Below are 56,691 nucleotides of genomic sequence, written 5' to 3'. Positions count from 1 at the left end.
CGACCCGGCCGCGGGCCGCCGCAGGGCCCGAGGCCTGAACCCCGAGCGTCGAGCCGGCGCTCGCGACCTCGGCGTCAGGAGGGCGCGGAGATCTCGCCGGACCCCCGCGGGACGAGCACCGGCTCGAGGACGACGTGCTGCGGGGGTGAGGTGTCGCCGTCGACCCGGGCGAAGACCCGGGCAGCCGCCGTGCGCCCGATCCGCTCCATGTCCTGGCGGACCACGGTGAGCGGGGGGTCGAGCAGGTCGGCCAGGGGGAAGTCGTCGAACCCGACGAGCGCGACCTCGTGGCCGAGGCCGAGGTCGCGCAGCGCGCGCGCGGCGCCCGCGGCGAGGATGTTGCGGCTGGCGAAGATCGCCGTCGGCGGGTCGTCGAGGGCGAGGAGCCGGTGGGTCGCCTCGGTGGCCTGCTCGGCGGTCGTCAGGTCGTCGACGACCAGCCGCCCCTGGGCGTGCAGCCCACGCTCGGTGTGCGCCGCGACGAACCCGGCGAGCCGGTCGCGGGCGGTGCTGATCCACGGCTGGAACAGCACCGCCCCCACGCGGCGGTGCCCCCGGTCGAGCAGGTGGCCGGTGGCCAGCCGGGCCCCGAGGACGTTGTCGACGGTGACGGCGTCGCACTCGACGCCGCGGGGCGGGCGGTCGACGAAGCACACCGGGGTCCCGGTACGCAGCTCGCCGACGAGGTAGTCCTGCCGCTCGCTCGCCGGCATGACGACGAGGGCGTCCACCCGGCGGGTGACCAGGTCGTGGACGAGCGCCCGCTCGCGGTCGGCGCCGCCGTCCAGGCTCGCCGCGAGCACCCCCGTCCCTCGCTCCCGGGCCACGTCCTCGAGCCCGCGCAGCACGCCGGCGGAGTAGGGGTTGGAGATGTCCTCGACGAGGGCGCCGACCAGGCCGGTGCGCGCACCGGTGCGGCGCAGGGTGCTCGCGGCGAGGTTGGGGCGGTAGTCGAGCCGCCGGACCGCCGAGCGCACCCGGTCCCGGACCGCCGGTGACACCCCGGGCTCGTCGTTGACGACCCGGGAGACGGTCTTCAGGCTCACCCCGGCGAGCGCGGCGACGTCGCGCATCGTGGCACGGGCCCGGCCGTTCCCGGACAGCGATGTCACCGCCATGCCCCGATTGTGGCCCGTCGGTCCTCGGCTCGCGGGGAGGCGCATGCGGTCGGTGACGACCGGATGACCGTGACGTGGACAGCAGGCAAGTGACCCGCCGCGTGGGGGCATCCTCTGCTAGGTTCCGTGGAGGTTGCAGTTCAGCAGTACCTCGAAGGTCGAATTACCCTCGCGCCACAGGGGGCTGGAGTCGCATCCACGGTCGGCGTGACGTGCGCCGGCCGAGTGCTCGACAGGAAAAGGAAGTACCCCCCACATGGCACAGGGCACCGTGAAGTGGTTCAACGCCGAGAAGGGCTTCGGGTTCATCGCCCAGGACGGCGGCGGCCCCGACGTGTTCGTTCACTACTCCGCGATCGACGTCCAGGGCTACCGCACCCTCGACGAGGCGCAGCGGGTCGAGTTCGAGGTCACCCAGGGCCCCAAGGGTCCCCAGGCCGACCAGGTCCGCCCCATCTGACCCGGGTCACCCGAGTCCTCGCGACGACCCCCCCCCGGTCCGCCGGGCGGGGGTCGTCCGCGTCCGGCGCGTCACGCGCGGCCGGTCACCCCTGCGCGAGGTCGGTGAGGAAGGCCTTGGCCACCGGGGCCGCGGTCTCACCGCCGGTGACCCCTGCCTCGACGAGGACGGCGAACGCCACGTCGCCCTGGTAGCCGGTCAGCCAGACGTACGGCTGCCCCGCGCCGGCGTGCGACGCGGTGCCGGTCTTGGCACGGACGGTGCCGCCGGGCGTCCCACGCATCACCGACGCCGTCCCCGAGGTGGCGGTGTCGGCCATCATCGAGCGGATCTGCCCGACGGCCGTGCCGTCGAGGGCGACCGGCCGCGGCGACCCCTTGGAGCCGACGACGAGCTCCGGTGCCACGTACGTGCCCCGGCCGATGCTGCCCGACATCACGGCGAGCGCGAGCGGCGAGACCTCGTCGCGTCCCTGGCCGATGACCGCCGCGGCCTGGTCGGTGCCCTTGGTCGTCTCGGGGACGCTGCCGTCGAAGGCGCCGGCGACGCCGAGCGAGTCGGCCCACCCCGCCCCGATCCCGAGCGCCTCGGCGGCGTCGGTGAGGTCGGTCGTCCCCAGGCGCTGCGAGAGCGAGATGAACGCGGTGTTGCACGAGTGGACGAAGTCCTCGGCGAAGCTCACCTCACCGTCGATCGACTCGCCCGCGTAGTTCGTGAACGAGCGCCCGTCGACGGTGACGCTCGGTGGGCACGGCACGGTGCTCGAGGGCGTAGTCACCCCCTGGGTGAGGTAGGCGTAGGTGCTCGCGACCTTGAACGTCGACCCCGGCGGGTACCTGCCGGTGACGGCGCGGTCGAACCCGTTCGTCGGCGAGTTCGCCGCCGCGAGGACCTGCCCCGAGGGGACGTCGACCGCGACGACGGCTGCGGGCGCATCGAGCCCGGAGTCCTCGAGGGCCTGTTCGGCGGCCTCCTGGACCGAGGGGCTCAGGGTCGTCTCCACGTCCTTCCCGTCGACCGGGTCGGCGGTGAAGAGGGTCCGGTCCGCGCTCGTGGTCACCGTGACGCCCGGGGTGCCGGCGAGGGTGGAGTCGTACTGGCGCTGCAGCCCGCTCAGGCCGGCGCGGTCACCCGCGACGTAGCGGCCCTCGCTGTCCTCGACGATCTCGGCGGTCACCTCGCCGACGGTGCCGAGCAGCGGCTGCCCGAAGGTGCGGGTCGGGCCGAGCGGCTGGGTGGCCGTCGGCGCGATGACCCCGGTGATCGCCTCGAGCCGGGCCTTGCGGGGTGCGTAGTCGGACTCGCGGTAGGTGATGACCGGGATGGGCGCCTGCGACCCGGACTTCTTGCGGTCGGCGAGCGCCTCGACGACCGACCCCGGGGTCACGCCGGTGACCTCCTCGAGCGCCGCGGCGTCGGCGGCGTCGGCCTGGACCGGGTCGAGCTGGACCTGGTAGACGGTGCCCTGGGGCATCAGGGGCTCACCGTCCCGGTCGAGCAGGTCACCCCGGGCCGGGGTCGTGCGCTCGAGGGACATCGTCTGCCCGGCCCGGAGCTTCGGGTGCCACGGTGAGCCGTCCCTGGGCCCGGCGACCACCCAGCCGCTGTCCTGCTCGAGCAGCCGTACGGGGGTCTCGTAGGACCACGTCGTGTCACCGGGGAGGGTCCAGGTGACGCTCAGCTGCGCGGTGGCGCTCGTCCCCGAGCGGCTCAGGTCCTCGCCCGAGGCGACGACCGTGGCGGACCCGAGGCCCTTGGTCGCGGCGGCGAAGTCCTTGGCCGCGCCCTTCTCGGCGAACGGGACCCCGGAGAGGTCCTTGGCGCCCCAGGCCTTCGCGTAGCGGGTGAGCAGCGCCCGGGCGGCGCTGTCGCGTGCGCTCTCCCGGTCGCGCCACCACCACAGACCGCCGGCCCCCGCGGCCAGCACGAGCGCGGCGACGGCCACCCAGGCGATTCGACGTCCCATGCCTCCATCCAACCCGATGATGCGCCACGGCACCGCCCGGACACGGTTGCGCACGGCGGGTCACAGCAAGCGTCCGTACACTCGGGTCGTCCGCGTGCTGTAGCCCCGGTGCGGCGCCGGGCGGCGTGGCGTGAAGGAGCCCACCGGTGACCGAGACTCCCCGGAGTACGCGGGCCGAGCGGCGCCTGTCCCGGGCCCGAACCGTCCGCCGACGCCGCATCGCCCTCGTCGCGACCGTGTTCGTCGTCGTCCTGGCCCTCGTCGCCGGGAGCGCCTGGTGGCGGCTGCAGGGGAACATCAGCCGGATCGACGTCAGCGGCGACCTCGCGACCGACCGACCGACCGCCGCGGCCGGCCCGCTGAACATCCTGCTCATCGGCTCCGACACCCGTGTCGAGCAGGACGCCACGGATGCCGAGGACCTCGTGGGCGCGCGCTCGGACACCACGCTCGTCGTGCACCTGTCCGCCGACCGCAGCGAGGTCACCGTCGTCTCCATCCCGCGCGACTCGATGGTGCGCATGCCCCCGAACTGCGACGCCAGCGTCCCGAAGGACGAGTGGCCGGTCCAGCAGTTCAACGCGGCCTTCAGCCTCGGCGGCCCGGCGTGCCTGATCAACACCGTCGAGGCCGACACCGGGCTCTACCTCAACCACTTCGCCGTCGTCGACTTCACCGGGTTCAAGGGCATGGTCGACGCTCTCGGCGGCGTCCCGGTCTGCACTCCCGTCGCCATCGACGACGAGAAGGCGCACCTCAAGCTCGCCGCGGGTACGCACGTGCTCAACGGGACCCAGGCCCTCGGGTACGTCCGGGTCCGCTACACCGAGGGCGACGGCTCCGACCTCGGGCGGATCGAACGCCAGCAGGCGTTCCTCTCCTCGGTCGTCCAGGAGGCCACCCGGACCTCGCTGCTGCTGCGCCCCGACAAGCTCTACGGCTTCCTCGACGCGGCGACCAAGGCGCTGACCACCGACAAGCAGCTGAGCGTCGGGACGATGAAGGACATCGCCACCTCCGTCAAGGACGTCGGGGTGGAGAACGTCGCGTTCGTCACGGTGCCCGTGCGCACCTACCCCGAGGACCCGAACCGGGTGGAGTGGACCGAGGCCGCCGACACCCTCTGGCAGGCCCTGCTCGACGACGAGTCGGTGACGAAGAAGACGACGTCCACGCCCACCGCCTCGGCCAAGGCGCTCACGGTGAGCCCTGCCGACGTCCCCGAGGTCGTCATCGTCAACGGCACCGGCGTCGACGGGCTCGCCGGCCAGGACGCCGAGATGCTGCGCGTCCAGGGGTTCCCGCAGGTGCTGACGGGCACCACCGACGAGCGCCGCGACGGGGTGCTTGTCGAGTACCCGCCAGGGCAGAAGGAGGCGGCGCGGACCGTGGCCGCGGCCTTCCCCGGCGCCCGGTTGAAGCGCTCCTCGGACACCGGGTCGAGCATCCGGGTGACCGTCGGGCCCGGCTCCAAGGCGGTCGTCGAGGTCCCGAACCGGCTCGGCAGCGACCCCGTGCCCTCACCGTCGATCACGGCGCCCGCTGCCCAGTCCTCCATCGAGGCCCGCACGGCCGACGAGGACATCTGCTCCTGAGCGGCCGTGACCGCCCGGACTGGTACGAAGTCCTCGCGTGCTGGTGGTTTTAGGTGCTCAGGTGCGCCCAGGGGTCGCCAAACGAGCAGGAACTTGGTTACATGCCTGGAGACCCGCGGTGCCGCGAGCGTGCGCGGCCGAGGGGCCGCACGTGAAAGGACATCCTCCGTGACCGCGCTCACGACATCGACGACCTCCGACTCCGGCGTGCCCTCGCCGACCTACGACCGCTCGGCGGCGAGCGTGGGCATCGTCCATTTCGGCTTCGGCAACTTCCACCGCTCGCACCAGGCGATGTACCTCGACCGGCTCATGGGGTCCGGCGACGGCCTCGACTGGGGCATCTGCGGCGTCGGGGTGCTCCCGCAGGACGCGGCGATGCGCGACGCGATGCGTGCCCAGGACTGCCTCTACACGCTCGTCGTGCGCCACCCGGACGGCTCCCTCGAGCCGCACATCCTCGGCGCCGTCCTCGAGTACCTCTTCGCCCCCGAGGAGGCCGAGGCGGTCTACGACCGGCTGGCCGACGAGGCCGTGCGCATCGTCAGCCTCACGGTGACCGAGGGCGGTTACCTCAAGAACGCCGCGACCGGCGCCTTCGACGCCACGGACCCGGCGGTGGTGCACGACGCCGGCGACCTCGAGCACCCGCAGACGGCCTTCGCGTTCATCGTCGAGGCCCTGCGTCGCCGGCGGGAGGCCGGCCAGGCGCCCTTCACCGTCCTGTCCTGCGACAACCTGCAGGGCAACGGCGACATCGCCCGGCAGACCATCGTCGGGTTTGCCCGGCTCGTCGACCCCGGTCTGGCCGACTGGATCGAGGCCGAGGTCTCCTTCCCCAACTGCATGGTCGACCGGATCACGCCGGCGACGACCGATGCCGACCGGGAGACCCTCGCGCGCGACTTCGGCATCGAGGACCGCTGGCCGGTGCCCGCCGAGCCGTTCACCCAGTGGATCGTCGAGGACCACTTCCCTCTCGGGCGGCCGCGGCTGGAGACGGTCGACGTGCAGTTCGTCGACGACGTCAAGCCCTACGAGCTGATGAAGCTGCGGCTGCTCAACGCGAGCCACCAGGCGATCGCCTACCTCGGTGCCCCCCTCGGCTACACGCTCGTCGACGAGACGATGCGCGACCCCCGGGTCACCCGCTTCCTCGAGCGGTACATGGCCGACGAGGCCGCGCCGACCCTCGGCGAGCTCCCGGGCATCGACCTGCCCGCCTACATGGCCACGCTCATCGAGCGGTTCGCCAACCCCGGCATCAAGGACACCCTCGTGCGGCTGGCGACCGACGGCGCCAACCGGATGGCGACCTTCACGCTGCCCGCGGTGCGTGCCAACCTCGAGGCCGGCCGGCCCGTGCGGCTCGGCGCGCTCATGGTCGCCGCGTGGGCCGAGTACTGGGCGCTCATCGCACGGGGTGGGCTGGCGGACACCGAGGTTCCCCCCGACGTGCACGCCGACGAGCTGCGTGCGGCCGCGGCCGACGAGGACCCGGCCGCCTTCGTGGAGATCGAGGCCGTCTTCGGCGACCTCGGCCGGGACGGGACCTTCCGGGAGGCCTACCTGCAGGCGCGCGCCGCACTCGCGGCGGAGGGCGTGGCCGCGACCCTCGACGAGGTCCTCGGCTAGGGCTCGACCGGCGCCCGCAGCCCGAGGCTGAACACCTCCGGCGGCGGCTTCTGCGAGGACTCGAGCCGCCGGTAGGCCGTCGGTGTGATCCCCACCTCGGCGAGGAACTGCCGGTTGAAGTTGGCCATGTTGTGGTAGCCGCTCAGCGCGGCGACCTGGGCGATGGCGTGCTCGGTGGTGTCGAGCAGCCGGCGCGCGTGTGCGATCCGCAGCTTCTTGACCATGTTGCTGAAGGTCATGCCCGTCGCGGACTTGAAGTACTTGGAGAAGGTCGGCTCGCTCATGTACGCCAGGTGGGCGGCGGTCGAGAGCCGGATGTCGCCGGTGAGGTTCTCGAAGATGTAGGACAGCCCGGCCTCGACCGCGTTGAGCGAGTTGGCGTCCGTGGGGCGTCCGAGCCACTCGCCGGCCACGACCTCGTGCTCCTCGGCCGGTGAGCGGGCGAGGATGCCGAGCAGCCGGAAGAAGGCCGCCATCTGCTCCGCCCCCCGGGTGCGGGTGACCTCGAGGATGACCTCGGCGGCCCGCCAGGCGGTGGCCCCGGAGAAGACGAGGCCGCGCGAGGACGCCTGCAGGACGGTGTCGAGCTCCTCGAGCTCGGGGATCAGCGCCATGCACTGGCGGATCCACTCGTCGGTGAACTGGACGACGGCGTCCCGGTCGACGGCGACCTGCCCCTCGGGGAGGTCGCTCACCCAGTCGTGGGGCAGGTTCGGCCCCATGATGCTCACCTGACCGGGGGAGAACGTGCCGACGTGGTCGCCGACGATGAAGCTGCCGTGCGTCTTGGTGATCAGGTGGATCTCGTACTCGGGGTGGGCGCCCCAGCCGCAGATCTCGCTCGGGAAGTCGTGGGTGAGCGCCCGGATGGCGTGCTGCGGGTGCGGGGGGATGACCTCGCGCCGCGGTGCGGGAGGTGCGGCGTGCCGCACGAGGGGGACGTCGGCGCTCGCGCCCTCGACGCTCATCGACGGGAAGCCGGCCAGCCGGGCCCGGGGGGTGCCCGTGGACTGATACGAAATCGTCACCACTCCTCGTCGACCGCGTCGTCGGTGCGGGGAGCTGCAGGGTGCCGCTCCGCCGCCTCGCTCACCCGAGTCGGGGACCGCACGGGTGAGCATCGGAAAAATAGTATCGAAAGGGCGGGCCCGATGGTGCTTGTCGCCGCCGAGACGGGGCGGCGAGCATGTGCGGTGTTCCACGGCGGCATGCGCCTCGGAACGCCCCGGGGAACCGGGGAGCAGCGTCCCTCCCGGGGCCGGGAGGGGACAGACCTACCAAAGGAGTTAGGCATGCGACGCACGAAGCGCGCCCTGACCTTCGGCGCCGGTGCGCTGGCTTCGGCCCTCGCGCTGGCGGCGTGCTCGTCGGGCAACGTCTCGTCGGACAGCGGGTCCGGAGGGGGCGACGGTGAGAACGTGACCCTCAACCTGGCCACCGTGAACAACGGCCAGATGAAGGACATGGAGAAGCTCAAGAGCGAGTACGAGGACGCCAACCCCGGCACCACCGTCAACTTCCAGGTCATGGAGGAGGGCGACCTGCGGGCCGCGGTCACGGCGGACGTCGCGAGCGGCGCCGGCCAGTACGACATCGTCACCATCGGGGCATACGAGACCCCGCAGTGGGGAGCCAACGGGTGGCTCGTCGACCTCACCCCCGACCTCGAGGCCGACTCCTCCTACGACGTCGACGACCTGCTCCCGCCGGTGCGCGACGTCAACACCTACGACGACAAGCTCTACGCCGTGCCGTTCTACGGCGAGTCCTCCATCCTCATGTACAACAAGGAGGTCCTCGACAAGGCCGGGGTGACCATCGGGGAGAACCCCACCTGGCAGGAGGTCGCGGCGGCGGCCAAGCAGGTCAACACCAAGAAGATGGCCGGCATCTGCATGCGCGGCAAGCCGGGCTGGGGTGACCTCTTCGCCCCGCTGACGACCGTCGTGCAGACCTTCGGCGGCAACTGGTACGACAACGACTGGAACGCCACCGTCGACACCCCGCAGTGGAAGCAGGCCATCACCTTCTACAAGACGATGCTCGACGACTCCGGCGAGGCCGACCCGGTGTCGTACTCGTTCAACGAGTGCCTCACCGCGCTCAAGGAGGGCAAGGCCGCGATGTGGGCCGACGCCTCCGTCGCCGCGTCGATGCTCGAAGCCGACGACTCGCCGGTCAAGGGCAAGATGGGCTACGCGCACATGCCGGTCGTCGAGACCCAGGAGTCGGGCTGGCTGTGGAGCTGGAACCTCGCCATCCCGTCCTCGACCAAGCAGCAGGACGCGGCCCTGAAGTTCGTCAAGTGGGCCACGAGCAAGGAGTACATCGAGCTCGTCGGTAACGAGATCGGCTGGTCGAACGTGCCCCCGGGCTCGCGCACCTCGACGTACGAGATCCCGGAGTACAAGGAGGCCGCGGCCGCCTACGCCCCGATCACGCTCGACGTCATGAGCTCGGTCAACCCGAAGCAGCCGGGCGTCGACCCGCAGCCGTGGGTCGGCATCCAGTACGTCTCGATCCCGGAGTTCCAGGACGTCGGCAACCAGTGCGCCCAGCTCGTCGCGGACTACATCGCCAACCGCACCTCGGTCGACGACGCACTGGGCAAGTGCCAGAGCCTCGCCCAGAAGGCGGGCGACGCACACAAGGGCTGACCCAGCCCGTCACGACCTCGGGTGCCGGGGACCGCCACGCGCCGTCCCCGGCACCCGGAGCCGCCCCTCACGTCGTCCGCTCGCACAAGGGAGTGCCCAGATGTCCGCGACCGAGCTCGACACGGTGGAGGCCAGGACCGCCACCGACGACAAGCGGGTCAACACCAAGGAGCTGCGCACCGCGCGCGGCCTGATCTTCCCCGCCGTCCTCTTCCTCATCCTGCTCACGCAGGTCCCGTTCCTCGTCACCATCGGCTTCTCGCTGGTGCGGTGGAACCTCCTCTACCCCAACGACCGCGGCTTCACCGGCCTGAGCAACTACGCCTCGGCGCTGTCCTCGGGCGACCTGTGGCCCTCCATCGTGGCCACCGTGCTCATCACGGCCTTCTCCGTGGTCCTCTCGGTCGTCTTCGGGATGCTCTTCGCCGTCCTGCTCGACCGGCAGTTCGTCGGCCGCGCGGTCGCGCGCACGCTGATGATCACGCCGTTCCTCGTCATGCCGGCGGCCGCCTCCCTCATCTGGAAGTACTCGATGTTCGACACGAACATCGGCATGCTCAACTGGCTGGCGCGCACGCTGCACCTGCCGGTCGTTTCGTGGTCGACCGAGCACCCGCTGATGACCGTCGTCATCGTGCTGACCTGGCAGTTCACCCCGTTCATGATGCTCATCCTGCTGGCCGGCCTGCAGGGCCAGGACAAGGGCATCCTCGAGGCGGCGCAGGTCGACGGGGCCGGCACCTGGCGCACCTTCACCTGGATCACGCTGCCGCACCTGCGGATGTACATCGAGATCGGCGTGCTGCTCGGCTCGGTGATCATCATCCAGGTCTTCGACCCGGTCGCCATCCTCACCAAGGGCACCGGGGGCACCAAGACCCTCGCCTACCTGCTCTACGAGCGGGCCTTCATCGGCCTCGACGTCGGGCAGGCCGCGGCCTACGGGGTCGTCACCGTCGTCCTGACGCTCATCGTCGCCACGGTGGCGCTGCGCACCCTCTTCAAGGTCTTCATGGCAGGAGGCAGCCGATGAACCGCTCGCTCCGGGGCTCGCTGGTCACCCTCGTGACCTGGGTCCTCGTCCTCGTCTTCTTCTTCCCGGTCTTCTGGATGGTCCTCAACGGCTTCAAGCCGGAGTCGGTCGCCTCCTCGGTCAACCCGCGGGTCTTCTTCACCCCGGTGACCGAGGGCTACCAGCTGGCGATGGACCGGGGCATGCAGGGGTACCTGCTCAACTCCGTGACCGCCTCGGTCACCGCGACGATCATCGCCGTCGTGCTGGCGATCCCGGCCGCGTACGCGCTGTCGATCCGGCGGGTGAAGAACGTCGAGGGCGCCCTGACGTTCTTCATCTCCACCCGGTTCATGCCGCTCGCGGCGGTCGTGCTGCCGCTGTTCATGATCCTCAAGGAGCTGAACCTCCTCGACAACGTGTACATGCTGGCGATCGTCTACGGCGCGGTGAACCTGCCGGTGACGGTGTGGATGATGCGCTCCTTCTTCCTCGAGGTGCCCTTCGAGATCATCGAGGCCGCCCGGGTCGACGGTGCCGGCCTCGGCCGGGAGATCTTCCGGGTCGCGCTGCCTCTCGTCCTGCCGGGCGTCGCGGCGGCGGCGCTCATCTGCTTCATCTTCAGCTGGAACGAGTACTTCCTCGCGACGCTGCTGACCTCCTCGGCCGCGCGGACCACCCCACCCTTCCTCGGCAGCTTCGTCGACGGGCGTGGCCAGTTCCTCGCGGTGCTCTCCGCAGCCGCGACCATCGCCGCGCTCCCGGTGATCATCGCCGGCTGGGTGGCCCAGAAGCAGCTCGTGCGCGGCCTGTCGATGGGAGCGATCAAGTGACCGGCCCGGCCCTGGCCGGCACCGCCCGGCCCGGGGGGACGTGATGCCGGCCCCGGCCCGGGACCTCACCGACACCGTCCTCGTCGTCACCGGGGCGGGAGGTGGGATCGGTGGGGCGACCGTCGGCCTCGCCCTGGAGGCGGGGGCCCGGGTGGTCGCCGGCGACCTGCGCGAGGACGCCGTCGACCGGCTCGTCGAGGAGTGGGGCCCGGCGCGCATCGTCCCCGTGGTCGGCGACGTGCGCGAGGAGGCCACCGCCGAGCGCCTCGTCGCCGCCGGCGTCGAGGCGTACGGGCGGGTCGACTCGGTCGTCGCGAACGCGGCGGTCGGCTTCTACGGCGGCCTGCTCGACTACTCCTCGGAGCAGGTCGAGCTCATGGTCGACGTCACGGTGAAGGGCACGGTGTGGCTGGCGCGGGCCGCGGTGCGGCAGTTTCGCGCCCAGGGCGACGGCGGGGACATCGTCATCATCGGGTCGGTCGCGGGGCTGCTCATCGGCGGCGGCCGGGAGGCCGTCTACGCCGCGACCAAGGGAGCGCAGGTCAACCTCGGCTACGCCCTCGACCGTGAGCTGCGGGGGGAGGGCATCCGGACGACCGTCATCGCCCCGGCCGGGGTGAACACGCCCTTCGCGGCCGCCGACGGCCGGTTCGGCGAGGAGGACCCGTCCTGCGGCCCGTTCATGGAGCCGGCGGACATCGGCGGCGCCATCGTCCACACCCTCCAGCAGCCACGCCGGATGCGCACCGAGCTGTGGACGATGTGGAGCCTCGCCGAGGCCCACTAGGAACCCCTCCGCGTCCCTCCTGTCGGGCGCGGCGGCCGAGCACGAGGCCCCCGGGGTGACTGGGCCCCCCGGGGGCCTCGTCCGTTCGCACTCCCTTTGGCGTGATCAGTTCGGAACAGAGGTGCTGGCGGCCCTGAGTGTGGCATCAGCGCCCAGTTCGCAAACGAAAGAATTTGGTGCGCTTCGTGTGCACGAGAGAGAGCATCCGCGGTGAGAAGGGCGTACCGGAGGTGCTATTCGGAAGGGAACGAAAGGGTTTACCGATTTGACTTCGGGGGCCAAACCAACTGGTAAGTGATCATAAACGGCGCCTCAGACAGTCCTTAACTCTGGGAAACTCTGCCGGCGTGTCGCGCTACCACGGACTATTCGGCCATTAGCGCCCGCATCTCACGGTCATACTGAGCGAACTCTGCAATTTCGCGGTCAACTCGATTCGCGAACCTGTGGATCAGACGCCGCTGGACGCTCGCCTCATTCGAATGTAGAGTCTCAAGGAACCCGCTACTCACTTGACATGAGGCGTCGGCGCTAGCTATCCGGATTTCGTTGACCGACGGTTGCCCGTGGAGATCTGCTGGGATGCCTAGCCGATCTACCAGATCTGGCGTAGGCATGTCGAACGGCTCAACCGCGGTATCCACCAAAGCGATTCGACCGACGCATCTCCTCCACCTGACAATCGAGCGCTGAGTCTCCGGCGAACTCATCGCTGCTTGGAATGCTTCAGTTTGGATATACTGCACCACCCCATCGTAGGGTGGGAGGGGGTGTTCGGAGCGCAATTTCTTAAAGCAGCGCTTCCAAGAACTTCCTGGATGCGTGGGAGCGGAATTGGGGTTCGCGATCGTATTCACGGTCATCGGAGAAACGCGATAGCCGAACGTCGAAGCAATGGAAGGGTTAAATAGACGCCTATTGTCGCTGTTCCACGTGGCTCCCGGGGTTCGTCGTTCAAGGAAGGCGGCGCGCGTCGTCGGCTTGTTCACCCTCGCACCAACGCACTTGGCCACGTAGTAATCCTCGGCTATAAGATGGCTAGTCGCATTTACCTTTCGCCATCGCGAAGTTAATGGCAGCGTCCAGTCCAGCACTTCCGGCGGTAGCATTTTGGGTTCCTCAGGAGGTAGCGTGGTGGAAACCGAGGATATGCTACGACCAACCGGCGAGGGGCTGCTGCTCGCGAATGGGCCCGAAGAGCACCCAGCCGAACAAGCGAAAATAGTGAGGATTACGAAGCCCAGTCGATACCCCACCAGTGCTCGAGAAATGGTATTGCTCAGGTGCAGTTGCCGGCAGCTGAATCAAACTTGAACGAGCTAATGGAGTCGTTCATGTTGGGGTGGCTTGAATTTAGGGCCACGTAGCCGTCTTGCCGCACTACCTTCAGGGATGCGCCCGAGTACCATTTTCCAGTGAAGAATGTTGCGTTTGAATGGTTCCCATTGTTGTACACTGATGTGATGTCGTCATCAGCATTCCGTGTCGTTCCCTCGTAGTTCAGGAAGCTCAGGGAATACTGGCATTCGTAGGCTTTCACGCGCGCAGCGGTGCTTCCACTGGTCTTGTAATAACGGTCCCCCCAACCACAGGCGTAGCCCGAGGGGCATACAGCAGCGGCCGCGGCGGCCGCGCCTCCTGCTGTTCCGGCGGCCACCAAGGCAAAGGCCACAGTGGTCCGAGCGACTATTCCATATCTCACGATAACCCCCATGAATCCAAGAGGGGCCGACTGCCCCCCGTTGAGTCAGGGTAGCAGCGGGTCTCATCTTCTGCCACCGCTCAGCGAAAGCGCCGTTCTGCCACGACACCCTTCGCCCAAACCAGAGCGCATCGGGTGCTGAAGAAATCTGTGGCCGGTGGTCGGGCCCATCGGGTCAGGGCGGACTAGTGCACCACTCCAGCCTCGGCTCCAGGTGGAGTCAAGGATGGACGTCCTAATGCCGCGTCGAGGAAGACCGGCGCACCGTGTCGGCGAGGTCGTCGTGAGACGGACGCAGCGTCCGGCCATCGAAGGCCGCGGGGCTTGTACTCTCCCCCGTGGACGAGGCCCGACGGCCTTGCGGAGATTCGACGTGGAGTGACTCTGTGACATCCAGCAACGGTGCTGCCCTGTACGGTTCGTCGGCTCAGGCCGGCCGGACGCGCGGAGCGCGCGCCCGGCTCCGGCGGTGGCCCTCCGGGGTGGTGGCCCTGCTCGCCGCGGCCCTCTGCCTCGTCGGCTTCGCTCCGGTCGCCGCGGCCGGGTCCGGGCACCGCCCGTCGGGGCACGGCCACCCGAGCCAGGGCGGGAGCGCCCGCGACTACACCGCCCTCGTCGACCCGTTCGTGGGCACCCAGGGCGACGACGGCAACGACATGCCGGGCGCCCAGGCACCGAACGGGCTGGCGAAGGTCAACCCGCGGACCTACCCCGACCGCAACCACACTGGCTACGAGTACACCGAGGACCACATCCTCGGCTTCACCCACACCAACCTCGACGGCGTGGGCGGCTCCGGCGGCGGCGGTGACATCCTCGTCGTGCCGACCTCGGGCAGCTACTCCGCCCGCCCCTCGACGGGCAGCTACGCCCATCCCTTCTCCCACGACGACGAGGAGGCGCAGCCCGGGTACTACCGCGTGGGGCTGGGCAACATCGCCGGTGAGGACGGCGCCATCTCCGACGCCGACGGCACCATCGACGCAGAGGTCACGGCGACCACCCGCTCGGCCGCCCACCGCTACTCCTTCCCCGACGGCGCGACCCCCTCGCTCGTCCTCGACCTCAGCACCAACAACACCCAGCGGGTGGCGTCCTCGCTGACGGTGACGACCCTCGACGACGGGCGCGCCGCGGTGAGCGGACGCATCGTCGGGCACTTCTACAACGCCTCCTACACCCTCTACTACTACGCCGAGACCGGGCAGCCGGTGGCCGGCGTGCAGACCTGGGACGACTCCGACGAGCTGACCGACGCCACCCGCAGGAGCGGCCAGGACACCGGCGCCGTGCTGACCTTCGACCCGGCAGACGGCGAGGACGTCGAGCTGCACGTCACCCTGTCGCCCATCAGCGCCGAGCAGGCCAGGACCGACCAGCGGGCCGAGCTGGGCGAGAAGTCCTTCGACGAGATCCGCGCGGCCAGCCACGACGAGTGGAACGCCAAGCTCGGCAAGGTCGCGGTCAGCGCCTCGGTCGCCACCGACCCCACCGGTGACCTCGAGAAGCTCTTCTACACGCACCTGTACCGGATGTTCGCCCTGCCGGCCAACACGACGAGCACCTCCGGCACCTACCGAGGGGTCGACGGGGCGGTGCACTCGGCACAGGGGTTCACGTACTACGACGGCTGGTCGACGTGGGACGACTTCCGCAAGTACTCCGTCTTCTCCTACATCGACCCCGAGATGTACGGCGACATGGTGCAGTCGATGGTCTACCTGTTCGCCGACGCCGAGGCGGCGGGCGGGCAGAGCCTCGGCAACCTCATGCACGCGGCGCCGACCATCCGCTGGGAGCGCTCGGCCCTCGTCCTCGCCGACGCCCTGAACAAGGGCTACACCGGGCTGCAGCGGCTGGACGAGGCCTACACCGGCCTCGAGCGTCTCGTCGGCGGGTACAGCGACGCCGACCTGGCGCGCGGCTACATCGCCGGCCGCCCCGGCGACGCCGTGCAGCTCGGCTACGACCAGTGGGCCCTGGCCCAGGTCGCCGAGGCACTCGGCAAGGACGACGAGGCCGCCGAGCTGCGCGCCCAGGCGGCCCTGCCGATCGAGAACCTCGTCAAGCCGGACGCGTGGACCGCGGCCGACGGCACCGAGGTGGGGGTGCTCACCCCCCGCGATGCCGACGGCGCCTGGCAGACAGTCGACTACGAGAAGTTCGAGGCTGCGAACCTCTACCAGGGGACCCTCTGGCAGTACCACTGGTACGACGCCTACGACATGGACGCCCTCATCGACGCCACCGGCGGTGAGGAGGCGACCCTGCTGGCGCTGCGACACATGTTCGGCGAGGACGGGCCGGACGACGGCTCGGGAATGCTGCACTCGAACTCCAACGAGATCGACCTGCAGACGCCGTACCTGTTCAACTACGTCGGCGAGCCGAGCCTGACCCAGAAGTGGGTGCGGGCGATCTACACCAAGGAGACGTGGAACCGGTACCTCGGCACGGGCAGCACGAGCGAGGCGCCGAGCGGCGGAGGTGAGTTCACGCCGCCCGTCAAGACGCAGGTCTACAGCCTGAGCCCCGACGGCCTGCTGCCGACGATGGACAACGACGCAGGCACGATGTCGACGATGTTCGTCGCGGCGGCGCTCGGGCTTTTCCCCGTCACCTCGGGCTCCTCCCAGTTCCAGGTCGGGTCGCCGTTCTTCGACTCCGCCGTCATCTCCTACGACAGCGGCCGCTCCTTCCGGATCGACGCCCGCGGCGTCTCGACGGACGACTTCTACATCCGGTCGGCGACCCTGGACGGGAAGCGCTTCGAGAACACGTGGGTCGACTACGCGGACATCGTCGACGGCGGCAGCCTCTCGTTCCGGATGACCGACAAGCCCACCCGCTGGGGCTCCCACACCGAGCCCGCTTACTCGATGAGCACCGCGACCGGGACCACCGCGGCGCCGGCCGTCACGGCCGAGCCCACGGTCGTCGAGGCCGCCGCCGACGGCACCGTCCGTGGCTCGGTGACGCTGACCCTGCACGGGCGGGCGACGTTCCGGGGCCCGCGGGGCTGGGACCTCACCCGGTGGGGGGCCGCGACGGTCAAGGGGCTGCCGAGCGGCGTCAAGGCAACCGTCCGGGTGACCGGCCGGCGGACGGCGTCGGTGCGGCTCACCGGCACCACCTCGAGCGAGGCGCGCTTCTACGTCAGCTTCACGGACCGGGCGTTCACCGGACGCGTCAGCGCCTCGGACGTCGACGGGCAAGGGGTGACCAGCCGGTCCCCGCTTCGCCTGTCGATGGCCGCGAGCGCGCGCGCGACCCTGGAGGAGCTCGTGGGCCAGGCCGCGGACGTGCGCCAGGGCAACTACTCGCTGAGGTCGTTCACGGCGCTGCAGCAGGCGCTGGCGGCGGCCCGTGAGCTCCTCGCCGACGAGGACGCCACGAGCGTGCAGCTGAGCTTCGGGGCCGATGCCCTGCGCACGGCCATCGACGGCCTCGCCATCGACGAGGGCGGCTTCCGCATCCTCCAGGGCGAGGAGTCCGACGACTGGTCCGGCGGCGAGCTGAAGAACGAGGCCAACAGCTCCTCGGGCAACCTCGGCGGCGTGCGCGACGGCGCGTGGGTCCAGTACCAGGGCCTGTACTTCGAGGACGAGCTGCCCCGCTACCTCGCGGTCCGCTACGCCACCTCGCACTCCGCCTCCGAGGAGCCCAGCACGCTGGGGGTGCACGCGGGTGACGCCGACGGCGAACTGCTGGCGACGGTCGACCTCGTGGGCACCGGCGGCTGGGGCAACTACACCGAGACCTCGGCCGCGCTGAGCGACCCGCAGGCCATCGTCGACGCGGAGCGGGTGACGTTCGTCTTCGGCGCCCCCTCCGGCCGGTCATGGGCCGCCAACGTCGACTGGTTCCGCCTCAGCGCGCAGGACCCGAGCGAGACCTCCGACGGGGGCTCCAGCGTCGTCGTCGAGGCCGAGGACTGGACGGATAGTTCCGGTGGCGACCTCAAGGCCGAGAGCAACACCTGGAGCGGCCAGTCGCTGAGGAACGTCGGGGGCACGCACGACGGTGACTGGCTCGCCTACGGCGACGTCGACTTCGGCGGCACCGACCTCGGCGAGGTCGCCGTCCACTACGTCAACAACTCCTCCCGCTGTGGCCAGAACTCGGCGATCGACGTCTACCTCGACGAGTTCGACCCGGCCGACCCCGGCGAGCCCTTCGCGACGGTCGACCTCGCCGTGACGGGCAGCGGCTGGGGCGACGACGGCACCGCCACGGCGATGCTGCCGCAGACCGTCACCGGCACCCACGAGGTCTTCCTCCGGCTGCGGACCGAGGCCGACGCGAGCCACCCGTACGTGGCGAACATCGACAACCTGACGTTCTCGACCGGGTCCCCGACCGAGGTCACGGTCGAGGCGGAGGACTGGAGCGACACCTCCGGCGGCTCCCTGAAGAACGAGAGCTCGACGTGGGACGACGGCGCGGTGACCAACGTCGGTGGGACGCACGACGGTGACTGGCTCACCTACGCAGAGGTCGACTTCGGCTCCGCCGCCCTCGACGAGCTGTCCGTGCACTACGTCCACAACTCGGGGCGGTGCGGCCGGGACTCGGCGATCGACGTCTACCTCGACGGGTTCGACCCGGCCGAGCCGGGGGAGCCGTTCGCGACCGTGGAGCTGCCGTCGACCGGCTCGAGCTGGTCGTCCGCGGGGACGGCGACGGTGACGCTGCCCGAGCCGGTGCGCGGCACGCACGAGCTGACCCTCGTCCTGCGCACCGATGCCTACGACTCGGGGCACCCGTACGTGGCGAACCTCGACAGGCTCACCTTCGTCGACTCCGACGCCCAGGGGCAGCAGGAGGTGCCGGTGGACTTCGGCGGCCTCCAGGAGGCCGTGGACACCTACGGCCCGCTGGCCGACCAGGGCGAGCAGTACGGCCAGATCGACTTCGCGGTCTTCCTGCGCGAGCTCGACGCGGCCCGCGACATGCTCGACGCGGGCGCCGCGACCCAGGAGGAGGTGGACGCACAGGCCCGCCGCCTGCGGCTGGCGGCCGAGCAGCTCGACCCGTCAGCCGGCGCCACGGCCTGACGCGCTACCTCAAACAGGAGTCCCCCGGAGGCGTGTGCTCCCGGGGGACTTCTGTGAGCGGAGGCGGAGGGATTTGAACCCTCGATGGGCTTGAGACCCAAACCGCATTAGCAGTGCGGCGCCATAGACCGGACTAGGCGACGCCTCCAACGCCTGGACAGGGTATCCGCCGGCGCCGCCGACGGGCAAAGCGGGTCGACGGCATGGCTAGGACGAGGAGCGCACTCCCGGCCGACGCGTCCGGTCAGCAGGGTCCTCGCCGCGTGCAGCGCCGGACGGGCGACGGGGGGCGAAGACCCACCACCGCATCGCCAGGTACTTCACCGCCGTCGCGGCCGCCGTCGTCACGGCGACGACCGTCGTCTCCGCCCACGTCGGCGCACCGGGCGCGAGCACGGCGAGCAGGGCCAGGCCGCCGGAGGTCATCCCCAGCGTGAGCCCGAAGACGACCAGCCCCTGCACGTGGTGGCGGGCGACCCCGTCCCGCCCGCGGATGCCGAACGTCCAGCGACGGTTGGCCCAGGTGTTGGCCACCGCGGCGACGAGCAACGCGAGGGCGTTGGCCACCTGCGGCATGCCGAGGAGGTGGCGCAGGAGGACGAACCCCCCGAGGTGCAGCACGGTGCTCCCCGCGCCGACGACCGCGAAGGCGGCGAGCTCGCGTACCACCGACCCCCACGGCCGGCCGGCCCTGCTCCGGCCGGCCGTGGGGTGCTCCACGAGGCTCGTCACTGCCCCGAACCCGTCGGCTGGGTGAGGTCGTAGAACGTCTCCCCGCCGATCGTCACCTCGGTGTAGTTCTGGCTCACCCAGTTGTTGATCTCGTCCGCCACGTCGGAGCCGCCCTGCTGCCCGCCGAAGCCACCGCCGGCGAGGAAGTAGTGGATCTGGCCGTCCGCGACGTACTGCTGGAACTGCTCGAGGGTCGGGTACGGGTCGGACCCGTTGAACCCACCGATCGCCATCACCGGCTCCTCGGTCGCCAGCTGAAGGCCGGCGGCGTTCTGCGACCCGACGGCGGCGGCGACCCAGGTGTACTGGTCGGCATCCGCCTCGAGCGCCTCGACGACATCGGCGTCCGGGGTGGACGCGTCGAGCAGGCCGCTCATCCCGCCACCCGCCGACCCTCCGGCCCCGGGTGCGCTCCCGCCGGGCTGGGTGCCGCCGGCGAACGGCGAGGTCCCTCCGTTCGGGTTGGTCTGGGTCGTGCCACCCGGCGCAGTTCCGCCCTGGGTGGTTCCACCGGGCGCGGTGCCGCCGGGGGCGCCACCGCCCGGTCCGCCTCCGAAGCCACCCCCGGGGCCGCCGCTGCTCGACGGGCCGGCCGTGACGATCGAGCCGCTGTGCCCCGTCGCCAGGGTGGAGGCCGTGTAGGCGGCCGGCCCGGCGAGGCCGGCGACGACGGCCATGACGCCCAGGCCCGCGAGGGCCCGCACGTGGAGCCGACCGACGACGAGGAAGAGCGCGGTGGCGGCGAGCCCCAGTGCCAGCACCGTGAACCGCAGCCACCCGCCGTACGCCGTCGTGCCGGAGAGGAGGACGAAGCCCCACACCGACGCGGCGGCAGTGCCGGCGGCCAGCGTCAGGGCGCCGACGGTGTCGTGTCGCCGGTCCCACGCCTCGCCGGCCCCCATGCCGACGAGGGCGGCGATCGCCGGCGCGAGGGCGACCGTGTAGTACTCGTGGAAGATCCCCTGCATGAACGAGAAGACCAGCGCCGTGGTGAGGAGCCACAGCCCCATGGCGAGATAGCCGGCCCGACGGGCGTCGGTGCGGGGTGCCCGGGCGCGCATGACCAGACCGCCGACGAGGAAGACCAGCGCGGCGGGGAGCAGCCAGGAGATCTGACCACCGACCGAGGAGTCGAACATCCGGAACAAGCCGGTGCCCGAGGAGAACCCGCCGCCACCACCGCCACCGACCCGGCCGACCTCGGAGCCGTCCAACCGCCCGAAGCCGTTGTAGCCGAAGGTCAGCTCGAGGAAGGAGTTGGTCTGGCTGCCACCGATGTACGGACGCCACGAGGCGGGCACCAGCTCGACGACGGCGACCCACCACCCCGCCGAGACGAGGAAGGCGCCCACCGAGAGCAGGCCGCCGACGACCCGACGGCGCAGTGGGGTGTCCGCACACACCATCCAGACGACGGCCACCGCGGGCACGACGAGGAAGACCTGCAGGGTCTTGGTCAGGAAACCGAAGCCGGCGAAGACACCGGCGAGCGCGATCCAGCGGTAGGAGCCGGCCTCGAGCGCGCGCAGCGTTGCCCAGACGGCGAGCGCCATGAGGAGGGTGAGGAGCGCGTCGGGGTTGTTGAATCGGAACATCAGGACCGCGACGGGGGTCAGCGCCAGGGCGCCGCCGGCGAGCAGGGCGGCTCCGTGCTCGAAGTGTCGCCGCACGGTGGCGTGCACGACGGCCACGGTGCCGATGCCCATGAGGACCTGCGGCAGCAGGATGGCGAAGGAGCTGAGCCCGAACAGGCGCACCGAGAGGGCCATGGCCCACAGCGACGCCGGCGGCTTGTCGACCGTGATGGCGTTGCTCGCGTCGAGACTGCCGAAGAAGAACGCCTTCCACGAGGTGCTGCCGGCCTGGACGGCGGCGGAGTAGAAGGCGTTCGCCCATCCGCTGGCGGTGAGGTTCCACAGGTACGCCACGGCGGTGACGACGAGCAGGGCCAGGAGCGCCGGGCGGGCCCAGGCCGGGTCGGCCTCCGGGCCGCGGACGAGGTGCCGCAGGCGGCCTCCCCGCGGGCCGGCGGGGTCGGCCGCCGTCGGCCCCAGGGGTGCTCGGGCGTCAGGGGCCCCCGCGGGGGTGGCCTCGGGCAGGGTGGCGGTGTCCATGGGCTCCAGGCTGGCCCCGACGGCTGTGCCTCGCCTGTGACCGGCCTACGATGACGACGTGCAGCTCGTCGTCCGTCCCGCCCGTGAAGGCGAGCTGGCGGCGGTCGGGGCTCTGGCGGTCGAGGCCTACGCTGCCGACGGTCAGATCACGGCCGAGCACCCCTACGCCGCAACGTTGCTCGACACCGCCTCGCGAGCCCGCGATGCCGTGCTGCTCGTCGCGGTGGCCGGCGACGCGATGCTGGGGACGGTCACCTACGTCCCGCCGGGGACGCCCTTCGCCGAGGTCGGCGGCCCGGACGAGGCGGAGGTGCGGATGCTTGCGGTCTCGCCCTCCGCGCGGGGCCGGGGCGTCGGCCGGCTGCTCAGCGACGAGTGCGTCCGCCGCGCCCGCGCCGACGGGTGCGCGGCGCTCGTGCTCTCGAGCGGGTCCTGGATGCATGCAGCGCACCGCCTCTACGAGCGGATGGGGTTCGTGCGCACCCCCGAGAGGGACTGGTCGCCGCGGCCGGAGGTCGACCTGCTCGCCTACCGGCTGCCCGTCTGAGGCCAGCTCGGTCGCTCAGGCGGCCGGGAGCAGGACCGAAAAGGTCGTCGCCCCCGGCTCGGAGGTCACCTCGACCCGTCCTCCGTGCGCCTGGCCGACGGCGGCCACGATCGAGAGCCCGAGCCCCGTCGAGCCCCGGGCGCGGCTGCGCGAGTCGTCCCCCCGGGTGAACCGCTCGAACACCTTCGGCTGCAGGGTGGACGGGATGCCGGGCCCGTTGTCGGACACCGAGATGCGCACCATGCTGCCCTCGGGGCGCAGGCGGGTGACGACCCGGGTCCCGGACGGGGTGTGTGTGCGGGCGTTGGCGAGCAGGTTGGCGAGGATCTGGTGCAGCCGGGCACCGTCCCCGGTGACCTCGACCGGCTCCTCGGGCAGGTCGAGCTCCCACGCGTGGCCCGGGGACGCGGCGTGCGCGTCGCTCACGGCATTCATCGCGAGCAGCGACAGGTCGACCGGCTCCCGCTCCAACGGACGGCCGGAGTCCAGCCGGGCGAGGAGCAGCAGGTCCTCGACGAGCTCCTGCATCCGCAGCGCCTCGGACTCGACCCGGCCGATGGCATGGGTGACCGTCTGCGGCACGGGGTCGCTCTCACGGCGGGTGAGCTCGGCATAGCCCCGGATCGAGGCGAGTGGGGTACGCAGCTCGTGGGAGGCGTCCGCGACGAACTGCCGCACGCGCATCTCGCTCTCCTGGCGGGCCTGCAGCGCCTGCTCGACGTCGTCGAGCATCGTGTTGAGGGCGAGCCCCACCTGGCCGACCTCGTCGCGGCCGTCGGCGTCGTCGTCGGGCACCCGAACCGCGAGTGAGACGTCGCCCTGGTCGAGCTGGAGGGCGGATACCTGCCGCGCCGTGGCTGCCACCCGGTCGAGCGGGGCCAGGCTGCGCCGGATGACGACCGCGCCACCGACCCCGACGAGGACCAGACCGACGACCGTCCCTCCGACGACGAGCGCGAGCAGCTTGCCGAGCAGCTCGTCGACGGGGCGGGTCGAGACGCCGACGATGAAGCGGCTGCCGTCGTCGAGGGTCCGTGCCGTCACGAGGTACTCCCCGACCCCGTCGCCGACGTCGACGCGCACCGTCTCGCCGGGCTCCACCGCCGACAGCCTCTCGATCTGGTCCGCGTCGAGCGTGCCGTCCTCCCCGGAGGGCAGGATGACCTGGTTGAGCGAGTACCCGCCGGTGTCGGTCGCGACGGTGCCGTCCTCGGTCAGACCGAGGACGAGGACGTTGTCCCCACCGGGGGCGCCTGGTGGGGCACTGCGCCGCGGTGCCGGGCCGTCGCCGTCGTCCTCGTACACACCGCGGCGGTCCCCGGCGCGCAGCAGCGCGCTCTGCAGGCTCTCGTCGAGCTGGGCCTCGAGGTAGCGCCGCGTCTCCAGGACGGTGAGCGCGCTCGTGGCGAGCATGACGACGGTGAACAGGACGAGGACGCCGGCGATGAGCTTCGTCCGCAGCGTCCACCGCGAGGGGTGGTAGGCCACCTCCGGGATCCGGGGCCGGCTCGTCATCGGCTCACTCGGCGGGTTTGAGGACGTACCCCACCCCGCGCATCGTGTGGATCATCGGCGCCCGGCCGACGTCGATCTTCTTGCGCAGGTAGGAGATGTAGAGCTCGACGACGTTGGCCTGGCCACCGAAGTCGTAGTTCCACACCCGGTCGAGGATCTGGGCCTTGGAGAGCACCCGCCGAGGGTTGCGCATGAGGTAGCGCAGCAGCTCGAACTCGGTGGCCGTCAGCTGGATCTCGGTGCCGCCGCGGCTCACCTCGTGGCTGTCCTCGTCGAGGGTGAGGTCGCCGACGACGAGGAGGGAGTCGCTCTCGACGGCCGTGATCGCGGTGCGCCGCATGAGGGCACGCAGCCGGGCCACGACCTCCTCGAGGCTGAACGGCTTGGTCACGTAGTCGTCGCCACCGGCGGTGAGCCCGGCGACGCGGTCCTCGACGGCGTCCTTGGCGGTGAGGAAGAGGACCGGGACGTTGGGGTCCTCCGTCCGCATCCGTCGCAGCACCTCCATGCCGTCGAAGTCCGGCAGCATCATGTCGAGGACGACGGCGTCCGGGCCGAAGTCCTTCGCCGTGCGGACCGCCTGCATCCCGCTCGCGGCCGAGCGCACCTCCCACCCCTCGTAGCGCAGGGCCATGTTGAGGAGCTCGGTGAGGTTCGGCTCGTCGTCGACGACGAGGACGCGCACCGGGCTTCCGTCGGGGCGGGCGAGGGCCGGCGCGGGGGCGGGCTGCTGGCGGGTCTGCATGGGAGAAGTCTGTGTGCCGCCGCTGGGGCGCTCCGATGTGCTGCCTGTGCGGATGCTGTGGGCCACCTCCACAGGGTGCCAGGGACCTCCGGGCGGCGCCACAGGTTGAGCACAGGCGGGGGTGGGAGTCTCCCGCGAGCACCCGTCGACCGAGGAGAGCAGACATGAGCGACCGGCCCGCCGACGACCGCCCGACCCGTCCCCAGCCGCCGGCCGACCCCGCCTGGGCCAGTGCACCCACGGGGCCGCTGCCGAGCACGCCGACGCGGCCGACGAGCGGCGTGCCGTCGACCTCGACGCCGGCCTCGCCCCCCGCGCCGGCGCAGGCCGTCGCCGAGGCCGAGGCCGAGGCCGAGCGCGGGGCGGGCAGGCCGGGTCGGTGGTCCGGGCGCACGAGCCTCGTGGCGGTCGCTGCCGCGCTCGCCCTCGGCGTCCTCGGGGCGGTGGGTGCCACCGCCGCGGTGGCCCAGGGCGAGAGCTCTGGCAGGGGCGACATCGGCGGTGGGCAGTTCCCCGGTGGTGGCCGGGGCGGGTTCCCCGGCGGTGGACAGCTCCCCGGCAGCGGACAGGGACAGGGTCTTTCCGGTGGCGGCCAGGGCCAGCAGCTGCCCGGGGGCGGCGTGGACCCCCAGCAGGGCGGCACGCCGTGGGGCGACGGCGACCGGCCGGGGCTTCCGGGCACCGACGGTGAGGACGACGGGACCGGCAGCGGGGCGCCGGGCCAGCAGCTGCCCGGCGGCGGATCCGGCTCCGACGGCGCCGACGACGACACGGCGCCGACGACCATCTGAGCCCGGCGTCTCGGCCGCCCACGCGGCGGACGGGCCCCGCCGGAGCGCCACCGGCAGGGCCCGTCCTGGTCCGGGCAAGAGCGTCAGGCCTGCTCGATGCGCTCCTTGAGCGTCGCGAGCTCGTCGGCCAGCTGGGTCGGCAGCTTGTCGCCGATCTTGGCGAACCACTCCTCGATGAGCGGCAGCTCGGCCTTCCACTCCTCGGTGTCGACCCGCAGGGCGGCCGCGAGCTGGTCCTCGTCGAGGTCCAGGCCGGTCGTGTCGAGTGCGCCCTGCTCCGGGACGAGCCCGACCGGGGTGTCGACGGCACCCGCGGTGCCCTCGAGCCGCTGGACGACCCAGGTGAGCACGCGGGAGTTGTCGCCGTATCCCGGCCACAGGAACGAGCCGTCCTCGGCCCGGCGGAACCAGTTGACCTGGAAGATCCGTGGCAGCTTGGAGGCGTCCGCCTGCTTGCCGACCTCGAGCCAGTGCGCCATGTAGTCACCGGCGTGGTAGCCGATGAAGGGGAGCATGGCCATCGGGTCGCGGCGGACGACCCCGACCGCGCCGGTGGCCGCGGCCGTCGTCTCCGAGGAGAGTGTCGCGCCGACGAAGACGCCGTGGCCCCAGTCGCGCGACTCGTAGACCAGGGGCACCGTCGTCTTGCGGCGGCCGCCGAAGAGGATGGCGTCGATCGGGACACCGTCGGGGTTGTCGTACTCCGGAGCGATCATCGGCGTCTGCTTGGCGGGCGTCGTGAACCGGCTGTTCGGGTGGCTGCTCGGCTCGCTGCTCTCGGGGGTCCAGTCGCGGCCCTTCCAGTCGGTGAGGTGGGCCGGCGGGGTCTCGGTCAGCCCCTCCCACCACACGTCACCGTCGTCGGTCAGGGCGACGTTGGTGAAGATCGAGTTGCCCTTCTCGATGGTCCGGATCGCCTGCGGGTTGGTGTGCATGCCGGTGCCGGGGGCGACGCCGAAGAGGCCGAACTCCGGGTTGACGGCGTAGAGGCGCCCGTCCGGCCCGAAGCGCATCCAGGCGATGTCGTCGCCGACCATCTCGGCGCTCCAGCCCTCGAGCGTGGGCTCGATCATCGCGAGGTTGGTCTTGCCGCACTGGCTGGGGAAGGCGCCGGCGATGTAGTGGGTGCGGCCCTCGGGCGAGGTGAGCTTGAGGATGAGCATGTGCTCGGCGAGCCAGCCCTCGTCACGCGCCATCGCCGAGGCGATCCGCAGGGCGTAGCACTTCTTGCCGAGGAGGGCGTTGCCGCCGTACCCGGAGCCGTAGGACCAGATCTCGCGGGTCTCGGGGAAGTGGGCGATGTACTTGGTGTCGCTGCAGGGCCACGCGACGTCCTGCTGCCCCTCGGCGAGCGGGGCGCCGACGGAGTGCAGGCCCTTGACGAAGGATGCGTCCAGCTCCTCCATCTTGCGCAGGACGGGGGTGCCGATGCGGGCCATGATGCGCATGTTCGTCACGACGTAGGCCGAGTCGGTGACCTCGACGCCGAACATCGGCACGGTCGCCTCGAGGTGGCCCATGACGAACGGGATGACGTACATCGTGCGTCCACGCATCGACCCGCGGTACAGCTCGGTCATCGTCGCCTTGAGCTCGGCCGGGTCGACCCAGTTGTTCGTCGGGCCGGCGTCCTCCTTGCGGGCGGAGGCGATGAACGTGCGGTCCTCGACGCGCGCGACGTCGGTGGGGTCGGACTGGCAGAGGAAGGAGTTGGGCTTCTTGTCCTCGTCGAGGCGGACGAAGGTGCCGGCGTCGACGAGCTCGCTCGTCAACCGGTCCCACTCCTCGTCAGAGCCGTCGCACCACACCACGGTGTCCGGCTCGGTGAGAGCGGCGACCTCGTCGACCCAGGTGACCAGCCCGGTGTGTGTCGTCGGTGCGCTGGTGGCTGTGGTGGTCGTCATCGTGGGTTCCTTCCGTCGATCCCGGGTGTGGTCGACCTCCAGGCGACGGGCTCGCGACGCTGCCGGTGGGAACCTCGGGCGCCCATCGCTGGGAGCCTCGACATCCAGCGTAGGACGCGGTGGGGCGCGGCACCGATGCTTGTGAAGGTTTTCACAAGCATCGGCGGAGGCGAGGTGTCCGCGCCGCCCGATTTCTCCCCGTGCGCTGCGCTCGGGTAGTCTGCACAGTCGTTGCGTGCGAGCGCAGCGGGCGCCCGTAGCTCAACGGATAGAGCATCTGACTACGGATCAGAAGGTTAGGGGTTCGAATCCCTTCGGGCGCGCCCTGTGATGTCTCAGGACATCGCGGACTCCCCGAACCCTCAGGGTTCGGGGAGTCCTTGGTTTTGGGGCTGGTATCGGCGGGTGGTGTCGAGGGTGAGCTGGCGGATGAGCTTGCCGGTGGTGGTGTCGATGACGGTGATGTGCAGGCCGTGGATGAGGGCGGCGCCAGGCCGCATGGTCGTCGGCGAGGGCTCGGCGCAGAGTCGTGAGGCGTCGTCGGTCGGATCCGCGGAGATTGTCGCGCTCGACGAAGGGGTCTTCGATGCAGGCGAGCAGTGCGGCGGCGTCGAAGAGGTGGCGGTCGCGGTCGCGACTGTCGCAGGTGTAGGCGGCGGCCTTGAGGACGACCGCGCCCAACGAGCTGGGTACAGAGATGAGGGTGCGCTTCGCGGTGGTGATCTCGAGGACGGCGTTCATAGTGCGCTGCAGGGCCTGAGTGCCTCCCTCGATGCGGACCATGTCGCGGCCGCGGAGCCGCTCCACGACCTTGGGGGCGGGATGGTCGGACATGAGTACGTCGACGATTTCGTCGCCCGCAGCGCCGGCCACCAGGTCGACCCGATCGGTGCCGCGGACGAACCGATGGGCGGTGTTGCTGCGAGGGTCGACGGCGTCGCGCAGGCGGTAGTCCAGCCCCTCCAGAGCCGTGGCGGTCGCGTCGGGGACGCCGCGGCTGGTCTCGATGTGGAGCACGATGTCGGCGTCGTTCGTCGGACGGACGACGCCGATGCCCCGGTGCACGGTGTGCAGCTGCGTCATCAGGCCACCGACGAGGGTCCACCTGTCGGTGGGGAGAACGGCAGCCAGCTCCGCGACGTTCGGCCACGGCGATAGCCATCCTCCCACCGGCGTCGCCACCTCGACCGTGGCGCGTGGGCGCTCCCGGGGTGCGTCCTCGGCTGGCGGCGTCATCGCCGGAACCGGTCGAGCGCCCCGACCAGCGCGCGTTCACCGACGCCTCGCTCGCGTGGGTCACGTGACGTCGCGGCGTCGAGGGCGGTGAGCACTACCCCGTGGACGGCGAGATCACGGACGACGCCGAGGTCGAATCCCGTTGCGCGGAGCGTGACGTTGCCGGAAGGGTCGGCCTGCAGGCCGAAAAAGCCCACGGCAGAGTCCACCCTGTCGACGTCCAGGTAGCCGTCCACCGAGTCTGACGCGGCACCCACGAGCCCCAGGCCGGTGGTGTCGATGGTGACGAGCTCGTCGAGCAGCCGCCGCAGGGCTGAGGGGTGGCCTTGGTAGGTCCTGATGCTCGCGCGATCACGGGTCTGGGTGACGAGGTCGGCCGGGTCGGTGATGGCGCGCAGCGAGGCCCGTAGCCGCGAGGTCTGGGTGGGCCCAAGCCAGTCGACGTGCACCCCGGAGAGCATCGCCACCGCGGCCCACGCCGTGTGCTCGGCCCAGACCCGGGTGCGGCCGCCGTGGCGCTCGGCGATGTAGGACTCGAGGGAGTCGCGGTCGATCAGGCCCCGCGCCACTCGGGTCAGGCCACCGGAGTCAGCCAGCCGGCGGACGTGCTGGACCGTCACACCCAAGGCGCGCGCCGCGTCCTGGGTGCTGACGAAGGAGGTGCCGACAGCCATACAGATAATGTTCCATTAAGCGCCTAATCTGTAAAGCCCGGCACGAGCTCTGGTGGGCCAAGGCCGTTGCCGGCTCTGGGCCCCAGAATGGGCCCCAAGATTCGTCGGCAGTCTCGATTCCGCAACGATGCGGCTCGAGCCGACCGGAGGTGCACACGTCCTCTGACCTGTGGAAACGCCAGAGAACGAGTCGCCATTGGTCGGGGCCGGTCGGGTTTCCCGCGTCCTGGCCCGGAACCGTCCTCTGCTGGGGCCGGTGGGGCTCCGGGGGTCAGGGCCGGGCCGCCGCCCGGGCCCGCGCCAGTGCCCGGGCGAGCTGCTTGGCCGAGGTGAACCCGGCCCGTTCCGCGGTCTGCGCGGCAGTGAGCCCCTCAGCCGAGCGAAGCCGCTCGGCGTCGCTGAGCCGTCGCCGCTCGATCTCTCGCCGCGGGGTCGTCCCGAGACGCCTGAAGGTCTCGTGGACGGTACGGACGCTGACCGCCAGCTCCCGCGCGAGCCGGGTCACGCTGAACGCCGGGTCCTGGTAGTAGGACTCGATCGCGGCCTGAGCCGCCATGAACAGCCCGTCGCGGTGGCGTGAGTCGCCGACCGACCCGCAGCTGTCGGCCTCGTCGAGCACGGCCGCGAGCAGGTGTTCGAGGGACAGGCCGAGGTGCCGGCGTCCCGACTCCGTGCGCGGGGCGGCCGAGCCCGACATGGCGTTGGTCATCCGGGTGAGCGCGCTCAAGGCGCTGCCCTCGGCGTTGATCGGCTCGTGGAAGCGGAAGCGGGACTGCCGCGGCCGCAGCACGGTCGGCTCCAGGTACCAGATGTAGCGCGCCGTGTGAGCCAGCGTGCGTGCGGTGACGGGAGCCTGGCCGTCGAGGAGGATGAGGCTCCCCGGCTCGGCGACGACCGTGGAACGGTCGATCCCGAACTCGAACCCGCCCTCGACGGTGAACACGAGATAGGTGCGCTTCGGGGCGCCCTGGAGGGTGTAGGTGGCCGAGCGGGACCAGGCCCGACCGAGGCCGTAGCGGGGGTGCTGCACGGTGTCGGCCACCAACGACGGGTCGATGGCCCCCTGGGGGTTCCACCCGAACTCGTCGCACTCCTCCGCGGCCCGCCAACCCCGAGTCACCGTCGGTGTCTCCGTCCCGCCTGCCGGCGAACTCTCGTTGCGTCACGTACGGCACCTAGCCCTACCAGAGGTGCGCGCCGGCCGCGCCCCGGTGCGAGGCCCTGTCCAGCATGTGGCGCGCGGGCGCGGCCCGGTCGTCGCCGGCAGCCCAGAACCTGCACCGGCAGTGGTCAGTTCGTGCAGGGTCGCGCCACCTGACCCATCCCGGCCCCAGGCTGTCGAGCCGTGCCGGAGTGCCCACCGGGGGCCTGCCGGATTGTCCAGCGGAAGCGAGAGCGCAGTGCGTGCACGGGGTGGTCGAGGGGGCGTGTCGCGCCTGTCGCCGTGGCTGAGGAAGGTCGGCGCGCTCGTCGCGGTGGGCGCCCTGCTGGCGTCGGCGACGGTCGCTGTGGGGAGCCTCGTGTGGCCCACGGCCGCGCAGGCGGAAGGGACGGACGACGGGGCGCTCACCCTGGCGTCGGACAACACCTTCTACGCCTACCTCGAGGACGGCGACACGCTCGACGCGTCGTTCCTCGTCTCCAGCAAGGGTGGGGCGGTCGGGACCCCGCACCACTACGTCGTCACCGACCCGCAGGGCACGGTGGCGTGGCAGTGCGACCTGCCCGCGGACACCCCGGTCGGCGAGGGATGCACCAGCCCGACGCTGACCGGGGCCGCTGGCGTCTGGACGGTCGAGGACACCCAGAGTGCGGGCTCGTCCATCACCCGGCTGGACTGGTCGCTCGACGTCACGGCCGCCGACGGCAGCGCACGGCCCGGCCGGGTGTGGGCCTACCGGCCGTTCTTCTCCCAGAACACCGGGGAGTCCCCCGACGTCGACGTCTGGCTCGTCAACGACACCGGCTACCAGTACCAGGTCGCGCTCGAGGACTACAACGGCTTCCAGTCCACCATCCAGGCGAACGCCACCGGGGTCTCCGACCTGAACTGTGTGCCGACCTACCAGTCCACCGAGGCGGATGCGACGGGGCGCGGGGCGCCTACGGACCCGAACCTCACCGCGGACTGCGAGCCACAGTTCCGCGTCTTCTTCGCGCCCCCGGCCGCGGACCTGCCGGCCAGCGCGCAGTCGGCCGACGGGACCGTGACGGTTGCCCCGCCGGTGCTCACGAGCGCCGACCTCACCGTCGAGGACCTGGCGTTCGCCCCGACCGCGACCGGGGGAGCCGCCGGCACCTTCAGCTACTCCATCACCGAGCGCTTCTCCGGCGGCTACCAGCTGCAGGTCGACACCGACGGCAACGGCTCCTACGACGACGCCGTCGACCGCACGGTGAACCTCGGGGCCGACGGGTCGGGCTCGTACACCTACGAGTTCGACGGCCTCGACGGGCAGGGCGACCCCATCGAGGACTGCGTGCAGATGAACGCGCGGATCTACTTCCCGACGGTGGGTGAGATCCACATCCTCCAGTACGACGTCGAGCAGCGGGCCGGCGGCATCGAGGTGACCGCGCTCAACGGGGAGGCCGCGGGCAACCAGACGATCTACTGGGACGACACCGACCTGGCCGACGACCGCGCGAACACGACGCCGCAGACCGACGGGACCGCAGGCGTGGACAGCGCCGGCGGTGTCCACGGCTGGGAGGCGGGGGGCAACAGCTGGGGCAACGAGCGGATCATCGACGACTGGACCTTCACCCCCCTGGAGTACGGCACCGGCGAGCTGGCCGTCGGCGGACGCTGCCTGGCCCTCGAGAAGACCTCCGACGCCGACGAGGACACCCGGGTCGGCGACACCGTGACCTACACGGTGACCGCGACCAACACCGGTGACACCGACTACACCGACGCCGAGCCCGCGACCGTCACCGACGACCTCTCGGGAGTCCTCGACGACGCCACGTACGACGGCGACGCGACGTCCGACGTGGACGGCGAGCTGACCTACGACGAGCCCAAGCTGTCGTGGACCGGTGCCCTGCCCGCGGGGGAGAGCGTCACGCTGACGTACACGACGACGGTGACCGGTGCCGGCGACGGCTCCGTGCGCAACGTGGCCTACGGCGGCTCCCCGGATGACGAGACCCCGGCCTGCGACCCGCCGACCGACGCCGGCAGCGACCCGGACACCGGTGTCCCGTGCGCCGAGACCGAGGCACTGCTGCCGAGCCTGTCCGTGACGAAGTCGGCCGACACCGACACGGTCAGTGCGGTCGGCCAGACGGTCACGTACACCGTCACCGCGACGAACGACGGGCCGGGCGTGTACACCGAGACGGCGCCGGCCACCGTGGTCGACGACCTCGGCGGCGTGCTCGACGACGCCACCGTCGACGCGGGCTCGCTGACCACCTCGACGGGCGCGGACGCCGTGCTGTCCGGTGACCGGGTCACGTGGTCCGGGGCGCTCGGGGTGGGGGAGAGCGTGACGATCACCTACGAGGTCACGTACACCGGTGCGGGCGACGCCCTGCTGCGCAACGTCGCGTTCGCACCGAGCGACCCGAGCGACCCGACGACCCCGGCCTGCGACCCCGCCGACGAGGACGGGCGGGACCCGGACACCGGTGAGCCCTGCGCCCTCGTCGAGGTCCCGGCCGGGCAGCTCGCCGTCACCAAGAGCGTCGACCCCGAGGACGGCTCGTCGGTCGAGACCGGCCAGGAGCTGACGTACACGCTCACCTTCGAGAACACCGGCAGCGCACCCGTGGACGTCACGGACTGGACCGACGACCTCGGTGGTGTCCTCGACGACGCCGAGCTGACCGACGGCCCGACGGCCTCGACCGGCGCGCTGACTGCGTCCGAGGTCGCCGACGGCCGGTTCACGGTGGATGGACGGGTGGCGGCAGGCCGGTCGGTGACCGTCACCTACACCGTCCGGGTGCTGCCCGAGGACGCCCGTGGGGACGACACGCTCGAGAACGTCGTGTTCCCGAGCGGGTCGACGCCGCCCGCCGACTGCGCCGCGGATGACCCGCTGTGCACGGTGAACCCCGTGGCCGAGATCGTCGACTCGAAGTCGGTCTCGCCCGAGACCAACACGACGGTGCGGCCCGGGCAGGAGCTGACGTACACGTTGACGTTCACGAACGAAGGTGCCGGGCCCGGCGACGTCGACCGTGTGGACGACCTGCGCCATGTGCTCGACGACGCCGACCTCACGAGGCAGCCCGCTGCCTCGGACGACGCGCTGTCGGTCTCGCGCGTGCAGGACGGCCGGTTCTCGGTCACCGGCCGGCTGGCGGCCGGACAGACGGTCACCGTCACGTACACGGTGACGGTCAAGGCCGCCGACGAGCTCGGCGACACGCGCCTGGCCAACTTCCTGCTCGACCCGGGAACCCCGACGCCGCGGGACCCGGTGTGCACCGACGGCGAGGACTGCACCTACAACCCGGTCTCGGACGTCACGGTCGTGAAGTCCGCCGATCCCGAGAGTGGGACCGAGGTACGCGCCGGGCAGGACGTCACGTACAGGCTGACGTTCCGCAACGAGGGTGCGGGCGCGGAGACGATCGACTACACCGACCACATGGGCGGCGTGCTCGACGACGCCGACCTCGTGGCGGGGCCCACCGCCGACGCTGACGGGCTCACCGTCTCGGAGGTCGTCGACGACCGGTTCTCGGTGAGCGGTGAGCTGGCGGGCGGTCGGACGGTCGCCGTGACCTACACCGTGACCGTGCGCGAGGACGAGGACCAGGGTGACCACGACCTCGGCAACGTCGTCACCGTCACCGGCCAGGCGCCTGCCGACACGTGCCCACAGGGCAGCCTGCTGTGCACCGAGCACCCGGTCGGGTCGCCGTCCCCGCCCCTTCTCGCCTACACCGGGTCCGGCCTGACGGCGGTCGCGCTCGTCACCGGGCTGGGTCTGCTCGTCTGCGGCGCCGGGGCCCTCCTGCTCGCCCGGCACTCGCGGAACGGGCGCAGGCTGCAGGCCGGCCTGTGACGGGGCGGCCGGCCGCTCAGGGTGCCGTTCCCGGAGACCGCGCGAGCATCCCCTCGGTGATCACGAGGAAGTCCTCGCGGGGGACGGTGAACAGGCCACGACGAAACGCGAGGCCCCAGTGGGTGGGGTCCGTGACGAAGGAGAGCCGGTGAACGAGCGGCTTGGCATCCACCGGCCGGCACGGGTGGAAGGCCACGGCCAGCCGCCAGGGTCGGACGTCGTCGCTGACGTGCGCCTGGTAGGGCTCGTTGCCGGTGACCGTCGCCACGGCCGTGAACTGCCGGACGGGGTCGCCTCCCTGCAACCGCGCCCTCGGTGAGTAGAAGACCATCTCGTCGCCGGCACGCGGGCGGCGGAGCCGGGTGCCGGCGCCGTGGTCGGCCTGCGTGAAGCCGCCCTCGACGGCTGCCTCGACGTGGTCGAGGCTCACCGTGTTCACCCAGTAGCGGTGCCCGGCAGCGGACCCGGCGCCGGTGGCCCCCTCGACGAGGGCCCCGGCGTCAGGCACGGTCGTGGAGGGTGACGTGGTAGCCGTCGGGGTCGGCGAAGGTGAAGGTGCGCCCGAAGGGGCCCTCGACCGGGTCGGACACGATCGTGTGCCCGTCCGCGACGAGGGCGTCGTGGATCTCCTGGACGTCCGTGGCGTGCAGCCAGATCGCCGTCCCGAGGCCGGGCTGGGCGACGGACCCGAGGTCGGTGCCCGGGACGAGGTCCCGCAGCGCGAACGTGATCGGCGTCGTCTCGAAGACGACGGCGTGGGGCGGTCCCTCCGGGGAGCGGACGAGCCCGAGGTACTTCTCGTAGAACGCCTGCGAGGCGTCGAGGTCTCGCGCCTGGAGCGAGATGAAGTCGGGGCCGGTGACCGGCATGGTGTCCATCCTCTCGTGTGTCAGTATTCTGACACCGAGAAGCGTATGTCAGAACACTGACATGGGTCAACACCGGTCGAGTCCGAGATGGGTTCGCCGGTGGCTACTGCTCGAGGAGCCGCATATGCCGCGATGGAGCTCTGCGGCCGGTCGGTGTGGGCGGCGCTCACGACGCAACGGGGCAACGGCGCCGCAGTGCCATGAGGCTGCGCGGCCCTGTCCAGGCAGTGTGGTTGTCGCCCGGGGCGTCACATCGGCATGCTGCGACACCACGACACGGAGGGATGCGCGCCGGCCGCTCCACGTGAAGACTCCGGCGCCTGGCAGAGGCCGACGCACGTCCTCCGGCCGGATGACGGACTGGTGTCGCCGCCCGCGGGTGGAGCTCACTAGAGGATGTCGAGGTCTTGCTGCACGGGGCCGACGACCAGGGGCGGTCCGCCTTACGAAGGCTTTGTCTTTGTTATCGTTCCGCCCATGCTCGCCCACGAGAGACGACGGCTGATGGTCAACGAGGTGAACCAGCTGGGTCGTCTCGTGACATCGGATCTCGCCGCGAGACTGGGCGTTAGTGAGGTCACGATCAGAGCGGACCTCGAACACCTCGAGCGCCGGGGTCGCCTCAGCCGGACACGCGGCGGCGCTGTCCCTGCCGACTCCTCGGATGCCATCGACGCCTTCGACATGCGCGCTGCCATGCGCTCGGGCGCCAAACGCAGCATTGCGTTGGAGGCGGCCGAGTTCATCCGGGGCGACCAGACGGTCATCCTCGACGCAGGGACCACGGTGCACCATCTGGCACAGGTGCTTCCGGAGGTGCCGAACCTCAACGTGTACACACCCGCTTTGCCTCTTGCCCAGCACCTCATCGGCGTGGAGGGCGTCACTGTCCACATGATCGGCGGCCGGATCGAACCGTCGTGGCTCCAGACCGTGGGAAACGCCTCGGTCCAAGGAATCGACGACGTCACCGCCCACATCCTCTTCCTCGGATGTGCCGGCGTCGACGAGGACCTGGACATGATCGAGCACTCTCCGTCCGTCGCCGAGGTGAAGCAGAACTTGGTGCGTCATGCCCGCAAGGTCGTCCTCCTCGCCGATTCGGCCAAGATGGGGCGGATGGGCAGCACGAAGGTACTGCCGGTCGGCCGGGTGGACACCGTCATCACCGATGACGGGATCACGGACGACTTCCGGCGCCGTCTCGCAAAGCTGGGTGTCGAGGTTGTGGTGGCGCGGGAGATCAGCGAGACCAGCTGATTGCCGGTCGTGCCGGCGAAAGCCCGACTACTTGACGGCCCCCATGGATAGTCCCTGTACGAGCTTGTCCTGAGCGGCGAAGCCCGCTGCCAGGACGGGGAGGGAGATGGCGATGCAAGCGGCGGACATCTTCGCAATGAACAACCCCTGGCTGGTCAGGAAGCTGGTCATGAAGACTGGTGCCGTGGAGGCCACTGTCGCGGTCAGTGTCCTTGCCAGCATTAGCTCGTTCCAGCTGAAGATGAAACAGATCAGTGCCGTCGCGGCGATCCCCGGAATGGCGATCGGCCCCACGACTCGGACGAGAGTCGTCGTCAGGCTCGCGCCGTCCAGCTGGGCGGCTTCGATGATCTCTCGGGGGACCTCGCTGAGGAACGAGCGCATCATCCAGACGGCGACCGCGAGGTTCATCGAGGTGTAGAGGATGCTGAGCAACCAGATGTTGTCGAGCGTTCCAGTGTGGAGCGCGAAGAGATAGAGCGGCAGAAGGCCGGCCACGATGGGGAGGAACTTGGTCGACAGGAAGAAGAACATCACGTCCGACCACTTCGGTACGGGCTTGATCGAGAGCGCGTAGGCGGCCGGGACAGAGAGCGCGAGCACCAGCGCCGTCGACACGAGGGATGCCGAGAAGGAGTTGACGAAGGCAGGCAGGGGCTGGCTACCGAAGAACGTTCGGTAGCTCTCCAGGGTCAGGTCCGCGGCGAGGGAAGGTGGGTTCTGCGCTGCGTCCTGTTCACTGTGGAACGAGGTCAGAAGCATCCACAGGATCGGGGTGACGGCGAAGAGCCCGGCGAGCCATGCCGCGACTCCCAGCCAGACGCCTCTTGACGACCGCCTTCGCCGACCGCCGGGCAGTAGGGCTGCGGCCCTGGGGTGGGCCGTGCGTGGTTTCGGCCAGGGTGGTGCGGTCATGTCAGGCCTCCTTGAGCAACGACGACACGGTGCGGAGCGCGAGCGTGGCGATGACGATGGATGCCAGGACGACGAGCACTCCCATGGCGGACGCGAGCCCGTAGTCCTGTGCCTGGAAGAACGTCCGGTAGACCGTGTACGCCAGGTTGGCGGTACCCAGGCCGCCTGAGGTCATGGTGAACACGGCATCGAAGTTCTGGACGATGTAGACGCTCCCCAGGAGTGCGCCGAGTTCGAGATACCGGCGCAGGTGGGGCAGCGTGATGTATCGGAAGACCGCGAAGGGTCCCGCGCCGTCGACCTGTGCCGCCTCGAGGGTGTCCGGGGGGAGGCTCTGCAAGCCCGCGAGGATGATCAGCATCATGAACGGGGTCCACTGCCAGATCAGTGCCGCCTCGATGGACATCATCGGGTAGGTGGACACCCAGGCCGGCTGCGGTGGGGAGTCCGAACCGAACAGGGACCAAAGCCATCCGAGGGCTCCGTTGATCAACCCGTAGCTCGGGTTGAGGAGGACATGTTTCCACAGCAGCGCGGCAGCGATCGGCACCATCAAGAACGGGGCGATGAGCATCGTGCGCACCACCCCGCGACCCCAGAACCTGCGGTGGAGAAGCAGAGCCAGACCGAGTCCGAGTACCAGCGACGCGGCGACCACAACGCCCGTCATGACGATGGTGGTCACGACAGCGCCGCGGAGCGCGTCCGTCTGGAAGACCTGGACGAAGTTGTCGAGGCCCACGAAGTGGATGTCGTTCGGGTAGAGGGCGTTCCAGTTGAACATCGAGACGACCACAGTCACGACCATCGGTAGCTGAGTGGTGACGACCATGAAGACGAGGGCGGGCAGCAGAGGGCCCCTCCGGGCCCACCGCCGGATCCGGGCTTCTCCGTGCTCCGCGGCCGCTGGCGTGCTGGTCGGCAGAGGCGTGTCTCGAGTGGCAGCGGCGCTGTCCATGCCTGCTCTCCCTTGAGTGAAGCCGGGCGTTCGACTGAAACTTATCAGAAGCAATTGACTTACGAGGACTTGTGCTCCAAGATGCATCCCAGAGCCGGATCCCCCAAGGAGGACGCCATGTACCAAGACGACGGTGGCGCCGCGTTCCGCGGCGGATGCGTCCTCGGCGTGCTGCGGGCGCCGTCCGTCCGGCCTCGCTGGGAGGTGCGAGCGTGTTGACGCACGAGTCCGCCGAGGTCGTGGGGGGCGGTGCGGTCGCCATGGACGACATCCTGCTGATCGACGGGCTGATCGGGGACGGCAAGGGTCGCGTGATCGCTCGTGAGCGTCGAGTCGGAGGCAACATCGCTGTTGCCCTTGTCGCTGCCGCTCGTGCAGGCGCACGGTGCAGTTTCGTAGGCCGTCTCCCGGACCCTGCCTCGGTGCCCCAGATTCTGGACCTCCTCGGCGAGGAAGGGGTAGACGTCAGTAACGCGGAGACGTCGCGGACCACACGTCCCATCGCCTCGGTCGTTCTCGTCGGACGCGACGGTAGGCGGTTCGTCGCGTACGACGACGAGACCGATCTCGGCCTGCCCACGACGTTGGATCTCACGGTCGTCGCTCGCGCGAAGGTGCTGATGCTGGATGAGTACGGCATCGCGGGGGGTCTTCGGGCGGCTGAGGCTGCGCGCGACGCGGGTGTCGATGTCGTCGTGGACATCGAGAGCGCTGCACAGCCGGAGTCGAGGCTGCTTGCAGCGCTGTCGAACCATCTGGTCGTGCCCGTCGCGCTGGCGACCCGGATGACCGGGCACGCATCGCCCCCGGACGCGGTCAACGCCCTGTGGCGCGAGGACCGGACCGCCGTAATCGTCACCGACGGCGCGAACGGCTGCTGGTATCGGGTCGGTGCACACGTGGGCCCACCCGGAGTGCATCACCAGCCGGCGAAGCCGGTCCAGGTCGTGGACACCACCGGCTGTGGCGATGTCTTCCACGGGGCTTATGCCGCGCACCTCGCCCGGGGCGCCACCCCGGCGCAGTGTGTCGCGGCGGCCACAGAGGCCGCCGCCGAATGTGCCACCCATCCGGGCGGAATCAGTCCGCGGGTCTCGGGGGCGACGCACCGCCTCTGACCGCGTAGGACACCCAACTACGAGAAGGAGATGCAATGAAGCACTCTCGCCGTCCCAGCACGATCTCGGTCGTGGGCGGACTGGCCGTCGCGTTGGTCGTCACCGCGTGTTCAGGCGCGGGCGGTACGCGGGGCGGCGACGACGGGGCCCAGGCGCTGCGCGTGTTGATGGTCAACAACCCGCAGATGAAGACGCTGGAGAAGCTCACCCCCGAGTTCACCAAGGAGACGGGTATCGAGGTCGCCTTCACGTCGCTGCCGGAGAACGACGTTCGTGACAAGGTCAGCCAGGAGTACTCCAGTCAGGCGGGGCAGTACGACATCACCAGCGTCAGCGCCTTCGAGGTCCCGATCTTCGCCAAGAACGGCTGGATGCAACCGCTCGACGACTACGTCGCCCAAGACCCCTCCTACGACCAGGACGACATCTTCCCCGCCTTTACCAAGGGCCTCTCCGGCCCGGACGGAAGGCTGTACGCCGAGCCGTTCTACGGCGAGTCGTCGTTCACGATGTTCCGCAAGGACCTTCTCGAGAAGAAGGGCTTGACGATGCCTGATAACCCGACGTGGGACGACATCGTGGACATCGCTGCCAAGGTCAACGACGTCGAGCCCGGTGTGGCGGGGATCTGCCTCAGGGGTTTGGCGGGGTGGGGCCAGAACCTCGCGGCCCTCGACACTGTCATCAACACCTACGGTGGCCAGTGGTTCGACATGGGTTGGGACGCCAAGCTCGACTCACCGCAGGTGAAGTCGGCCACGCAGATGTACGTCGACCTGCTCCGGGAGTCCGGAGAGCCGGGTGCTGCCCAGACGGGCGTGCAGGAGTGCATCAACATCATGCTGCAGGGCAAGGCCGCCATCATGTACGACGCGACATCGATCGCAGGCCTGCTGGAGGCGCCCGACTCCCCGATCAAGGGCAAGGTGGGCTACGTCCCGGCCCCGGTGAAGAAGACCGACAACTCGGGGTGGCTGTGGACATGGGCCTGGGGGATCCCGAAGTCGAGCGAGAACGCCGAGGCGGCGTGGAAGTTCATCCGCTGGGCCACGAGCTCCGACTACGAGAAGCGGGTGGGAGACGATCCCCAGTACGGATGGACAGTGGCCCCCACCGGCAAGCGCAGCTCGACGTACGACCAGCCGGGATACATCCAGGCGGCCGCTCCCTACTACAAGCAGGAGAAGGCCGCGCTAGACGCGGCCGACCCGACCCATCCAGGCGTCGACCCCCAGCCCTACACCGGGATCCAGTTCGTGGGCATTGCCGAGTTTCCGGATCTGGGGACGCAGGTCGGCCAAGCCGTCGCCGACGCCATCGCCGGCAACATCACGGTCGACCGGGCTCTCGCCAAGGCCCAGGAGCTCGCTGTTCCCGTGGGTGAGAAGTACCAGGAGTAGGCACGCTCGTGCGGTGGTCGCGCACCGGCCCGCGGTCACCGCACGACGATTCGTAACCACCGATGTCGTCGAAAGGAATCCTCGTGCTCCGCTTGTCCCAAGACAGCCTCGAGCGCGCCTCGGCCGCAACGGTCCTCCCGGGGTATGACAGGTCGGAGGTGACGGTCGGAACCGTGCACTTCGGCGTCGGGGGTTTTCATCGAGCGCATCAGGCCATGTACCTGGACTCGCTGATGGCCCGTGACCCGCACGCCCGGGTTTTCGGAATCTGCGGTGTCAACCTCCTACCGCAGGACCGCGCCTTGGTGGAGGCGATGAACCGGCAGGACTGCCTGTACACCGTGCTGGTCCGACACGCAGATGGGTCCACCACGCCACGAGTCATCGGCTCCATCGTCAGGCACATCTTCGCCCCGGAGGCGCCGGAAGCGGTGCTGTCCGTGCTCGAGGACCCGTCCGTACGGATCGTCACCCTCACCATCACCGAGGGCGGCTACTTCTACGCGCCCGCCTCCGACACCTTCGACATGGGTGCACCCGCACTCCTGCGGGACGCGGCGAACCCGCTGGCGCCGTCGACGGCGTTCGGGTACATCGTCCACGCACTCAACCGCAGGCGGCTCGCCGGCGTCCCGCCGTTCACCGTGCAGTCCTGTGACAACCTGCACGGGAACGGCGATATCACCCGGAGGGTGGTGCTGGAGCTCGCCGAACGGGTGAGTCCCCAGCTGTATGCGTGGGTCCACTCGGAAGTGTCGTTCCCTGGCTCCATGGTGGACCGCATCACGCCGCGCTCGACGCCGTCGGACCGTGCAGAGGCGAGCGAGCTGACCGGCCTGGTGGACGACGCTCCCGTGAGTACCGAGGACTTCTCCCAGTGGGTGGTGCATGACGACTTCACCTCCGGGCGTCCCGCGTGGCAGGACGTCGGAGTGCAGATGGTCGCGGACGTCGCCCCGTACGAGCGGATGAAGATGCGCCTGCTCAACGTGGGGCACGCCAGCATCGCTTATGCCGGTCGACTTCTTGGGCACGAGTTCGCCCACGAGGCCTGCGAGGATCCGTCCGTCCAGGGACTCCTCGTCTCCTACCAGCGGGAGGCCGCGCTCACGCTGACGCCGATTCCCGGGACCGACTTCGAGGAGTACTCGGCCAGTGTGGTGCGCCGGTTCCGCAACCCTCAGATGAGGGACTCCGTCACGAGGCTGACGGACCAGTCCTCCACGATGCTGGCGAACTACACCCTTCCGGTGGTCCGCGACCTCCTCGACAAGGGCCTCGAGGCGACGGCCGCCATCACGATCGTGGCGTGCTGGGCTCGATTCATGGAGGGTCGTGACGAACAGGGGCGTGAGTACGACGTCGTCGACCGGCGTGGGGACGAGCTTCGGCGTCGAGCTGCGCATCACGACGAGGACATCTTCGCTCTGGTGCGTGACAACCCCCTGTTCGACGGTCTCCGGGAGCGTGACTCGTTCCTCGACGAGTACGGATCCATCCTCCGTGCGATCCGGTCGGAGGGGACGAGGGAGGTCCTCGGTACGCCGTCCGCGCAACGAGCGGCGAGTTCGGGGGCGCCATGACCGCGCTGCCGCGGTGCTGAGCCCGGGACGCGGCGGCCCTCGTGACGACCGATGACTCTCGCGTCCCGCACGTTCTAGACCATCCACCCGAAAGGAACGCTTGTGCTGCTCTCCGGAGATCAGCTATTGGCTGTGGCCGACCGACACGGCTTCGCCATCCCGGCCTTCAACATCGCCGACTACCACATGTTCAACGCCATCGTCGATGTCTGTGAACAGCGGGACGCCCCGTTCATCGCGCAGATCCATCCGAACGAGATCAACCTGCTCAAGTTCGACATCGTTCACGCGCTCAGGTCGCGCATTCACCGGTCATCCGTACCCGCCGTCCTGCATTGGGACCACGGATCCACCCACGAGCAGGCCGTCGCGGCAATCCAGGGCGGCTTCACCTCGGTGATGATCGACAAGTCCACGGAGCCGTTCGGCGTCAACGTCGAGCTCACCCGGCGGGTCGTGGAGACGGCACACTCCGTCAACGTGTCCGTGGAGGGAGAGCTCGGGACGATCGGCGCGATGGAGCATGCCGTGTCCGGTGACGGCATCACCTACACGGAGCCCGACGACGCAGCGAGGTTCGTCGGTGAGACCGGTGTGGACTCGCTAGCCATCGCCATCGGCACCCGCCACGGGATCTACCCCGCGGGCGTCAGCCCCAGGCTCGACCTGGAACGACTTCGCCGCATCAAGGACGCCGTAGACATCCCCCTGGTGCTGCACGGCGGGTCGAACAACCCCGACGACGAGATCGCGGAGGCCGCTCGTAGCGGCGTCGCGAAGATCAACATCTCCAGCGATCTCAAGTCCGCCTACCACGACCGGTTGCGTGAGGTCCTCGTGGACGCAGCGCTGTATGAGCCCGACGCGATCCAGCCGCCCGCGATGGAGGCGTTGAAGGGGGTTGTCGCGCAGAAGCTGGACCTGCTCGGGACCAGCAACACGGCGCACCTGTTCACACCTCCCGCCCCGCGCGAGGTCGACCTCTTCGCGAAGACCGACCGTAGCCACACCGTGTGACGGCGCCGAGCTGGCGGGACACGGCTTCGTGATCCGCGGGGGCGAGGACGGAGCAGACGTGGCCCGCCACCACCTCTGTGTGTCGGTGACCAGCGGACCGCCGGCGGCCGACCCCCTCCGCGCGGTGGGGTCAGGCGGTGGCGCCGGGTGTCTTGCCCCGTCGCGGTGCCGCCGACCGGGGTGGGGTCTGCCGCATGTGGTCCCTGACGCGGCCGAGGATCTCGGCGAGCCGTTCGACGTCCGAGCGTGACAGCGCCGCGAACAACAGCTCGTCGAGCACGGCGAGGTGGCCGGGGAAGACGCGGGCGAGCGTTCCGCGGCCCGCATCGGTCAGGGTGACGACGATGCTCCGCTCGTCGTCGGGGGACGGGGTTCTCGTGACGAGGCCGCGCGTCTCCAGGGCCTTGGCCTGGTAGGTCAGGCCGCTGCGGCTGTAGACGACGCCGTCGGCGAGATCGGTCATCCGCCGGCTGCCGGTCGGCGAGTCGCCGAGCGTGGCGAGGACCTGGAACTGCACGTAGCTGAGGTCCCCGGTGTCCTGCAGCTGCTGCTCGACGGCGTGCCTGAGCAGGCTGCTGGCCTCGATGAGCGCGAAGTAGGCGTCGAGCTGGACGGCGTCCGGGGGTGGCGCGTCGGGCATGACCGGAGTCTACCAACGCTTCGAATTCGCAGCAGTTGCTTCTACTTCAAAGCAGTGTTACGGTCGACGCACTTGCTTCGAATCCGAAGCACATGACGAAGGAGCGACATCATGAAGGCAGTGCGATTCCACGAGACGGGCGGCCCCGAGGTCCTGCGCTACGAGGACGCCGATCGCCCGGACCCGGGCCCGGGCGAGGTCCGCGTCCGGGTTGCCGGCTCGGCCTTCAACCCGGCCGACGGAGGCATCCGCGGTGGCTTCCTGCCGATTACGGTGACGCTGCCGCACATCCCCGGCTACGACGTCTCCGGCTCGGTCGACGCGCTCGGCGACGGCGTCGTGGGCCTCGCGGTGGGGGACCGGGTCATCGGGCTGATCCCCATGGGCGATGACGGCTCGGCGGCGCAGTTCACGGTTGCGCCGGCGGAGGCCCTGGTGTCCGCACCGACCCGGATTCCGCTGGCGGACTCCGCCGGGTTGCCCTCGGTCGGCCTCACCGCCTCGCAGGCCCTCTTCGAGGCCGGGGGGCTGCGGGCGGGCCAGCGGGTCCTGGTCAACGGTGCCGGAGGGCCGGTCGGCGGGTACGCGGTCCAGCTGGCGAAGCGTGCGGGTGCGCACGTCATCGCCACATCGAGCCCGCGCAGCCGCGAGCTGGTCCGGGCGGCCGGTGCGGACGAGGTCGTCGACCACACCTCCACGTCTGTGCTCGACGCCGTGACCGAGCCCGTCGACCTGCTGCTCAACCTGGCTCCCATCACCCCGGAGGGCTTCACCGCCCTGGTGGCGAGGGTGCGCGACGGCGGGGTGGTCGTCTCGACCACGCCCACGGTCGCGACCCCCGGTGACGAGAGTCGCGGGGTGCGCGCGGAGACGATCTACGTCCACCCGGACGCGGAGGTGCTGTCCGGCCTCGTCGCGCTCGTCGACCAGGGCGAGCTCGACGTGGAGATCGCCGAGCGCGTGCCACTGAGCGAGCTGCCCGAGGTGCACGCCCGCGCCGACGCCGGGCAGGTCCACGGCAAGGTCATCGCCGTGCCACCGACGGAGTGACGGCAGCGCGGGCGGGTCAGCCCTGTGGCAGGGCCCCGGCCGGCGCGGGCGCCGGCTCCGCGGTGCTCGGCGTCGTGGCCGGCACCTCCGACCCGCGTCGCGGGACGAGCAGGGCGACGAGCGCGCCGGCGAGGGCGGCAACGGCCCCGACGACGAAGCACACCTGGAACGCGTGCTCGGTGGGCACCGTCGGCAGCCCCGCGCCGAGTGCCTGGGTGTCGCTCGTGAGCACCGCGGCCATGACCGCACCGGCGACCGTCGTGCCGACCGAGCGCATCAGCGTGTTGACCCCGACACTCGACCCGGCCTCGGACTCCGGCGCGTTGTCGAGGACGAGCGTCGGCATCGCGGCATAGCCGATGCCGACACCGGCCGAGGCGACGAGCGAGGCGACCATGAGCTGCCAGGGGGCGGACATGAGGAAGAGCGCGACGACGTACCCGACGGCGAGGACGACGGCACCCACCGAGAGGGTGACCCGGGCGCCGACGTGGTTGATCAGCCCGCTGGAGACCGGGGCGAAGAGCAGCATCATCAGCCCGGCCGGGGCCATCCACAGGCCCGCCTCGAGGATCGACTGCCCGAGCCCGTAGCCCGTGGCCTCCGGCATCTCGAGCAGCTGCGGCACGACGATCGACTGCGCCATCATCCCGAACCCGATGAGGACGGCCGCGAGGTTGGTGAAGAGGATGGGCCGCCGTGCGGTCGTGCGCAGGTCGACGATCGGGTCCTCGTGGCGCAGCTGGTACCAGGCCCAGCCGAGGAGGACGACGACGCCACCGACGAGCATGGCCAGGGTGCGTCCGGCGCTCCAGCCCCACTCGCTGCCCTTGCTCACGGCGACGAGCACGGCGGAGAGCCCGACGGCGAGGCCGGCGATGCCGAGAAGGTCGAGGTGGGCCGGGTGCTCGTCGTGGATGCCGGGGACGACGACGACGGTGAGGACGAGGACGACGAGGGCCAGGGCGCTCGAGAGCCAGAACAGGCCGTGCCAGGAGTAGTCCTGGGCGATCCACGCCGCGAGCGGCAGGCCGAGTGCGCCGCCGACGCCGAGGGTGGCCGAGATCGCGGCCACCGCGCCGGCGCGGCGGGCCGGCGGTGCGACCTCGCGCACGAAGCTGATCGCGACCGGGATGTACCCCATGGCGACGCCCTGGAGGGCCCGGCCGGTGAGGAAGGGAACCACCGAGCTCGACAGGGCGGCGACGAGCGACCCGACGACGAGCACGGCCGCGGAGGCCACGAGGACGCGCTTCTTGCCGACCATGTCCGCGAGCCGGCCGGTCACCGGCATCGTCACCGCAGCGGCGAGCAGGGTCGCGGTGATCGCCCACGAGGCGTTGCCGGCGTCGGTGTGCAGCAGCTCCGGCATCTCGCTCTGGATGGGGATGACGAGGGACTGCATGAGCGCGCCGGCGAGGCTGCCGAAGCCGAGCACGACGATGACGAGCAGGGGTGGGAAGCGGTGGGCCGGCGCGGGTGCCGCGGCCTCGGGCGCTGAGGTGGTCATGGGTTCTCCTGGAGTGGTCACGGCGATATGTAAACTACATATCGCCGTCATGTGTAGAGTACACACCAGGCTCCGAGGACCCAAACCCGCACGGAGGTGACGCATGGGCGCGCGTGCTCGTCGGCCCGGCCCGATGACCCCCGAGATGCGCCTGGCCTGGCTGCTCGGCATCCTCGACCACTCCCGCCGCGTCGTCGAGCAGCACGCACGCCTCGGCCACGCCGACCAGCGCCTCATGTGGCTCTTCCAGGACCGCCGCCCGCGGACCCTGCGGGAGGTCTCCGAGGACCTCAGCCTCGAGCAGTCCACCGTCAACCGGCAGGTCAACGCGGCTCTCGCGGCCGGCCTCCTGACCCGGCGGCGTGAACCGGGGCAGGCCGCCCACGTCGTCGCAGCGACCGAGGACGGCCAGGCCCGCTTCGAGCGCGACCGTGCCCTCCACCTGGGGATCTTCCGCCAGGCGCTCGCCGGCCTGGACCCGGCCGCGCGCGCGACCCTGCTCGAGGACCTCGAGCGGGTCGTCTCGGCCTACGGCGACGTGGTTGCCGGCCGGCCCTGGGAGCAGGAGGCGGGCGGCGACCTCAGCGGCTGACGCCACGGCGGCCGACGGTCGGCAGGGTACCGACGGCGCCGTCCGACGCCCCGCGTGGGCCGCCCGCGGCGCCGTCGAGGGGCGCGGCCAGTGCCGGGTCGAGCAGCCACAGCGCCCGGTGGGTCTCGGCGGCCAGCGACGACGTCGTGGGCCCGGTCACCGCGAGCCCGTGGAGCATCCGCACGACGAGCAGGACGTCCTCGACGGTCAGCTCCGGGCGCACGACCCCGGCGGCCCGGGCACGCTCGAGGGGGCCGGCGAAGACCTCGGCCATCCGCTCCGCCGCGGACCGGGACTCCTCGGCCTCCCCGGCGTCGGCGACGAGCTCGACGAGCGCGGTGGACTCCAGCAGCGTCTCGACCGTCCGACCCCACAGGGCGAGGAAGCCGCCCGGCCCCGGGTCGCGGTCGGCGAGCTGCTCGAGCTCGTCGATGTTCTCCTCGAACGCGGCGACGGCGAGCGAGAGCCGGGTCGGGAAGTGCCGGTAGAGGACCCCCTGGCCCACCCCGGCCTCCCGGGCCACCGCGCTCAGCGGCACCCGGTAGCCCTGGGAGGCGAAGAGCCGGCGGGCGGCGAGCAGGAGGCGCTCGCGGTTGGCCGCTGCGGCCGCCGGCCCTCGGTTCGCCCGTCGCCCGACGGCGCCCGCTGCCTCCGGGACGGCCTTGCGGGTCCTCGGCGGGGGCGTCATGCTGGGACTGTACAACCGGACAGTGGTGTCCGGTAGGTTCGGCGCCGAGCGAGGAGTAGCCAGATGACCACCAGCGAGCACGAGTACGACGTCGTCGTCGCGGGAAGCGGTGCGGCCGCCCTGGGCGCCGCCGTGACGGCGGCGGACGCGGGGCTGTCGGTCCTCGTCCTCGAGGCCTCCGAGCGGTGGGGCGGCAGCTCGGCGATGTCCGGCGGGGGCGTGTGGCTGCCGGACAACCCGCTGATGCGGCGCGCCGGCGCCGGCGACTCCCGGGCGGAGGCGCTGGAGTACCTCGAGCAGACGGTGGGCCACGCCGGCCCGGCCACCTCCCGGGCCCGCAAGGAGGCCTTCGTCGACGGCGTGACCCCCCTCGTCGAGCTGCTCGAGCGGCTGGGCCTGCGGTTCGCCCGGGCCGCCGACTACCCCGACTACTACCCGGAGCTGCCCGGCGGCAAGATCGGCCGGGCCATCGAGGTCCACCCGGTCGACGTGCGCCGGCTCGGCCCGTGGTGGTCGACCTCGCGCGGGCGGAGCGACGGGGTGCCGGCTCCGGTGATGACCGACGACTTCTGGCTGCTCCAGCGCGCCTGGTCCACCGCCGGCGGGATGGCTCGCGGCGCCCGGGTGGCCGGGCGGGTCGCCGCGATGGCCGCCCGCCGCGAGTGGCGGGTCGGGATGGGGGCCGGGCTCACGGCCGCCCTCATGGAGGTCGTCCAGCGCCAGGGCACGCCGGTGTGGCTCTCCAGCCCGCTCGAGGAGCTGCTCGTCGAGGACGGCCGCGTCGTCGGTGTCCGGGTGACTCGGGACGGCCGTCCGGTCACCGTCACCGCGAGCCGCGGCGTCGTGCTCGCCGCCGGTGGCTTCGACCACGACGCCGAGCTGCGCCGGCGCCACCAGGGGGTCGACGGCAGCTGGTCCTCCGGTGCCGCGTCCAACCTCGGCGGCGCCATCGAGGCCGCCGAGAAGGTCGGCGCCGGGACCGACCTCATGGACGACGCCTGGTGGGGCGGCTCGGTCCCCCCGGCCGGGCCGGAGGACAACGCCGGCTTCATGGTCAGCGAGCGCTCGGTGCCGTACTCGCTCATCGTCGACGCCTCGGGCCGCCGGTTCGCCAACGAGTCCGAGTCCTACGTCGACCTCGGCCACCACATGCTCGAGCGCCGCGAGAGCGTGCCCGGGCGCTTCTGGATGGTCACCGACCGGCGGCACGCCCGCCGCTACCTGCGCTCCTACGCGATGGACCCGCGGGTGGCCCGGCGGATGCGCGCCGCGGGCATCCTCCACCGGGCACCCACGCTCGCCGCGCTCGCCGAGCGGATCGGGGTCGACCCCGCGGCCCTGGCCGACACCGTCGAGCGGTTCAACGGCTTCGCGCGCACCGGGGTCGACCACGACTTCGGGCGCGGCAACTCCGCCTACGACCGCTACTACGGCGACCCGACCGTCCACCCCAACCCCAACCTCGGGCCGCTCGAGAAGGGGCCGTTCACCGCGATCGAGGTCGTCCCCGGAGACCTCGGCACCAAGGGCGGCGTCGTCACCGACGAGCACGCGCGCGCGCTGCGCCCGGACGGCTCGGTCATCCCCGGCCTCTACGCTGCGGGCAACTGCAGCGCCTCGGTCATGGGCCACACCTACCCCGGCCCGGGGTCGACCCTCGGCCCGGCGCTCGTCTTCGGCCACCTCGCGGCGCGGCACCTCGCCGCGCGCGGGTGACCCGTCGGAGGAAGGGACGGACATGCAGGTCACCGGTCACACCTTCGTCGTCACCGGCGGTGGCAACGGGATCGGGCGCGAGGTCGTGCTCGCGCTCCTCGAGCGGGGAGCCCGGGTCGCCGCGGTCGACCTGCGCGCCGACGGCCTGGAGGAGACGGCGGGGCTCGCCGGCACGGCCGCCGAGCGGCTGAGTCGGCATCCGCTCGACGTCACGGACGCCGAGGCCGTCGCCGCCCTGCCGGAGGCGGTGCTCGCCGCGCACGGCCAGGTGGACGGCCTGCTCAACGTCGCCGGCATCATCCAGCCGTTCGTGCGGGTCGCCGACCTCGAGCCGGCGGTCATCGAGAAGGTCATGGGCGTCAACTTCGGCGGCACGGTCGCCACCGTGCGCGCCTTCCTGCCGCTGCTCCTCGCGCGGCCGGCCGCGAGCATCGTCAACGTCTCGAGCATGGGGGCGCTCGTCCCCGTACCGGGGCAGGCGGTCTACGGGGCGAGCAAGGCCGCGGTCATGCTCTTCACCGAGGCGCTCTACGCCGAGCTACGCGGCACACCGGTCGCGGTGACCGTCGTCTTCCCCGGTGGGGTCGCGACCCACATCACGGACAACTCCGGCGTGGACGCCCCGGCCGGGGCGGACGCCGAGGCCTCCGCGACGACGCTGACGACCCCGCAGGACGCGGCACGGCAGGTCATCGGGGGCCTGGAGGCGGGCCGGTTCCGGGTCGTCATCGGCAGGGACGCCCGGATGATGGACCTGCTCTCGCGGCTCTCGCCCCGGCGGGCGACCGACACCGTCGCGCGGAGGATGGCCTCGCTGCTCGAGCGCCCCTGACCCGCGGCGCCCGGGCGGCCGGCCGCCTAGAGTGAGCCGCGGCCCGGCACCGACGGGCCCCCGCGGACGCGGGCGACGCGGACGGAGCGGCATGGACCTCGACCTCGGGATGCTCGTGCTGCGCCTCGCCCTCGGGCCCATGCTGCTCGCCCACGGCGCGAACAAGGTGTGGGGCGGCGGTGGGCTGAGCGGCACGGCCGGGTGGTTCGAGGCGCTCGGGCTGCGCCCGGGGTGGCTGCACGCCCGGGTGGCCGCGGTCACCGAGATGGGCGCCGGGGTGCTCGTGACACTCGGCCTGCTCACCGGCCCGGCGGTGGCCGCGGTGGTCGGGCTGATGACCGTGGCCGGGCTCACTGACCACCGGGGCAAGGGCTACTTCGTCTTCCGCGGCGGCTGGGAGTACGTCCTGCTCGTGGCCGTGTGTGCCCTCGCGCTCGCCGTCACCGGGCCCGGCGGGTGGTCGCTCGACGCCGTGCTCGACCTGACGACCTCGGGTCCGTGGTGGGGTCTGGCTGCCGCGGTGGTCGGGCTGCTCGCCGCGGGCGGGCTGCTCGCGGTCTTCCACCGCCCCGTCCCCGACGAGGGCTGATGCCCGTCCGTCCGGTCGAGGTGCCCGCCGCGCCCGAGGCGCTGCTCGCGGCCAAGGGGTCGACGACGGTGAGCGTCGTCCTGCCGGCTCGCGACGAGGAGGAGACCGTCGGCGACATCGTCCGCGTGGTCCGCAACGCCTGGGTCGAGGGGCTGCCGCTCGTCGACGAGCTCGTCGTCCTCGACTCCGACTCCACGGACCGCACCGCCGAGGTCGCGCGGGCGGCCGGCGCGCGGGTCCACGCCGCGGCGCAGGTGCACCCCCGCCTCGGGCCGGCCACCGGCAAGGGGGAGGCCCTGTGGAAGTCGCTGCACGTGACGAGCGGGGACCTGCTCGTCTTCCTCGACGCCGACCTGCTCCAGTGGGGGCCGCACTTCGTCCCGGGGCTGCTCGGGCCGCTGCTCACCGACCCCGGGGTCGTGCTCGTCAAGGCGGTGTACGACCGCCCGCTGCTCGGGGCGGACGGGGACGAGGCGGAGGCCGGTGGCCGGGTGACCGAGCTCGTGGCCCGTCCCCTGCTGGCCCTGCACCACCCGGAGCTCTCCGGGCTCGTCCAGCCGCTCGCCGGGGAGTGGGCGGTGCGCCGCACGGCCTTCGAGACGTTCTCGGTCCCCGTCGGCTACGGGGTCGAGATCGCGGCGGTCCTCGACACCGCGGCGCACCACGGGGCCGAGGCCATCGCCCAGGTCGACCTCGGCCGGCGTGCCCACCGCCACCACCGCCACGACACCCTCGGCCCGATGGCCCTCCAGGTCCTCGCGGCGGTCGAGGCGCGACGGGACGGCGGCGCGGGAGTCTTCGAGCCGTCCGCGACGTTGACCCAGTACGACCGTGGGCCCGAGGGGCACACGCCCCGCCGCCGCGCGGTCGACCTCTCCGAGCGCCCGCCGGCCGCATCCGTGGAGGGGTACGGGCGCGCACGTGAGGAGAGCGGATGACGGTGCGAGGGGCCACCCTGCGGCTCGGGCGGCACGAGTACCCCCCGAGTGCCCGGCTCGTCATGGCGATCGTCAACCGCACGCCGGACTCGTTCTACGACAAGGGCGTCACCTGGGCCGAGGAGGCGGCGCTCGAGCGCGTCGACCGGGTCGTCGAGGAGGGTGCGGACATCGTCGACATCGGCGGCGTCAAGGCTGCGCCCGGGGTCGAGGTCGACGTCGAGGAGGAGAAGCGGCGGGTCGTCGGGTTCGTCGAGCGCGTGCGCTCGGCCCACCCCGACCTCGTCGTGAGCGTCGACACCTGGCGCAGCGAGGTCGCCCGCGCCGCCTGCGCGGCCGGCGCCGACCTGGTCAACGACGCATGGGGTGGAGCGGACCCGCTGCTGCCCTCCGTCGCAGCCGAGTACGGTGCCGCGCTCGTGTGCACGCACACCGGCGGCGTGGCGCCCCGGACCCGTCCGCACCGGCTCGAGTACGACGACGTCGTGGCCGACGTGCGCTCCTCGGTGCTCGAGCAGGCCGAGCGCGCGGTCGCCGCCGGCGTGCAGCGCGAGCGGGTGATCGTCGACCCCGCCCACGACTTCGGCAAGACGACGTGGCACTCGCTCGAGGTGACCCGACGGCTCGAGGAGCTGACGACCCTCGGCTGGCCCGTGCTCGTGTCACTGTCGAACAAGGACTTCGTCGGGGAGGCGCTCGACCTGCCGGTCGGGGAGCGGCTCACGGGCACCCTCGCGGCGACGGCGCTGTGCGCGTGGCAGGGCGCCCAGGTCTACCGGGTGCACGAGGTGGTGGAGACCCGTCAGGTGCTCGACATGGTCTCGGTCGTCGCGGGCGACCTGCCGCCGGCCCGGACCGTCCGGGGGCTGGCGTGACCTCGCTCGTCGTCGTGCCCGGCGCCCCGCTGCTGCTGCCGGAGTACACCGGGCGACAGGACGCGGGGGCGCCGTGGCGGCAGCGGGCGGTCGACGCGCTGCGGGCGGCCGTCGCCGAGGACGGTGCCGCATCCGTCGTGCTCGTCGCCGCCACCGACCGCGAGCCCCGCGGGACGCGTCCGCCCCTCGCAGAACGGGTCGGGCGTCATCTGGTCGAGCGCGCCGGGACCACCGTGGGCGCCACCGTCGTCGTCGCCTGGGACGCTCCGGTGGCGGAGTGCCGGACCGCCGGTGAGCGGCTGGCGCACAGCCACCCGGGGGCGACGCTCGTCGTCGTGGCCGACGGCACGGCCCGGCGTGGCGAGAAGGCCCCCGGCCACCTCGACCCGCGGGCGTTCGCCCTCGACGAGGAGGTCCTCGACGCGCTGCGAGCGGCCGACCCGGGGCGGCTGCTCGCCCTCGACCCCGACCTGTGCGCCGCGCTGCTCATGCACGGCCGCGCGCCCCTGCAGGTCGCGGCGGCGGCCTGGGCCGGCCGGGCCGGCCTGCGGTGTGCCACCGCCGAGGCCGCTGACCCCTACGGCGTCCAGTACCTCGTCGCTCGGCTCACCGGGGGCTGAGCCCCTCACCCGGGCCCTCGGCCTCCGCCAGGCGCGCGCGCAGCCGGTCGCGGACCTCGTCGGGGGTGTAGGCCCGGCGGGCCCGCTCGTCGCGCGCGACGAGCACCCCGGTGGCGACCACCCCGGCGGCACCGGCGACCCCGAGCAGCTTCCACACCCGGTTGCGGTTCACGGGTGCCACCCTAGCCACGCGCGCCGGGCAGACTGGGGCCATGGCGCGCACCGGGAGGGTCCCCCTCGATCATGCCGTGGCCGCGACCCGCACGGGCGACCTGTGGGTCTTCCGCGGCGCGACCGTCGCCGACCGCGTCATCCAGACCGCGAGCAACGCGCCCGTCAACCACGTCGCGATGGCCCTCGTGGTCGACGACCTCCCCCCGCTGCTCTGGCACGCCGAGCTCGGCCGCTCGTTGCCCGACGTGTGGACGGGCGACCACCACCGGGGGGTCCAGCTGCACGACCTCACCGAGGCGGTGCGCACCTGGCAGGAGCGCTACGGGCAACGTGCCTGGCTGCGCCAGCTGCAGCCGTTCGCCGGCCGCGCCCAGGAGGAGGCCGCGCTGCGCGCGGTCGCCCGGCTCGACGGGGTCTCCTTCCCCGCGACGGCCCGGCTCGGCTGGCGCTGGCTGCGGGGCCGCGACGCGCACCTGAGCCGGCGGGCGGCGCAGCGCAAGGGCCTGCGCCCGGAGGACGCCTACTGCGCGGAGGTCGTGGCCGAGACCCTCGAGGAGATGGGCGTCCTGCGCCCCGGCCTGCCGACGAGCTGGTACGACCCCGGCCGGTTCTGGAGCGGCGACTCCCTCCCGCTCGCCGACGGGTGGTCCTACGGCGCCGAGGTCGAGGTCGCCCCCGCGGCGGGCTGACCCGCCACTGCGCGCCGCGCACCGGGTCGGCTCCTCCGGTCGCGCGCCGCCGCGAGCGCCCCTACGGTGGCTGCGCGGACGCACCTCCCCGCGTCCCCACCCCGACGGAGGAGAGCAACAATGCGACGATCCCGCATGGTCGCCGTGGCCGGCGTCGCGGCGCTCGCGACGAGCGCCCTCGGCACCGTGGCCACGAGCGCCTCGGCACACGAGAGCTCGGCGTCCGCGTCGAGCGAGCGCACCCGGTACGCGGTGCTCGCCGAGGAGGGCACCGACGCGAGCGCGCTCGCGGACCGCCTCGAGCGGGCCGGCGCCACCGTGACCTCGGTGAACACCGACATCGGTCTGGTCTCGGTCGAGTCCACGACGGCCGGCTTCGCCGCCTCGGCGCGCTCGCTCTCCGGCGTGGCCGCGGCCGCGACCGACGGGGTCGTCGGGCGCGCGCCCGACACCGGCCGGGTCGGCGACGAGGTGACCCGGGAGAACCAGGCAGCCACCGCCCGCACCGCGGCGCGCAGCAGCGCCGCCCGCGACCGGGGCCGCGGGCCCAAGGGCACCGCGACCGACCCGCTCGACGGGTACCTGTGGGGCATGGACATGATCAACGCCCCACAGGCGCACCGGACCGAGACCGGGGACCGGCGCGTGCGGGTCGGGATCATGGACACCGGCGTCGACGGCTCGCACCCCGACCTCGCGCCGAACTTCGACAGGCGTCTGTCGCGCAACTTCGTCACCGACCAGCCCGACATCGACGGGGAGTGCGAGTACGCCGGCTGCGTCGACCCCGTCGACCACGACGACAACGGGCACGGCACCCACGTCGCGGGCACCATCGGCGCCGCGCTCAACGGCATCGGCGTCTCCGGCGTCGCGCCGGACGTCGACCTCGTCAACGTCCGGGCCGGGCAGGACAGCGGCTACTTCTTCCTCACCCCCACCGTGGACGCCCTGACCTACTCCGGCGACGCCGGCATCGACGTCGTCAACATGTCCTTCTACGTCGACCCGTGGCTCTACACCTGCGCCGGGGGCGCCCCCGAGGACAGCCCGGAGGAGGCGGCGGAGCAGGACCTCATCATCCAGTCGATGACCCGGGCGCTGCGGTACGCCCACCGCAAGGGCGTCACCCTCGTCGCCGCGCTCGGCAACAACCACGAGGACGTCGCCAACCCCCGGACCGACACCTCGAGCCCCGACTACCCCGGGGGCACCGAGCACCCGCGGACCATCGACAACGACACCTGCTTCGACCTGCCGGTCGAGGGGCCCTACGTCCTCGGCGTCTCGGCGCTCGGGCCCTCGGAGCGCAAGGCGGACTTCTCCAACTACACGACCGACCTGCGCTCGGGCGAGATCGAGGTCTCCGCGCCCGGCGGCTGGTACCGCGACGGGGTGGGCACCGACTCCTACGCCACGAACGAGAACCTCATCCTCTCGGCGGCACCGCTCAACGTCATGCAGGCCGAGGGCCAGGTCGACGAGAACGGCGACATCACCCCGCTCGGCGAGGCCTACGGCACGATGAAGGACTGCCGGACGGTCCGCGGCCACGGGCACGGCAGGGGTGAGGAGGTCTGCGGGTACTACCAGTACCTCCAGGGCACCTCGATGGCCTCGCCGCACGCGGCCGGGGTCGCGGCGCTCGCGGTCTCCGCGCACGGGAGGACCCAGGGCCGTGGCGGCTTCGGGCTCGCGCCGGACACCGTCCGCTCGATCGTCATGCGGACGGCGACCGACCACGCCTGCCCGGCCGGCGGCACGATGTCGTACACGGACGTCGGCCGCTCGCCGGAGTACACCGCGCAGTGTGTCGGCGGGCCCGCGTTCAACGGGTTCTACGGTGCCGGCATCGTCAACGCCGCCGGCGTCGTCGCGCGGACCCACGGCCACCACCGCTGAGCGACCGGTCCGCCGCCCGCGCCCCCGGGGGCCGGGCGGCGGACCGCTGCCCGCCCCGGCCGGGCGTGCTCAGCCGGCGACCAGGTAGCCGAGCGCCGCGGCGCCGAGCCCGAGGACGAGGGAGAGACCGACGGTGCCCGCCGACTCCACCCGGCGCCCCTCGGCCATCGCGTCCCAGACCTCGAGGGCGAGCGAGGAGAAGGTCGTGAACGCCCCACAGAAGCCGGTGCCCACGAGGGCGAGCCATCCGCCGTCGACCCCGCTCCCGACGACCGCTCCGAGGGCGAGCGACCCGGCGACGTTGACCGCCAGCGTCCCTGCGGGCGTGGGCAGCCCGGCCCGGTCGCGGGCCCACTGGCCGACGAGCATCCGGGCCGGCGCCCCGACGGCGGCACCGAGGGCGACGAGCAGGGCGTGGACGGCGGTCACGGCCCGGGCCAGACGCGGCGGCCGAGCGTGGTGCCCCCGGCGACCGCCAGGGTGCCGAGCAGGAAGGTGCCGGTGACGTACGCGAGCGCCTCCTGCACGTGGTGGGTCTCCCCCAGCTGCACGGTCTCGACGGCCAGCGCCGAGAACGTCGTCCACCCCCCGAGGACCCCGACCCCGATGAACGGGCGCGCCAGCCGGTGCACCCCCGGGCGGTCGACGAGGA

Annotated in this window: 50 protein-coding genes and 2 tRNA genes (2 of these 52 only partly in view); 29 read left to right on the top strand and 23 right to left on the bottom strand. The window is 71.5% G+C overall.

Going from position 1 to position 56,691, the window contains the following annotated elements:
* On the top strand, positions 1 to 38 hold the end of the coding sequence (locus G8D98_RS03845) for a LacI family DNA-binding transcriptional regulator (RefSeq protein ID WP_166099343.1). It extends 976 nt beyond the left edge of the window; the window shows 38 of its 1,014 coding nt (coding positions 977-1,014); its start codon lies off the left edge, out of view; the stop codon is at positions 36 to 38.
* Between the two features lie 36 nt (positions 39 to 74).
* Here G8D98_RS03845 and G8D98_RS03840 read toward each other — a convergent pair whose 3' ends face one another.
* The gene (locus G8D98_RS03840) at positions 75 to 1,118 is read right to left on the bottom strand and encodes a LacI family DNA-binding transcriptional regulator (RefSeq protein ID WP_166099338.1); all 1,044 of its coding nucleotides are present in this window, start codon (positions 1,116 to 1,118) and stop codon (positions 75 to 77) included.
* Positions 1,119 to 1,374: 256 nt separating this feature from the next.
* Between G8D98_RS03840 and G8D98_RS03835 the strand changes: the two genes are divergently transcribed.
* Positions 1,375 to 1,578 carry a cold-shock protein gene (locus G8D98_RS03835; RefSeq protein WP_166099335.1) on the top strand — a complete coding sequence of 68 codons (204 nt, stop codon included), beginning with the start codon at positions 1,375 to 1,377 and terminating at the stop codon, positions 1,576 to 1,578.
* An 85-nt stretch (positions 1,579 to 1,663) separates the two neighbouring features.
* Here G8D98_RS03835 and G8D98_RS03830 read toward each other — a convergent pair whose 3' ends face one another.
* The gene (locus G8D98_RS03830) at positions 1,664 to 3,544 is read right to left on the bottom strand and encodes a penicillin-binding transpeptidase domain-containing protein (RefSeq protein WP_166099332.1); all 1,881 of its coding nucleotides are present in this window, start codon (positions 3,542 to 3,544) and stop codon (positions 1,664 to 1,666) included.
* Between the two features lie 146 nt (positions 3,545 to 3,690).
* On the opposite strand from G8D98_RS03830, the gene G8D98_RS03825 reads away from it, so the two are divergent.
* Both G8D98_RS03825 and G8D98_RS03820 read left to right on the top strand, forming a co-directional pair.
* Positions 3,691 to 5,139, top strand: coding sequence for an LCP family protein (locus G8D98_RS03825; RefSeq protein WP_229661866.1), 1,449 nt, complete (start codon positions 3,691 to 3,693; stop codon positions 5,137 to 5,139).
* Between the two features lie 168 nt (positions 5,140 to 5,307).
* Complete coding sequence (locus G8D98_RS03820) at positions 5,308 to 6,774, top strand: mannitol dehydrogenase family protein (RefSeq protein WP_166099329.1); 1,467 nt, start codon at positions 5,308 to 5,310, stop codon at positions 6,772 to 6,774.
* Here G8D98_RS03820 and G8D98_RS03815 read toward each other — a convergent pair.
* Entirely contained in the window at positions 6,771 to 7,802 is a 1,032-nt protein-coding gene (locus tag G8D98_RS03815; protein WP_229661867.1) for a helix-turn-helix domain-containing protein, read from the bottom strand. The two genes, G8D98_RS03820 and G8D98_RS03815, sit on opposite strands and share 4 nt — an antisense overlap.
* A 264-nt stretch (positions 7,803 to 8,066) precedes the next feature.
* Here G8D98_RS03815 and G8D98_RS03810 point away from each other — a divergent pair, with 264 nt between their 5' ends.
* The 4 genes from G8D98_RS03810 (at position 8,067) to G8D98_RS03795 (ending at position 12,063) form a co-directional block, all read left to right on the top strand.
* Positions 8,067 to 9,431, top strand: coding sequence for an ABC transporter substrate-binding protein (locus tag G8D98_RS03810; RefSeq protein ID WP_166099327.1), 1,365 nt, complete (start codon positions 8,067 to 8,069; stop codon positions 9,429 to 9,431).
* A gap of 100 nt (positions 9,432 to 9,531) precedes the next feature.
* Positions 9,532 to 10,464, top strand: coding sequence for a carbohydrate ABC transporter permease (locus tag G8D98_RS03805; protein ID WP_166099324.1), 933 nt, complete (start codon positions 9,532 to 9,534; stop codon positions 10,462 to 10,464).
* Complete coding sequence (locus G8D98_RS03800) at positions 10,461 to 11,276, top strand: carbohydrate ABC transporter permease (RefSeq protein WP_166099321.1); 816 nt, start codon at positions 10,461 to 10,463, stop codon at positions 11,274 to 11,276. The genes G8D98_RS03805 and G8D98_RS03800 overlap by 4 nt, the downstream gene beginning before the upstream one ends.
* A 43-nt stretch (positions 11,277 to 11,319) precedes the next feature.
* Positions 11,320 to 12,063, top strand: a complete 744-nt coding sequence (locus G8D98_RS03795; RefSeq protein ID WP_166099320.1) for an SDR family oxidoreductase — start codon at positions 11,320 to 11,322, stop codon at positions 12,061 to 12,063.
* 1,279 nt (positions 12,064 to 13,342) lie between these two features.
* On the opposite strand, the gene G8D98_RS03790 is transcribed toward G8D98_RS03795, so the two are convergent.
* Positions 13,343 to 13,777, bottom strand: a complete 435-nt coding sequence (locus G8D98_RS03790) for a peptidase inhibitor family I36 protein (protein ID WP_166099318.1) — start codon at positions 13,775 to 13,777, stop codon at positions 13,343 to 13,345.
* Positions 13,778 to 14,250: 473 nt separating this feature from the next.
* Here G8D98_RS03790 and G8D98_RS03785 point away from each other — a divergent pair, with 473 nt between their 5' ends.
* Positions 14,251 to 18,822, top strand: a complete 4,572-nt coding sequence (locus G8D98_RS03785) for a glycoside hydrolase domain-containing protein (protein WP_166099315.1) — start codon at positions 14,251 to 14,253, stop codon at positions 18,820 to 18,822.
* A gap of 58 nt (positions 18,823 to 18,880) precedes the next feature.
* Here G8D98_RS03785 and G8D98_RS03780 read toward each other — a convergent pair.
* The 3 genes from G8D98_RS03780 to G8D98_RS03770 form a co-directional block, all read right to left on the bottom strand.
* A tRNA-Ser gene (locus G8D98_RS03780) sits at positions 18,881 to 18,970 on the bottom strand.
* A gap of 59 nt (positions 18,971 to 19,029) precedes the next feature.
* Positions 19,030 to 19,554, bottom strand: coding sequence for a GtrA family protein (locus tag G8D98_RS03775; RefSeq protein ID WP_166099312.1), 525 nt, complete (start codon positions 19,552 to 19,554; stop codon positions 19,030 to 19,032).
* On the bottom strand, positions 19,551 to 21,668 hold the full coding sequence (locus G8D98_RS03770) for an ArnT family glycosyltransferase (protein WP_166099308.1): 2,118 nt from the start codon (positions 21,666 to 21,668) through the stop codon (positions 19,551 to 19,553). Before G8D98_RS03770 ends, G8D98_RS03775 begins: the two co-directional genes overlap by 4 nt.
* A gap of 58 nt (positions 21,669 to 21,726) precedes the next feature.
* Between G8D98_RS03770 and G8D98_RS03765 the strand changes: the two genes are divergently transcribed.
* Positions 21,727 to 22,215 carry a GNAT family N-acetyltransferase gene (locus G8D98_RS03765; RefSeq protein ID WP_166099305.1) on the top strand — a complete coding sequence of 163 codons (489 nt, stop codon included), beginning with the start codon at positions 21,727 to 21,729 and terminating at the stop codon, positions 22,213 to 22,215.
* 15 nt (positions 22,216 to 22,230) lie between these two features.
* On the opposite strand, the gene G8D98_RS03760 is transcribed toward G8D98_RS03765, so the two are convergent.
* The gene (locus G8D98_RS03760) at positions 22,231 to 23,730 is read right to left on the bottom strand and encodes a sensor histidine kinase (RefSeq protein ID WP_166099301.1); all 1,500 of its coding nucleotides are present in this window, start codon (positions 23,728 to 23,730) and stop codon (positions 22,231 to 22,233) included.
* A gap of 4 nt (positions 23,731 to 23,734) precedes the next feature.
* On the bottom strand, positions 23,735 to 24,475 hold the full coding sequence (locus tag G8D98_RS03755) for a response regulator transcription factor (protein ID WP_166099299.1): 741 nt from the start codon (positions 24,473 to 24,475) through the stop codon (positions 23,735 to 23,737).
* Positions 24,476 to 24,639: 164 nt separating this feature from the next.
* Between G8D98_RS03755 and G8D98_RS03750 the strand changes: the two genes are divergently transcribed.
* A complete protein-coding gene (locus tag G8D98_RS03750; RefSeq protein WP_166099297.1) occupies positions 24,640 to 25,266 on the top strand; it encodes a hypothetical protein in 627 nt (208 codons plus the stop codon).
* Between the two features lie 83 nt (positions 25,267 to 25,349).
* Here the strand turns inward: G8D98_RS03750 and G8D98_RS03745 are convergent, their stop codons facing one another.
* Complete coding sequence (locus tag G8D98_RS03745) at positions 25,350 to 27,170, bottom strand: phosphoenolpyruvate carboxykinase (GTP) (RefSeq protein ID WP_166099294.1); 1,821 nt, start codon at positions 27,168 to 27,170, stop codon at positions 25,350 to 25,352.
* A gap of 250 nt (positions 27,171 to 27,420) precedes the next feature.
* On the opposite strand from G8D98_RS03745, the gene G8D98_RS03740 reads away from it, so the two are divergent.
* Positions 27,421 to 27,493: transfer RNA gene (locus G8D98_RS03740), tRNA-Arg, on the top strand.
* A 39-nt stretch (positions 27,494 to 27,532) separates the two neighbouring features.
* Here G8D98_RS03740 and G8D98_RS03735 read toward each other — a convergent pair.
* Positions 27,533 to 27,670 (bottom strand): hypothetical protein, encoded by a 138-nt coding sequence (locus tag G8D98_RS03735; RefSeq protein WP_166099292.1) that lies wholly within the window; start codon positions 27,668 to 27,670, stop codon positions 27,533 to 27,535.
* Here G8D98_RS03735 and G8D98_RS03730 point away from each other — a divergent pair.
* Positions 27,669 to 28,328: a hypothetical protein gene (locus G8D98_RS03730; protein WP_166099290.1), complete on the top strand. Its 660-nt coding sequence runs from the start codon at positions 27,669 to 27,671 to the stop codon at positions 28,326 to 28,328. The genes G8D98_RS03735 and G8D98_RS03730 overlap by 2 nt on opposite strands.
* 74 nt (positions 28,329 to 28,402) lie before the next feature.
* On the opposite strand, the gene G8D98_RS03725 is transcribed toward G8D98_RS03730, so the two are convergent.
* Positions 28,403 to 29,080: a helix-turn-helix domain-containing protein gene (locus G8D98_RS03725; RefSeq protein WP_166099287.1), complete on the bottom strand. Its 678-nt coding sequence runs from the start codon at positions 29,078 to 29,080 to the stop codon at positions 28,403 to 28,405.
* 271 nt (positions 29,081 to 29,351) lie between these two features.
* Positions 29,352 to 30,200 carry an AraC family transcriptional regulator gene (locus tag G8D98_RS03720; protein ID WP_166099285.1) on the bottom strand — a complete coding sequence of 283 codons (849 nt, stop codon included), beginning with the start codon at positions 30,198 to 30,200 and terminating at the stop codon, positions 29,352 to 29,354.
* A gap of 307 nt (positions 30,201 to 30,507) precedes the next feature.
* Here G8D98_RS03720 and G8D98_RS03715 point away from each other — a divergent pair, with 307 nt between their 5' ends.
* Positions 30,508 to 34,104 carry a DUF7927 domain-containing protein gene (locus G8D98_RS03715; RefSeq protein ID WP_166099282.1) on the top strand — a complete coding sequence of 1,199 codons (3,597 nt, stop codon included), beginning with the start codon at positions 30,508 to 30,510 and terminating at the stop codon, positions 34,102 to 34,104.
* Positions 34,105 to 34,120: 16 nt separating this feature from the next.
* Here the strand turns inward: G8D98_RS03715 and G8D98_RS03710 are convergent, their stop codons facing one another.
* Entirely contained in the window at positions 34,121 to 34,612 is a 492-nt protein-coding gene (locus G8D98_RS03710) for an EVE domain-containing protein (protein WP_166099279.1), read from the bottom strand.
* Positions 34,605 to 34,973 (bottom strand): VOC family protein, encoded by a 369-nt coding sequence (locus G8D98_RS03705; protein WP_166099277.1) that lies wholly within the window; start codon positions 34,971 to 34,973, stop codon positions 34,605 to 34,607. The genes G8D98_RS03710 and G8D98_RS03705 overlap by 8 nt, the downstream gene beginning before the upstream one ends.
* 477 nt (positions 34,974 to 35,450) lie before the next feature.
* Here G8D98_RS03705 and G8D98_RS03700 point away from each other — a divergent pair, with 477 nt between their 5' ends.
* Complete coding sequence (locus G8D98_RS03700; protein ID WP_166099275.1) at positions 35,451 to 36,233, top strand: DeoR/GlpR family DNA-binding transcription regulator; 783 nt, start codon at positions 35,451 to 35,453, stop codon at positions 36,231 to 36,233.
* Positions 36,234 to 36,260: 27 nt separating this feature from the next.
* Here the strand turns inward: G8D98_RS03700 and G8D98_RS03695 are convergent, their stop codons facing one another.
* Both G8D98_RS03695 and G8D98_RS03690 read right to left on the bottom strand, forming a co-directional pair.
* Positions 36,261 to 37,148: a carbohydrate ABC transporter permease gene (locus tag G8D98_RS03695; protein ID WP_166099272.1), complete on the bottom strand. Its 888-nt coding sequence runs from the start codon at positions 37,146 to 37,148 to the stop codon at positions 36,261 to 36,263.
* Position 37,149: 1 nt separating this feature from the next.
* Positions 37,150 to 38,106 (bottom strand): carbohydrate ABC transporter permease, encoded by a 957-nt coding sequence (locus G8D98_RS03690; protein WP_166099270.1) that lies wholly within the window; start codon positions 38,104 to 38,106, stop codon positions 37,150 to 37,152.
* 212 nt (positions 38,107 to 38,318) lie between these two features.
* Between G8D98_RS03690 and G8D98_RS03685 the strand changes: the two genes are divergently transcribed.
* The 4 genes from G8D98_RS03685 (at position 38,319) to G8D98_RS03670 (ending at position 43,224) form a co-directional block, all read left to right on the top strand.
* Positions 38,319 to 39,224: a PfkB family carbohydrate kinase gene (locus G8D98_RS03685; protein ID WP_166099268.1), complete on the top strand. Its 906-nt coding sequence runs from the start codon at positions 38,319 to 38,321 to the stop codon at positions 39,222 to 39,224.
* Between the two features lie 71 nt (positions 39,225 to 39,295).
* Positions 39,296 to 40,624 carry an ABC transporter substrate-binding protein gene (locus tag G8D98_RS03680; protein WP_308788821.1) on the top strand — a complete coding sequence of 443 codons (1,329 nt, stop codon included), beginning with the start codon at positions 39,296 to 39,298 and terminating at the stop codon, positions 40,622 to 40,624.
* 83 nt (positions 40,625 to 40,707) lie between these two features.
* Positions 40,708 to 42,207: a mannitol dehydrogenase family protein gene (locus G8D98_RS03675; RefSeq protein ID WP_166099262.1), complete on the top strand. Its 1,500-nt coding sequence runs from the start codon at positions 40,708 to 40,710 to the stop codon at positions 42,205 to 42,207.
* A gap of 102 nt (positions 42,208 to 42,309) precedes the next feature.
* Positions 42,310 to 43,224: a ketose-bisphosphate aldolase gene (locus tag G8D98_RS03670; RefSeq protein ID WP_166099258.1), complete on the top strand. Its 915-nt coding sequence runs from the start codon at positions 42,310 to 42,312 to the stop codon at positions 43,222 to 43,224.
* 130 nt (positions 43,225 to 43,354) lie between these two features.
* Here G8D98_RS03670 and G8D98_RS03665 read toward each other — a convergent pair whose 3' ends face one another.
* Entirely contained in the window at positions 43,355 to 43,864 is a 510-nt protein-coding gene (locus tag G8D98_RS03665; protein ID WP_166099255.1) for a MarR family winged helix-turn-helix transcriptional regulator, read from the bottom strand.
* Positions 43,865 to 43,975: 111 nt separating this feature from the next.
* On the opposite strand from G8D98_RS03665, the gene G8D98_RS03660 reads away from it, so the two are divergent.
* Positions 43,976 to 44,914: an NADP-dependent oxidoreductase gene (locus G8D98_RS03660; RefSeq protein ID WP_166099252.1), complete on the top strand. Its 939-nt coding sequence runs from the start codon at positions 43,976 to 43,978 to the stop codon at positions 44,912 to 44,914.
* Positions 44,915 to 44,930: 16 nt separating this feature from the next.
* On the opposite strand, the gene G8D98_RS03655 is transcribed toward G8D98_RS03660, so the two are convergent.
* Positions 44,931 to 46,424, bottom strand: coding sequence for an MFS transporter (locus G8D98_RS03655; protein ID WP_205859695.1), 1,494 nt, complete (start codon positions 46,422 to 46,424; stop codon positions 44,931 to 44,933).
* A 103-nt stretch (positions 46,425 to 46,527) separates the two neighbouring features.
* Between G8D98_RS03655 and G8D98_RS15320 the strand changes: the two genes are divergently transcribed.
* Positions 46,528 to 47,016 (top strand): MarR family winged helix-turn-helix transcriptional regulator, encoded by a 489-nt coding sequence (locus G8D98_RS15320; RefSeq protein ID WP_205859694.1) that lies wholly within the window; start codon positions 46,528 to 46,530, stop codon positions 47,014 to 47,016.
* Here G8D98_RS15320 and G8D98_RS03645 read toward each other — a convergent pair.
* Complete coding sequence (locus G8D98_RS03645; protein ID WP_166099247.1) at positions 47,006 to 47,704, bottom strand: TetR/AcrR family transcriptional regulator; 699 nt, start codon at positions 47,702 to 47,704, stop codon at positions 47,006 to 47,008. The two genes, G8D98_RS15320 and G8D98_RS03645, sit on opposite strands and share 11 nt — an antisense overlap.
* Before the next feature lie 63 nt (positions 47,705 to 47,767).
* On the opposite strand from G8D98_RS03645, the gene G8D98_RS03640 reads away from it, so the two are divergent.
* The 6 genes from G8D98_RS03640 (at position 47,768) to G8D98_RS03615 (ending at position 53,274) form a co-directional block, all read left to right on the top strand.
* Complete coding sequence (locus G8D98_RS03640) at positions 47,768 to 49,420, top strand: FAD-binding protein (protein WP_166099244.1); 1,653 nt, start codon at positions 47,768 to 47,770, stop codon at positions 49,418 to 49,420.
* Positions 49,421 to 49,442: 22 nt separating this feature from the next.
* The gene (locus tag G8D98_RS03635) at positions 49,443 to 50,252 is read left to right on the top strand and encodes an SDR family NAD(P)-dependent oxidoreductase (protein ID WP_166099242.1); all 810 of its coding nucleotides are present in this window, start codon (positions 49,443 to 49,445) and stop codon (positions 50,250 to 50,252) included.
* A gap of 91 nt (positions 50,253 to 50,343) precedes the next feature.
* Positions 50,344 to 50,841, top strand: coding sequence for a DoxX family protein (locus G8D98_RS03630; protein ID WP_166099238.1), 498 nt, complete (start codon positions 50,344 to 50,346; stop codon positions 50,839 to 50,841).
* On the top strand, positions 50,841 to 51,779 hold the full coding sequence (locus G8D98_RS03625; RefSeq protein ID WP_166099236.1) for a glucosyl-3-phosphoglycerate synthase: 939 nt from the start codon (positions 50,841 to 50,843) through the stop codon (positions 51,777 to 51,779). The genes G8D98_RS03630 and G8D98_RS03625 overlap by 1 nt, the downstream gene beginning before the upstream one ends.
* Entirely contained in the window at positions 51,776 to 52,654 is an 879-nt protein-coding gene (folP, locus tag G8D98_RS03620; RefSeq protein ID WP_166099233.1) for a dihydropteroate synthase, read from the top strand. Before G8D98_RS03625 ends, folP begins: the two co-directional genes overlap by 4 nt.
* Positions 52,651 to 53,274, top strand: a complete 624-nt coding sequence (locus G8D98_RS03615; RefSeq protein WP_166099231.1) for a class III extradiol ring-cleavage dioxygenase family protein — start codon at positions 52,651 to 52,653, stop codon at positions 53,272 to 53,274. The genes folP and G8D98_RS03615 overlap by 4 nt, the downstream gene beginning before the upstream one ends.
* On the opposite strand, the gene G8D98_RS03610 is transcribed toward G8D98_RS03615, so the two are convergent.
* A complete protein-coding gene (locus G8D98_RS03610; RefSeq protein ID WP_229661868.1) occupies positions 53,261 to 53,446 on the bottom strand; it encodes a hypothetical protein in 186 nt (61 codons plus the stop codon). The two genes, G8D98_RS03615 and G8D98_RS03610, sit on opposite strands and share 14 nt — an antisense overlap.
* 40 nt (positions 53,447 to 53,486) lie before the next feature.
* Here G8D98_RS03610 and G8D98_RS03605 point away from each other — a divergent pair, with 40 nt between their 5' ends.
* The gene (locus G8D98_RS03605; protein WP_166099227.1) at positions 53,487 to 54,137 is read left to right on the top strand and encodes a hypothetical protein; all 651 of its coding nucleotides are present in this window, start codon (positions 53,487 to 53,489) and stop codon (positions 54,135 to 54,137) included.
* A gap of 120 nt (positions 54,138 to 54,257) precedes the next feature.
* Complete coding sequence (locus G8D98_RS03600; RefSeq protein ID WP_166099224.1) at positions 54,258 to 56,039, top strand: S8 family serine peptidase; 1,782 nt, start codon at positions 54,258 to 54,260, stop codon at positions 56,037 to 56,039.
* A gap of 69 nt (positions 56,040 to 56,108) precedes the next feature.
* Here the strand turns inward: G8D98_RS03600 and G8D98_RS03595 are convergent, their stop codons facing one another.
* Positions 56,109 to 56,468 (bottom strand): fluoride efflux transporter FluC, encoded by a 360-nt coding sequence (locus tag G8D98_RS03595; protein ID WP_205859693.1) that lies wholly within the window; start codon positions 56,466 to 56,468, stop codon positions 56,109 to 56,111.
* Positions 56,465 to 56,691, bottom strand: the 3' portion of a protein-coding gene (locus G8D98_RS03590) for a fluoride efflux transporter FluC (protein WP_205859692.1). Its footprint extends 184 nt past the window's final position; 227 of the gene's 411 nt are visible here — the last part of the coding sequence; the start codon falls outside the window, past its right edge; it ends in the stop codon at positions 56,465 to 56,467. Before G8D98_RS03590 ends, G8D98_RS03595 begins: the two co-directional genes overlap by 4 nt.

This window comes from Phycicoccus endophyticus (assembly GCF_011326735.1).
Lineage (GTDB): Bacteria > Actinomycetota > Actinomycetes > Actinomycetales > Dermatophilaceae > Phycicoccus > Phycicoccus endophyticus.
This window is presented reverse-complemented; position numbering and strand designations above follow the sequence as displayed.

Excerpts from the sequence above, each read along its gene's own strand:
- G8D98_RS03750 (WP_166099297.1), top strand. The coding sequence starts at position 24,640 with ATGAGCGACCGGCCCGCCGACGACCGCCCGACCCGTCCCCAGCCGCCG.
- folP (WP_166099233.1), top strand. The coding sequence starts at position 51,776 with ATGACGGTGCGAGGGGCCACCCTGCGGCTCGGGCGGCACGAGTACCCC.
- G8D98_RS03630 (WP_166099238.1), top strand. The coding sequence starts at position 50,344 with ATGGACCTCGACCTCGGGATGCTCGTGCTGCGCCTCGCCCTCGGGCCC.
- G8D98_RS03805 (WP_166099324.1), top strand. The coding sequence starts at position 9,532 with ATGTCCGCGACCGAGCTCGACACGGTGGAGGCCAGGACCGCCACCGAC.
- G8D98_RS03695 (WP_166099272.1), bottom strand. The coding sequence starts at position 37,148 with ATGACCGCACCACCCTGGCCGAAACCACGCACGGCCCACCCCAGGGCC.
- G8D98_RS03645 (WP_166099247.1), bottom strand. The coding sequence starts at position 47,704 with ATGACGCCCCCGCCGAGGACCCGCAAGGCCGTCCCGGAGGCAGCGGGC.
- G8D98_RS03735 (WP_166099292.1), bottom strand. The coding sequence starts at position 27,670 with ATGCGGCCTGGCGCCGCCCTCATCCACGGCCTGCACATCACCGTCATC.
- G8D98_RS03745 (WP_166099294.1), bottom strand. The coding sequence starts at position 27,170 with ATGACGACCACCACAGCCACCAGCGCACCGACGACACACACCGGGCTG.
- G8D98_RS03730 (WP_166099290.1), top strand. The coding sequence starts at position 27,669 with ATGGTCGTCGGCGAGGGCTCGGCGCAGAGTCGTGAGGCGTCGTCGGTC.
- G8D98_RS03665 (WP_166099255.1), bottom strand. The coding sequence starts at position 43,864 with ATGCCCGACGCGCCACCCCCGGACGCCGTCCAGCTCGACGCCTACTTC.
- G8D98_RS03690 (WP_166099270.1), bottom strand. The coding sequence starts at position 38,106 with ATGGACAGCGCCGCTGCCACTCGAGACACGCCTCTGCCGACCAGCACG.
- G8D98_RS03655 (WP_205859695.1), bottom strand. The coding sequence starts at position 46,424 with ATGACCACCTCAGCGCCCGAGGCCGCGGCACCCGCGCCGGCCCACCGC.
- G8D98_RS03770 (WP_166099308.1), bottom strand. The coding sequence starts at position 21,668 with ATGGACACCGCCACCCTGCCCGAGGCCACCCCCGCGGGGGCCCCTGAC.
- G8D98_RS03600 (WP_166099224.1), top strand. The coding sequence starts at position 54,258 with ATGCGACGATCCCGCATGGTCGCCGTGGCCGGCGTCGCGGCGCTCGCG.
- G8D98_RS03700 (WP_166099275.1), top strand. The coding sequence starts at position 35,451 with ATGCTCGCCCACGAGAGACGACGGCTGATGGTCAACGAGGTGAACCAG.
- G8D98_RS03830 (WP_166099332.1), bottom strand. The coding sequence starts at position 3,544 with ATGGGACGTCGAATCGCCTGGGTGGCCGTCGCCGCGCTCGTGCTGGCC.
- G8D98_RS03635 (WP_166099242.1), top strand. The coding sequence starts at position 49,443 with ATGCAGGTCACCGGTCACACCTTCGTCGTCACCGGCGGTGGCAACGGG.
- G8D98_RS03725 (WP_166099287.1), bottom strand. The coding sequence starts at position 29,080 with ATGGCTGTCGGCACCTCCTTCGTCAGCACCCAGGACGCGGCGCGCGCC.
- G8D98_RS15320 (WP_205859694.1), top strand. The coding sequence starts at position 46,528 with ATGGGCGCGCGTGCTCGTCGGCCCGGCCCGATGACCCCCGAGATGCGC.
- G8D98_RS03755 (WP_166099299.1), bottom strand. The coding sequence starts at position 24,475 with ATGCAGACCCGCCAGCAGCCCGCCCCCGCGCCGGCCCTCGCCCGCCCC.
- G8D98_RS03605 (WP_166099227.1), top strand. The coding sequence starts at position 53,487 with ATGGCGCGCACCGGGAGGGTCCCCCTCGATCATGCCGTGGCCGCGACC.
- G8D98_RS03640 (WP_166099244.1), top strand. The coding sequence starts at position 47,768 with ATGACCACCAGCGAGCACGAGTACGACGTCGTCGTCGCGGGAAGCGGT.
- G8D98_RS03760 (WP_166099301.1), bottom strand. The coding sequence starts at position 23,730 with ATGACGAGCCGGCCCCGGATCCCGGAGGTGGCCTACCACCCCTCGCGG.
- G8D98_RS03810 (WP_166099327.1), top strand. The coding sequence starts at position 8,067 with ATGCGACGCACGAAGCGCGCCCTGACCTTCGGCGCCGGTGCGCTGGCT.
- G8D98_RS03625 (WP_166099236.1), top strand. The coding sequence starts at position 50,841 with ATGCCCGTCCGTCCGGTCGAGGTGCCCGCCGCGCCCGAGGCGCTGCTC.
- G8D98_RS03800 (WP_166099321.1), top strand. The coding sequence starts at position 10,461 with ATGAACCGCTCGCTCCGGGGCTCGCTGGTCACCCTCGTGACCTGGGTC.
- G8D98_RS03795 (WP_166099320.1), top strand. The coding sequence starts at position 11,320 with ATGCCGGCCCCGGCCCGGGACCTCACCGACACCGTCCTCGTCGTCACC.
- G8D98_RS03790 (WP_166099318.1), bottom strand. The coding sequence starts at position 13,777 with ATGGGGGTTATCGTGAGATATGGAATAGTCGCTCGGACCACTGTGGCC.
- G8D98_RS03835 (WP_166099335.1), top strand. The coding sequence starts at position 1,375 with ATGGCACAGGGCACCGTGAAGTGGTTCAACGCCGAGAAGGGCTTCGGG.
- G8D98_RS03660 (WP_166099252.1), top strand. The coding sequence starts at position 43,976 with ATGAAGGCAGTGCGATTCCACGAGACGGGCGGCCCCGAGGTCCTGCGC.
- G8D98_RS03840 (WP_166099338.1), bottom strand. The coding sequence starts at position 1,118 with ATGGCGGTGACATCGCTGTCCGGGAACGGCCGGGCCCGTGCCACGATG.
- G8D98_RS03705 (WP_166099277.1), bottom strand. The coding sequence starts at position 34,973 with ATGCCGGTCACCGGCCCCGACTTCATCTCGCTCCAGGCGCGAGACCTC.